Raw genomic sequence first — 57,671 nt, 5'->3', positions numbered from 1 at the left:
GGCGCAGGCATTAGCTGTCCGTGCTTTTGACTATTTTACGTTGATACAGTTGTATCAGTTCAATTACAAAGGACATGAGAGCGCTATGGGTATGCCTTTGATTACAGAGCAGAATGCAACAGAAGTTGCAGCCAATGGCTGCGCCCGTTCTACTGTGCAAGAAACTTATGATTTTATCTTGGCAGACCTGAATAAAGCTATTGAGCTGCTGACAGCCACTACAAAAGAACGTGATGACAAGCGCTATGTCAGCTTGGATGTCGCTTACGGTATCCGTGCCCGTGTCTATCTGGCAATGCACAACTATGCGGAAGCTTTAAAGGATGCGGAAGCTGCACTGGCCAAAACTACTGCCACTCCATACTCCCGTGCTGATGTAAGCAAGCCTTCATTCATTAATATCGAAGACAATTCATGGATGTGGGGTATCTTGATTACAGAACAGGACCGTGTAAGTACAACCGGTATTTGTAATTTCCCTTCACATATGGGCTCTTTGAATTATGGTTATGCTTCTGTAGGTGGATGGCGTAGAATCAGTCCGAAACTCTATAGTGAGATTCCTGCCAGTGATGTCCGCAAGGGATGGTTCCTGAACGGTGAAGGTGTATCTGCCAATTTGCCTGCTGCGGCCCAAACATACATTACTGGGAAAAAGGCACCTGCCTATACACAAGTAAAGTATGGGGTGCTGAATGACCAATGGGGAACTGACAACAATGCTACGGATATAATATTGATGCGTGTTGAGGAAATGTATCTTATCAAGGCTGAGGCACAAGCTATGAGTGGTAATGTTAGTGGCGGTGTATCTACCCTTAACTCGTTTGTTACTGCATATCGTGACCCGTCTTATCAGTGTACAGCCACTACACCGGAAGCTGTGCAGGAAGCTGTTTGGCAACAACGTCGTCTTGAATTCTGGGGAGAAGGTATGGCATATTTTGATATTATGCGTCTGAACAAGGGAGTCAACCGTTTAGGCTGCGGCTTCCCGACTACTGCCGTATTTAATATTACAGCAGGTGATCCGGTTCAGATTTACAGTATTCCTAATAAGGAAGTACAATATAACCCATTATTGGAGAACAATCCGCTGGTTTCGGCACCTACACCAATACCTGATGTAGAATAATGTATATGTTAACTATTAAAAATATGGAATATGAAATATATAAATAAGATACTTAGTCTGTTTGTCATCGCACTGATAGCTACCTCTTGCGATCCTGATGCAGAAAGTTATACTCCGGGTGAACTGGAAGACGGTAATCAAGGCATCTGCTTTGTGGGCAATTACACCCAAACAGTGGAAGTTGAGCCGGGAATAACCTCTTTTGATTTAACTTTGACACGCTCCTTGACAGATGCTGCCGGTACGGTTGATGTTACTGTGATAAATAATGAAGAGAATATATTTGTATGCCCTTCCACTGTATCATTTGCTGCTGGAGAGAAAACAGCCAAGTTGACAGTTGAAACACCGTCAGCTGCCGAGGGTATCACTTATAATCTACAACTGGCTTTGAGTGGTAATGATGTCAGCAACTATTCTTCCGGATACCATGAAATATCAGTAAATTTTGCTATCTTGAAGTGGGAATCTATCGGTACCGGATACTATTTGGACGGTACAGTTGCTAATTTCTTTGGCGTAGATCCGTCTGTTCCGATGGCTGTGGAAATTGAAAAAACTACAACTGCTACCAGTACACGTTTCCGTTTTGACAGTCCGTTTGCCAAAGTTGCGACTGCACAAGATGAGGTTGGCGGTTTCAACGGTTATCCCTTTAATGAAGAGGCTGATGTAGTTCCAGGTGAATATACTTTCGTAATTGATGTGACTAAAGAAGGTGCTTCTTTGAAACCGGTTCAATATGGTATGGATTGGGGATATGGTATGTTCAGCGGTGGTTCTGTATATGGCAACCTATCTACTAATATAAATTCTTATCCTTTGGGAGTTTATAATGAAAAGGCCGGTAGTATTACCTTCCCAGCCAATTCGTTGTACGTAAGTATGGCTGACTATCAAGACGGTGGTGCATATCCTTGTACCAACCCGTCTTATCTCTACTTGAGTGCGGAAGCATACCTTAACTCTTTGGAGACAGAGTAATTTGAAAATTAAAAAAATTACATAAGAAAAGCCGGTTCACACAAAGGGCCGGCTTTTTACTTTAAATATTGATTCGTAGAGATTGAATCGTTAATTTACAGTTTTTCTTTATCCTCTGCCAACAAAAAGTTTCGCAGTGAAATCTGTTTAATTCCTTTGTAATTTCCCCCGCTTTGCATTTCATCCATTGTTACCACATATTTGGGGTAATTGTCTGCTATTTCCAAAAGATTGCCAAATTCTCGCCTAACAGTTGCATCATCGGGAAGCATATACGCTACTTGAATATAGATTTTATGGTCGTCTTTGGAAGCAATGAAATCAATTTCTTTATTACCACTCTTTCCGACATATACTTCATATCCATATCTTAACAAATCAATGCATACTACATTTTCCATTAACTTGTTGATGTCTTTTCGAAAATCGAAATGCTGTATGGAATTATGCAATCCTAAATCTTCAAAATAATATTTCTCACCAATCTCAAAGATTTTCATCCCTTGGATTTCAGCTCGTTGAATTTTGTAAATAAAGAAACTATTGCACAGTGCCTTTAGATAGTTCAGAATTGTCTGCGTAGGAATGTTGACGTGTTGCGACTTTAAATATTTACTAATATTCTGGGCAGAAAAAAGAGAACCGGTATTATCTATCAGATAAGCTACGAGATTTTCCAAAAAAGAGACATTCCGGATTGATTCACGTGCAACCACATCTTTTAGTAGGATAGTAGAATAAACGTTTCTCAAATACTCGAATATGACATTCTTGTCCATTGTTAGATTATGAATGTAGGGCATACCTCCGAATGTAAGATAGAGTTTTAGACTTTCGGTGGAGTCTTGGCATTGATTGAAAGTTAAGAATTCCCCATAGCTAAGTGAATGAATGGGAAATTCTATATATCTTCCTGCCAATTGAGTAGCAAGTTCACTGGACAGCATTTTAGCATTACTTCCGGTGCAATAGATATCGCATTTATTTTCATTCAATAAACTCCGCAGACACAATTGGAATTCTTCAATCTCTTGGATTTCATCTACAAAGAGATAGTTATGATTATGCCCAGTAACCTTCCTTAAAACATATTGATAAAGATCCATGTAGTTCCTAATTTCCGTGAAGGAAAGTTGCTCTTTATCTACAAAAATAATATTGGCTTCCGGTATGTTTTTCTTTATGATATCTGATATCTGTAAAAGAATGTAGCTTTTACCTATCCTACGTTGGCCGGTTATTACTTTTATTATACTTTTATCAATAAACGGTTCAATTCTCTTTATGTATAAAGGACGGGAGATATAATTTTTCATATTCAAACATGATTTAGTTTATATACAAAGATATAAAATATTTCAATTATAATTGAATCTTGCCGTATATATTATATATTCATCAATTATAAATAGCATATGTAAAGCAAATATTTCTCAACAAAAAAATATTTTGGAACTTTCATGGATAAAATTTATCTTTCAAGATAAATTCCTCTATATAATCTATCGTTATTCTTGAATAAAAAACATTTATTGGGTTAATTAGTACATCACCAATTAAAAGAGTAGAATGAAATGTTACAATAACGCGCTCATTATCAGCTTTTAATTATTCAAAACGGTATGAAATGGGTACTTCGAGCCACTTACCTCCCTTTGCCATATACCTTTATAGATAATATACAATAGAATAAACTCTGTTCTATAGCAAACGTAAACAATTGTTTTTTAGCAATATACACTTATTGTAGTTCCGCGAAAACTCTGGTAATTTCGTACATTGGTATGAAGACTCAAGAAGTGGTAATCAGACCGAGCGTAAAAGTGGTAATGAAGCCTGATACAGAGATACTTGATGAAGTAACAGTAGTGGCTTATGGCACTAAACGCAAACAAGATTTAGTGGGTTCTATCAGTAGTGTAAAGAATGAGATTATCAGTAATTCACAAGCTACATCAGTGTCAAATGCACTCGAAGGAGCTGTGGCTGGTTTGCAGGTTGTAAGTTCTTCTGGTCAGCCGGGAAAGGATGCCAACATCGTATTGCGCGGTATCGGTTCTATTTCGGCCAGCAACAATGCGCTAATTGTAGTAGATGGTGTACCCTTCAATGGTAAGTTGTCGGACATCAACCCTACGGATATTGCTTCGGTAAACGTGTCGAAGGACGCCGTTTCCAACTCTTTGTATGGTTCCCGTGCAGCTGGTGGTGTGGTTATGATTACTACCAAGACCGGACGCAAAGACAAGGTGGCCATCAACTTTAACGGTACCTGGGGTGTGACACAGCGTGCATACAAGGACTATGACATGGCTACCGATCCGGGAGAGTTCTACCGTTTATCTTGGTATGGCCTTCGTAATACCTATTGGGCAGCCGGAAACTCCATTGAAGACTCTAATTTAGCAGCCAGTCAGGATTTGCTGGGCGAACTGGGTAATTACAATGCTTACATCATCCCGCAAGGAGAGTATCTGGTAACACCCGATGGGAAACTTAACCCCAATGCACGTCTGCGTTATAATGATTCGTTTGCCGATGCCTTGTTTGACAACGCTTTCCGTCAAGAGTACAATGTATCTGCATCAGGTGGTAACGACCGCACAGATTACTATGTATCTATGGGCTTTCTGGACAATGACTCTTACGTGTTAGGCTCTTCCTATGAGCGTTTTACGGCTCGCGCTAACGTAAACTCCCAGCTGAAATCTTGGCTGAAAGTAGGAACCAATGTAGGATATTCCAAAGCTACCCAGAACGGTGTGCAAGAGAATGCCGGAGCAGCCTCCAATCCTTTTGACGTGGCACGCTCTTGGGCTCCTATCTTCCCGGTTCATGCCTATGATGCAGAAGGTAACATGAAATATTATGAAGACGGAAGTCCTATGTATGATGCCGGAAACGGTGAAACAGACGGCACATCTAAACGTCCTACGGCTACTAACCAGAATGTGATAGCCAATATGAAAGAGGATATTCGTGAAACTGTATACAATAACCTGACCTCACGCTCATATCTGGAAATTTCATTCTTGAAGAATTTCAAGTTTACAGCAAACTACAGTTATGATTTCACGAACAGCAGCCAGACAGTATTCTACACTCCGCTCATCGGTGACGGACAGTCTTTCGGTGGTCGTGGTACAAAAGGGAGCTACAACACTACAACTACCAACTTCAACCAGATTCTGGCTTACAGCAATGTATTTGGCGATAACCACCACTTGTCGGCCAAGATAGGTCACGAGTACTATAAGTATGAATATCAGTATTTGGCAGGACAGAAAACCAACTTCTTTAATCCGAACAATCCGGAATTGGACAACGGTGGACAAATGCAATACATCAACAGCTACACGGCAAACCATAACATCGAGGGATATTTCGGTATGGCAGACTACGACTATAGCAACAAATATTATCTTTCTGCAGCCTTCCGTCGCGACGGTACTTCCCGTTTCTTAGACCGCTGGGGTAATTTCTGGTCGGTAGGTGCCGCTTGGCGTATTTCCAACGAAGCATTCATGGAGGGAACGGGGTCTTGGTTAAACGATTTGAAATTGCGTGCATCTTATGGTACTCAGGGTAATGAAAGTATTCTTTCAGATTATAACTATGCCTATGTGTACACACCTTACCAAGACCAGTACACTGTTACTTGGAATGGTTCAGAGTTGGGCTATTCACCGGAATTCTACGGTAATCCGGACTTGACTTGGGAAAAGCAGAAGACTTTTGACGTGGGTGTAGATTTCCGTCTGTTCGACAGAGTATACGGTTCATTCGAATATTTCTATCGTCGTACGGACGATATGCTCTTCAAGCGTCCTGTGGCTTACTCTACAGCCGGACGTCCGTATAACTGGGAAAACCTGGGTGCGATGAAAAACACCGGTATAGAGTTTGAAGTGAATGTGGATATCTTCAATCAGCCCGACCTGAAGTGGACGGTATCGCTCGTGGGTTCTCATTACAAGAACCGCATTGTGACGCTGCCCGAAGAAAACCGTGAAAATGGTATCACTTCCGGTCCGTTCAACCTGCGCGAAGGCAAGAGCCGCTTTGAATATTATACTTATATGTATGCCGGCATGGACGAAAAAGGAAATGCCATGTGGTACATGGACGAGACAAATGAACAAGGGGAAGTGATAGGCCGTACCACGACCACTACTTATGCAGATGCAACCCGTTGCTTCATCGGCAAATCTGCATTGCCCGATTTCAACGGTGGTTTGAGCACTACTTTCTCTTACAAGGGCATTGACCTTTCTATAGCAACGGCTTTCCAGATTGGTGGCTATGCTTATGACTACTCTTATCTGTCTGGTATGAGTTCTTCATTCTACGTAGGTCATAACAAGGATATGTGGAAGACGTTTAACCCGGAGACAGGCACAGGTTCACTTCCTATTTGGAATGCTAACAATGCTTCCAATTCTTTCACCCAACAGTCAGACCTCAACCTGATAAAGGCCAGCTACTTCAGCATCCGTAACATCACTTTGGGTTACACATTGCCAAAAAATCTGATGCAGAAATTCGGTGTCGAGAAACTGCGTATTTATGCTACGGCAGATAATCTTGCCTTGTGGTCCAAGCGTCAGGGATTCGACCCTCGCGTAGCAATGTCTGGTTCTGATAAAGAATATGGAGGCTATTCTCCGATGCGTGTGATTTCCGGAGGTATCAACCTTACATTCTAAACTAAAAAATAAAATTGTATATGAAAATTATGAAATATATGATGCAGGCACTCCTTGTCGGAGGTCTGCTTACATCCTGCGTTGAAGACGCTGATGTTACCGCTTATTTGACTGAAGACCAACTGGGTAATGTGGCTCAGGAAGATCCTGACAAGGCTTTTTCTGCTGCTGTAGCAGGCATGTATTCTGATATGCAGCAGTTTGTTGACACCGATATGAGTCACAACTATTTCGGTCAGAAGAGCTTTGATTACTTGACATCACTGATGGGCAACGACATGATTATGACCGGACGTTTTGCCATGAGTCTGTATCATTATTTGCTGGATTACTGGCAACAGAACTATACTCCGACCAACAACCGGTGGAAAGAATACTATCGTGTCATAGCCAATGCCAATAACATTCTTAAGCTGATTGACCCCAGCAGTGAAGATCCTGCCAATTTAAAATATCGTGCCATCGCCCTTGGTTTCCGGGGCTATGCCTACTTGCAGTTGAGTTATCTATATCAGCATTCCTACTATACCGGTGCAGATGGAACAAAATGGGGGCGTGGAGAAAAATATGATTTCTCGCAATCCCCGTGTGTACCGCTTATTACAGAGGATACAGAAGGCGACCAACCGCGTGCTACTGTAGCTCAAATTTATGAACAAATCAAGAGCGACCTTACTACTGCTTTCGACTTGTTCAAGGGTTTGAATATGACGCGCACTTCCTCACCCACTGATATGGATGGCTGCGTAGTAGCCATGCATTTGGCTCGCGCAAACATGGTTATCCATGAATGGGATGAAGCGATAAAGTATGCGCAAGTGGTGATTGATAATTTCCCTATATTGCAAAGTGAAGACCAGATACTGCAAGGATTCAGCAACATCAGTTTGCCGGATGTAGTATTCGGCAGCGATATTACAGCAGATAATAGTACGACTTATATGTCTTTCTTCTCGCAGATGGATACTTATGGCGATGGATATGCCGGCATCGGCGTATGGCGTGCTGCCTTTAAGCCGTTAGTAGATCGTATCGCGGATACTGATATTCGTCTGCAATGGTTCTGCTGCGACCGTTCTACAGGTGTAACAGATGCATCTGGTAAGCGTGTGACATTGATCCGTGATACTAAGTATCCGGTTTCTGTGGAATATCAGACTGTGAAATTTATCGGTACGGGCCGTGATAACATTAAGGCCGGTGTGTTCAGCGGATGGGAATTGGGAGATTATATTTACCTGCGTTCGGAAGAGGCTTACATGATAAAGATGGAAGCCTTGGCTCACAAGGGCTCTGCTGATGCGATAACTGAACTGAATAGCTTCATGAAGACCCGTCAGCCTGACTATAATTACACCTTTACAAACAAGGCCGACTTGATAGAGGAAATCATTTATCAGAAACGTGTAGAATTCTGGGGCGAAGGCTTGGAATACATCGATAATCGTCGTTTGAACATTCCTGTAGACCGTACGGACGAAACTTGGGGTGCAGAAAACAATAATCATTTCTCTGCCGGTAAGTTCCGTTATAATCAGGAAGAACGCCCGTTCCTTTATCAATTACCTCTCTCGGAAATAGAGAACAATTCTCAGCTTTCTCCGACCGATCAGAATTAACACCTCAAAGGACATGTCATAAAAAATCGGTAAAAGTAGTTTGCCTTTACCGATTTTTCTATATGAATCAACAAAAGAATGATACGGAAGTACTCTCTCTTTCATTTAAGTGCTCCTTCATTTTTCTGTCAAAAGAATTATCTGCGCAGACTAACTAGTTGCATTACCCAAACAATAATAATGTGACAACTATGATGATGATTCATCCGGTTGAATAGACCGGAATTTCATAATAAAGTGTTTTTAAGAAGCCACTCATTGTGAAATGAGCGGCTTCTCTTTCTTTAATCCTGCAAAAGACTTTAAGGGAAGTATTATTTAAGGTTACATATCTTCCAAAGAAAGTCCTTTATAGGAAACAGAGCAGTTTTTCCATTCTTTATTGATAGTGAGAAAATATTCTCCTTTCTTCTTCAACATCCCCCAATCTATCCGTTCCGGATTACGTTTAATCTCTACGAATTCTATGGTTCGCTCAAATTCATTAACAGCAATTAAATCTATCTCATTCTCTCCCTTTCTATCCCAAAATCCTCCGATGTCTGTATATCTTCCGGCCTCTATGTACATCTCTTTGAAATAACGCTCCAACATCAATCCTGAAAATGTAGGGAAATCCCGTTCTATAATATTACGCAGATAGGCTAAGTTTCCGGCCTCTATCAAATTCTGATACTTGTAAATAAATCGAAACCAAAAAGATAGAAAATTGTCTTCAATAATGTATCTGACTTGTTTGGAGGATGGACGAGCAAAAATAGGTTTACGCTGACTGATTACAGAGAAATCTTTCTCCATACGTGAGAGATAACCGCCTATTTCTACTCCGTTCAATGCTGTTTCTATATCTCCACGAGATGTCAGTCCGCGAGAAATACATTCTAATATAGAAAAATAAACGGTATATTCTTTACCAAACTCTTCTATCAAAAGATTCTTTCCTTCAGTCAAAAACAAAGAGTTCTCTTCCGTCATGAAATGAATCATTTTTGTACGGGTAAAAGCCTTATTTTTCATGAACAAATCAATATACCAAGCTACCCCCCCTGTAAAGGTATATAGCGCCAAAAGGTCATCGGGAGTGTAACCTGGGTGAAAATCTGCCAATATTTGCTTTATGACAGAGACCCTGAATGGTTGTAAACGTATAATTTTTCCCGCACGGCTGAAAAGTGGCTCTTTATTATTCTCAAAAATTTTATGCATCAATGAGTAAATAGAGCCGCTTATAAGTAAATTCATTCGGCTACTGTCTTTATGCAAATCCCATACTTTCTGAATCTCTCCAAACACAGAAGGATTTATTCTATCCAATTCTTGAAATTCATCAATAATAAGATTGAAGGGCCGTTCTTTTGAAAGTAACATTAAATGTTGGAATAGCTTTCCTATGGAAGAATATTCTCCTATAGGAAAATTCAACTTCATTTCTGCCTCTTCTATAAAGTCACGGCATAGAAGATTCTCTGCCTTGCGTAAGATGAAAAAATACAATGTCGGCTTTCCATCCGTTGACTTCAATAAGAGTGAGGTCTTACCGATACGCCTTCTTCCTACCAAAACCGTCATTTGCGATTCTTCTTGAGACTGTTCTGCTATATTCTTTAAAATAGCCAATTCTTTTTCTCTATTATAGAATTTCATAATACACCTTTTATTTTATATCAACTCTTTCGTTATCGTAATGTACATTACCGTAATGCACATTACGATAACGCAAATATAATGATAATGGTATTATAATACAAATAAGAGACAATATTTGTATAGCATGAATTTCCCTTTGAACTTTTACACAAGAAACTATGGTTCCTTTAGAAACGATCTCATAAGTTCATTAGTTTTATACAAGGAATACAGAATATTTCTATGTGAAATAGGAATAAACTAATGTTTATCTCTATTCGAAATGAGAATGGTATTTTATAATTTTAAATAGTATTTACATGAAATACAACATTCTTATGGATGTGATAGACAATATAAGTAAATATTCAACGAAAAATGTTCAAATGATAGATATTGACATAATCATTCATTCTTTTAAAAAAAAGAAATCCTAATTTTATAGCCACAATATATTAATGCAGGGACAAACAGCTATTAATCAAAACATTACAGCTATTAATGGTATCACATAAGTAGAGCATTATTTATTGTGGACGTATATAGAATAACTGTGGAAAGAGTATTCCCTGTTTTAGCGTTTTGGAGCTTATTATATATTACTTATTATCAACAAAATACAGTTATTGTAGTTCCGCGAAAACTTTGGTGATTTCGTATATTGGTATGCAGACGCAGGAAGTGGCGATTAAGCCGAGTGTAAAGGTGACAATGAGAAGCAATGCAGAAGCTTTGGATGAGGTTGTGGTAGTGGCATACGGTACTGCTAAAAAAGAATCGTTGACCGGTTCTATCTCGGTGGTTGACAATAAGAAAATAGAGAAGCGCATCACAACCAGCGTAACCGGTGCACTTGAAGGTGCCGCACCGGGTGTACAAGTGAACAATACATATGGTGAACCCGGTTCTGCCCCCAGCATCCGTATCCGTGGTTTTGGTACATTGGTTTCAGGTGCTTCAGATCCTCTGTATGTAGTGGACGGAGTCCCTTTCGATGGAAACATGGCCGAACTAAACTCTAATGATATTGAAAGCATGTCCATCTTGAAAGATGCTGCTTCGGCTGCATTATACGGTAACCGTGCTGCCAACGGTGTTGTCATCATTACAACCAAGAGCGGACGAAACACTCATAAACCGAGTATTACGCTGCAAATGAATCAAGGTATGTATAACAGAGGTATTCCCGAGTACGACCGTCTGGATGCAGACCGCTGGATGGAAGCTACCTGGATGGCCAAGAAGAATGCCATGATGAGCAATGCCGGCATGTCGGCAAGCGATGCTGCCGCATATGCCACGGGACACGTGGTTAGTGAATCTATCGGTCGTAATATCTACAATGCCGCTGGTGATAAGTTGTTTGACAATAACGGAAAACTGATTGCCACTCGCCTGGCTGGCTATGACGACTTGGACTGGCAGAATGCCATCGAACGCACGGGACACCGTCAGGAATACAATCTTTCCGCCGCCACTTCGGGAGAGAAATACAACGTGTATTCTTCCATAGGCTACTTGAATGAGAAAGGATATGTAAAAGCCACAGGTTACGAACGTTTCTCCGGGCGTATCAACACTACTTATACACCTAACAAGTGGTTCAAGGGTGGCGTGAACTTGACTGGCTCGTGGACCAAGCGTGACTATAACAGTAATGCCAGTGGCAACTATTACGCCAATCCGTTCTACATTACTCGTTATATGGCTCCGGTCTATCCGTTGTTTATGCACAATGCCGACGGTACATACCAACTGGATGCCGATGGTAACAAAATTTATGACACCACTTCATCTTATCTGAGTAACCGCAACATCGCTTACGAAATGTTGTATAATAAGCAGGAAAGTGTGCGCAACGTATTGGGCGGACAAGCTTTTGCCACCATCTCGTTGCCGTATGGACTTTCATTAACTGTAAAAGGTGACCTGAACAACAGCACTTCGAACAATAAGAAATATGACAATCCCGAAATTGGAGACGGTGCTACGAATGGCGGTCGTTTGACAAGTTATGCCTACCAATACAAGACTGTAACCTTGCAGGAAATTCTGAGCTGGAACTATCAATTTAATCAGGTACACAACGTGGAAACTATGGTGGCTCACGAGAACTATAGTTGGGAGCGCAAGTACACTTCCGGAATGAACACCGGTATGGCTGTAGACGGAAACCTTACTATGGGTAATTTCCTTAACAACTCTTATTTTTCCGGAAGTGATGATGAGGACAAGACGGAGTCTTATCTGGCACGCGTAAAGTATAATTATGACAACCGTTATTTCGTAGAAGGTTCGTTCCGTCGTGATGGTTCCTCACGCTTCCACAAGGACAATCGCTGGGGTAACTTCTATTCTGTTGGTGCCAGCTGGAACATGAAACAAGAAGCTTTCTTGCAAGATGTAGATTGGGTGGATGCCTTGAAGTTGCGCGCGTCCTATGGTGAAGTCGGTAACAATATGGGCGTAAGCCTTTATGGTCACATGGCTCTTTATACCATTGACAAGAACGGTGGTGAAGCCGCTTTGGTAAAACAATCACTTTCAGCACCGGACATCAAGTGGGAAACTACACAGACGGTGGATGTTGCCGTAGAGGGGCGTCTGTTCAACCGTCTGAACTTCCAAATAGGCTATTTCGACAAACGTTCCAAAGACCTGCTGTTTGAGGTACGCCTACCGCTTTCTGCCGGTTCTTATCCTTGGGTCGATGATACTGCCCCGATGAACCTGACGCAATACAAGAATATCGGTACCGTGTCCAACCGTGGCTGGGAAATCTCTTTGAATGCCGATGTCATCAACAACAATGACTGGAAATGGAACATCGGCGCAGACGCTACTTTCCTGAAGAATAAAATCGTGAAACTGCCCGATGGAAAGGACATCTTGCATGGTATGCAAAACTACTCCGAAGGACACTCCATCTACGAATGGTACACTTACCACTTCGAAGGTGTGGACCAGATGACCGGTACTTCTCTCTATACACTGGATCCGGACAAGAAAGCCGCCGCCCAAGAAGCCGGTGCATTGACTACCATCAACGGTACGGACTATGCTACCGCGACTTCATACGCCAAACGTGACTGGGCCGGCAGCGCACTTCCTACGGTTTACGGTTCTATCAGCTCAGCTCTTTCTTGGAAAAACTGGGATTTGAACATGCTGTTTACTTATTCTTTAGGCGGTAAAACATACGATGGTAGCTATGCCAGCTTGATGGGTGTGTCTGAATCCGGTGCTGCCGGCAGCGCTTACCACAAGGACATCCTGAATTCTTGGAAAGAAGTTCCTGCGGGAATGACAGAAACTTCTGCCAATCGCATTGATCCGAATGGAACTCCGCGCACCGACTTTTACAAATCGTCCGACCTGAATGCCACCAGTGACCGTTGGCTGACAAGCTCTTCTTACTTCGTATTCAAGAACCTGAATCTCTCCTACAGCTTGCCCAAGCGTTGGCTAAAAAGTGTAGGTATAGAAGGCCTTTCGCTGACTGCCGGTGTAGAGAACCTTTTTACATTGACTTCACGCAAAGGATTGAATCCGCAGTATTCCTTCAACGGAGGTTCGGACGATACGTATGTGACAGCCCGTGTTTATAACTTCGGACTGACTGTGAAATTCTAAAGGTATAACCATATAATTTGTATTAGAAATGAAAAAGATTATCAATAAATTGTTCGCAGGAAGCCTATTGGCAGGTATGATGCTGGTGTCTTCTTGCGCCGGTGACTATCTGGATACAGCACCTACTGACTCAACCGGAGCAACCGATGCCGTAGGTACCACGGCCAATGCCATGAAGGCATTGAACGGTATCGCCAAAATCATGACAACACAACACTCCTATTTTGGAGGTGGATTTGCTGGTGAGAACAACATAATGATTCAGTACGAAAGCTACCCGAGTGAAAATTACAATTACAATTATTACGCATCCGGATGGTCTCCTATCTTCAATCAAGAGTTCCACACACGTACTAACTCCATTTACGATGCTTACGCATGGTATTACTATTATACCATAGCAGGTAATGCCAACACCATTCTTGCCAATATAGACAATGCCGAAGGTACGGAAGCGGAAAGGAATTTTGTCAAGGCATCTGCACTGACTTTTCGTGCATACGCTTTCGAAAAACTGGTACACTATTATTGCTGGCGCTGGCAAGATTCCAACAATGGCGCTTCGCAGGGGATAGTACTTCGTTTGGACGAATCTACCGGTGGACAAGGTTATGCCACATTAGCTGAAACGTATGCACAGATTTATAAAGATTTGGACGAAGCCATCATGCTGTTTGAGCAAAGCGGTATGGACCGTAATGCCTCACAAGTATGGATGCCGAACATCAATGTGGCACATGCCATCTACGCCCGTGCCGCTCTTACCAAGCAAGATTATACCAAAGCATTGACTGAAGCTAAGCTGGCTCGCCAGAACTACCCACTCATGAGCAATGCAGAATATCATGCAGGGTTCTGTAATCCAACCAGTGAATGGATTTTCGGAAGCTTTGGTAGTGCACAAGAGAATAACTGGTATTGGAGTTATGGTACTCAGTATGCATGCAACGGATATTATGCCAATGCGGCAGGGGCGGCAAACGGTGCAGGCTCTATCGGTCGTGAACTGATTAATCGCATTCCCAACGACGATGCTCGTAAGGCACTGTTCCTAACCGAAGACAAATTCCCCGGCTATAACTTCAATGACGGTTCAGCCATGGATTTAGGCTACGGCATTCTTGGAATGGGAGATGATGAGAAAAAAGCAGATGCTCTTTGGGAAGAAGCAGCTGCCTATTGCCAGAAAATGGCGGTCAGTGGCCTGGAAGCTCCTTATCAGGCTGGTTATATGTATCTGGGGGGACAACTGAAGTTTTATGTATTCGACACTCCGGGCGTCAGCTACCTGCCTTTCATCCGTTCATCGGAAATGGTATTGGTAGAGGCAGAGGCTAATTATTTCTTGAATGACGAGACTGCTGCTCGTGCCGCACTGGTAGAACTGAATGCCACTTCCGGACGTAATCCTGAATACACTTGCGACAAGAGTGGCGAAGCTCTTTGGAATGAAATTATGGACTATCGCGAATTGGAACTCTGGGGTGAAGGTTTTGCATGGAGCGACTACAAGAGATGGAACCGCGACATAGTCCGTCACAGTTTTGCCGAAGGTGGTAATGCTCACATTTCCGTTGCAAAAACCATTCCTGCCTCCGGTGTCAACAAATGGACATGGGATGTACCTTTGAATGAAACTGATTACAACGATGAGTTGAATCTTGGAGGAAAATAATTCTACCGGAATTATTCTATAAATAAAGTGTTTTTTGAGAGAGGGGATGCTATAAAGCATTCCCTCTGTTATTAGAGGAGAACAATAAAAGCGTTTCCACACTATTCTCAGGATATTTGCCTGCCATTTGGTATTCATCAATGATCACTAGAGGGGAGGGCTATCTATATAGCGCAAGTGGGAAAGGCAAGTACTTTGCTCCACCTCAATTCGTAAAACGTACTTTGGTAAACAGATATTTCATCAAGAAGAAAATAAGGATAGATGATATGTGAGAAATGTGGAGTTCTCAAAAGAGTCCTGTACTTCTCATACCTGCGGAACAATCAACTTTTAAAAAACAATAACTATCAATTATCCATAATCTTATAAAAATGTCGTATGTTTGCAATTAGATAAATGCATGAATATGGATTCTAAAAAACAGCTCTACATCATTAGTGGTTGTAATGGTGCTGGTAAGACTACGGCATCTTACACTGTGCTACCGGATGTTCTGGAATGCAAGGAGTTTGTTAATGCAGATGAAATAGCTCGTGGATTATCTCCTTTCAATCCCGAAAGTATGGCTATTGAAGCCGGACGGTTGATGTTACAAAGGATTAATGAATTGCTGAGAAATCAACAAAACTTTTCTATAGAAACCACACTTGCCACAAGAACTTACACCCGCCTTGTCCATCGTGCGCAAGAGCAAGGATATAAAGTCAATTTAATATATTTCTGGTTGAGTTCGCCCGACTTGGCTATTCAGCGTGTAGCCCAACGTGTACGTAATGGTGGGCACGACATTCCCAAAGAGGTTGTGATTCGGCGTTATCAAGCAGGTATCAATAACTTTTTCAATATTTATATGCCCTGTGTGGACTATTGGCTATTGGCAGATAATAGCGAGACACCCCGTATTATTGTTGCTGAAGGCGGACGGGGGATGGAGATGCATATACATCATATTGAACGATTTAATAAAATACAAAGTTATGTCAGAGAATGAAAGAAAAGAACTGAGCGAAAAGTTACATTTCGGTTTGGCATTAGCCGAACGCCGTATGCTTGAAGAAAAAGCATTGCGCAATGAATGCATTATACAAGGCTTGCCCAATGGAGAAATTAAAAGTGTACCTGCACGTATCATGCTGCGTAAACTTTATGGAGAAGAACTGAAACAATAGGAGTATCCTTTCTTCAATAAGCAGCAAACCTGGATTGCCCGCACGATATGAGAGCTAGAGTGGGTCACAAAAGCATATTCTGCATTTCCTGATTATGATAAAAATATCTCCACCCAAGCGACGTAATTTCATGTAGACTATATTTTCTCATAATAGGTATTCCTCATCAGAAAAATATAATCCCAAACAAGAAACCAAAAACATTGTTTACTACATAAATCTTTGGGGAATTAAAGAACTAAACCTTGACTGAACAATCGTTTTTCCATCCGAAAAGGGCAGGTTTACATTTTTGACATACTTCCAATAGTAGTTTTTCGCAGTTACAGAGTTCTTTACTTCAATTACTTTTGTATTTGGAATAAACAAACGGATATCTCCATTTAAAATAAGGACAATTGCATAGTGTTCTATGCATAAAATGGATAAATGGGTAAGATGGTATCTATGTAACCTTTATAATTTCAATAATATTTTATATAATGCTTTACGTTTTCATGGATGTAACAAACAATACAAGTAAATAATTGACAAAAAACAACTAAACGATAGATGTTGACATAAGCATTCATTCTTAAAAAAAAAGAAATCCTAACGTTATGATTATAACATATTAGTACAGAATCAGACTATTATAAATCAGCACATTACTATTACAAATAGTATCATATAAGTAGATTGTCATGTATAGTGAACATGTATAGAGTATCTCCCAAAGGGGAACACTTCCTTTTGAAACTTTCTTGAATTATTGTACCTCCTTTATTACCAACAAGATACACATATTGTAGTTCCGCGAAAACTCTGGTGATTTCGTTTGTTGGTATGCAAACCCAAGAAGTAACGATTAAACCTCATGTAAAGGTAATTTTGAAATCCGATTCTGAGCTGCTTGAAGAGGTTGTGGTTACCGGTTACGGTACATTTAAAAAAGCATCATTTACTGGAGCTGCTTCTACTGTAAACACTTCCACCTTGGAAGATGTACCTGTTCTTTCTGTTGCCGACAAACTTTCTGGTAATGTCGCTGGTGTTACTTTTGGCTCAAGTTCAAGTAATCCGGGTTCTGTAAGCAGTATCCGTGTACGTGGTATGGGTTCCATCAATGCCGGAAACAATCCGCTTTATGTTATTGACGGAACACCGGTCACAAGTGGAGACTTATCCGAGTTCACTTATAGTGATGCAGGAACTGATATTTTGTCTTCACTCAATACCAATGACATCGAGTCTATCACAGTTATCAAAGATGCGGCGGCTGCCTCTCTTTACGGCTCGCGTGCTGCTAACGGTGTTGTGGTCATTACGACGAAAAGCGGAAAACAAGGCAAAACAAATGTAAGTTTCCGTTCCGACTGGGGTTTCTCAAACATGGCAATAGATTATCGTCCTATGCTCGACGGTGACTCGCGCCGCGAACTCTTATGGACCGGTCTCAAGAATTACGGGTTATACACCGGAAACATGTCCGATGCAGATGCCGCAACTTTTGCAGACCAGAACATCGAGGACTTTGCTTCAAAACCCTCGACCGGATGGACGGATTGGAAAGACCTGCTTTTCCGTAACGGTTCTCATCAGAACTACCAGCTGAGCGTATCTGGTGGCAATGACCGTACCAAGTTCTACACCTCAGTAGCTTATACCAATCAGGAAGGTATCATTTACAAACAAGGTCTGGAACGTTTCACTGGTAATGCAAACCTCACTCATAAGTTTGGAGACTTTGAGGTTCAAGTTACAAGCCAATTCTCAAAAGTAAGACAAAACAAAACCAATGAAGCGACCTCCTATGATGGGCCTGTGGCCAATTACGCATTCTTCCAGAGCCCCTCATCAACCCCTTATAATGAAGACGGCACATTAAACAATGGTTGCGGCGTATTTGGAGTCAATCCTTTGTATGAAAGAGAACACAGCTCCGACGTTTATACCCTGATGAAGGCATTCAATACAATCAAGTTGACCTATAATATTTGGGACAAGTTGAATTTAAGTGAAAAGATTGCTTATGATTACGCACAAGGAACCAATGACGTTCTTTGGGACAGACACTCAAACAATGGTGCCCCCGGTGGTGTCATGCAGCGTATCGTCAATCGTAATGACCAGCTGAATACACAAACCCAGCTCTCTTACATCAACTCTTTCGGTCTGCACAATATTGACGCCCTGCTTGGTTTTGAAACACAAGATACGGAATATGCTTTCAACTACATGGCAGGCCAAGACTATCCGGGTGATTTGTACGAATTGACAAATGCCGGTTCAACAAGTGCCGAAACCAACAGACAGAGCTATCGCATGACTTCGTTCCTCGGACGTGCCAATTATAACTACGCAGACAGATATTATCTCGGTCTCAGCTATCGTACCGACGGAAGTTCACGTCTGGCAAGAGAAAACCGTTGGGGAAGTTTCTGGTCGGTTTCCGGAGCATGGAGATTCATAGACGAAAGTTTCCTGAATCCTGTCAAGAGTGTATTGACAGATGGAAAGCTCCGTGTGTCATACGGTGTAAACGGAACGCAACCATCAGACTATTACGCTTATATGAATCTTTATAAATACGGAATCATATACAATGGACAGTCAGGAATGTCAATCGTCGGAATTGCAAACCCGGACCTGAAATGGGAAAAGAACAAAACATGGAATATCGGTCTCGACCTTTCATTCATCGACCGTATCTCTGTAACATTCGACTACTATCAGCGTAAAACCAGCGACCTTATATATGACCTCCCCGTATCACAAGTCGGCGGATATTATGATGGCAATTATGGGTATACCACCCCGCAAAACATCGGTTCACTGAAGAACTCCGGTTTTGAGTTGACCATTACATCAACCAATTTCAGAAACAAGGATTTCACGTGGACCACTTCTCTGAACATGGCACACAACAGCAACAAACTGACTAAATTGGATGGCCAGCAGAATGAAATCGTATCAGGACCGCTGATTCACCGTGTAGGCGAACCTTACTATTCATACTATGTTTATGAATACGCCGGAGTCGACGCTGAGACCGGTAAAGAAATGTTCTATCTGAATGACGGAACAGAGAACGCCCGCAAGACTACTACAAATATCTCTGAAGCCAACAAAACTATTGTAGGCAAGCATCAGGCTAGTATAGAAGGCGGTCTTACCAACAACCTCAAATGGAAGTTTATCGACTTGGGCTTCACTTTCACTTATTCATTGGGTGGTGATGCTTTTGACTACTCCACTTGGCAGCACTCCAATGGCGGTTCATATCTATACGGTGGTGCCGTACCGACATACTATGACATCTCAAAGATGTGGACGGGCCCGGGCGACACGAATGCCACATTGCCTAAATTTGAATATGGAAGCGCAGCTTCACTGTCTTCACGCTGGCTGATGCCTACTGATTATCTACGTCTGAAGAACCTCACATTAGGTGTAAGCATTCCGCAAAACTATATCAGCAAGCTTGGGCTCAGCAAAGCCAGAATCTACTTCTCTGGTTCCAACCTGCTTACATGGAAGTCTAAAGACTTATTTGTAGATCCGGAAATGCGTGTAGACGGACTATGCACATTTGAGACTCCGGCATTGAGAACATATACATTCGGAATAGAATTGAATTTCTAACTAATAAAGATACGAAAATGAAAATATTAAAGACATTATACACAGCAACGCTTTGCGCAGCTATGGCAGTCAGCACTTCATCATGCCTCAACAGTTGGCTGGATCAGTCACCCGCAGACGGAATAGATGCTGAAACCGCAATCAAGAACAGCGATGATTTGGCCAATGTGCGGACGGGACTTTATGCTGCCGTTAAAGGTAACAGTAGCCTGATTAATTATTATGGACGCCTCATGTTCGTATACGGTGACATGAGAGGGGAAGATATCCAATATGAATATAACGGTGGAAGTGGAAGAGCAAACTTCTACTATTATATGGAATATACAACTGCCGACAATTTCACCACCTCAACAGCCGTATGGCAGATGCCTTATGTAGTCATAGCACGCGCCAACCGTCTGATTCAGGCAGCAGAAAGTGGCAACCTGACCGACGCGGCAGAGGCAAAAGCCACTATTGACCAATATGATGCAGAAGCAAAAGTTCTGCGCGCCATGGCACTGTTTGACCTTACACGTATCTACGGTAAACCTTATACGGTAGATCAAGGCAGCTCACTCGGTGTGCCCATCGCTACCTCCCCGCTGGAATCGACAGAAAAGCCAAGCCGCAGCACGGTAGCCCAATGTTATGAGGCTATTGAAAAGGATTTGACAGATGCAATCAACTCAAATGCACTGCCCAAAACTAATGAAGTGGGTTATGTCAACCTTTGGGCTGCCAAAGCCTTGCAGGTACGTGTATATATGACAAAAGGCGAATGGAGCAAGGCTTTATCCGTAGCTGAAGACATCATATCAAACTCGTCTTACAAACTTTGGGAACCGTCAGAATATGTTGCTGCATGGAGCAAAAGTGATGCCAATCATTCAAAAGAAATCATGTTCGAGATTTCCATCAACAACAATACTGACTGGACAGACCGTGAAGGTATTGCCTACTTATATGCAGACAAGGCTGGCGCTTCTCCCGGATATGGAGATGTAATTGTCACAAAAGACTTCTCTGACATGCTTACATCCGACCCGGCAGACATCCGTAACGACATATTATTGGCAGCGGCAGCAGGAGGATTTGACAAACGTAAAGTTTACATCAACAAAATGCCTGCTGTAAACGGAGATGTACGTTACTCCAATGTCCCATTGCTGCGTTTGTCAGAGGTTTACTTGTCAGCAGCAGAAGCAGCTTTCCAAGCCGGAGACAAGAACAAGGCTGCCAACTTGCTGAACGATATCATCTCCAACCGCACAACGGATGAAAGCAAACAAGTAACCAGCGGAAACATCACATTAGACCGCATATACATCGAACGCCGCAAGGAACTTGTAGGTGAAGGACAGCGCTACTTCGATGTTATGCGCCGAGGTGAAACCGTTACACGCTACACGGACGTTAATGACAGAGGATGGCACGACGTACTGAGCGAAGAAGCGCGTACATTCAACCGCGACTCCAAGAAAGCGCTCCCGTTGATTCCCGTCGGTGAAATCAATGCCAATCCGAACATAGAACAAAATCCAGGCTATTAATCAATAGTAGCCTAAAGAAACTTGGGAATTCTCCCAATGTGTTTTTATAAATAAAGTGTTTAGAGGAGGTGTGCCAGTGATGGTATGCCTCCTTCTTTCAATATATCCACCAATATCGGTTTCACTCCGCTGACAAAACACTCAACGGCAATAACCATCAGGATAAGTCCCATCAGGCGCATCATCACATTGTTTCCCGTCTCACCCAAGATTTTGACCAACCGCGTGGAAGCACGCAATATGAAAAAGGTAATCAGATAAATAAAGGCAATCATTCCTATAAGAACTCCTTTCATCTGAATGGTATGGGCATCCTGCATCAGCACAATGGCATTGGCTATGGCACCAGGACCACAAAGCATCGGAATTCCAAGAGGAGTAATGGAAATATCATCGGCATAAGTCTTGATTTCCTCGTCTTTCAGCTTCATTGGGGTATAACGGGCTTGCAGCATATCGAAGCCAATCTTAAAGATAATAACTCCACCGGCAATACGGAAACCATTGGTAGAGATACCGAAGAACTTAAAGAGGAACTGTCCCGCAAACGTAAAAACCATAATCGTAATAAAGGCAACCAAAGTGGCGCGCGATACTACCGACTGCCGTTCACGGTCTGTCATTCCATGCGTCATGGTCAAAAACACCGGCATGGTGCCGAGAGGGTTTGTCAACGTAAAGAAGGAGGTAAAACAAAGTAAAGCGAAAGGTAAGATTGTGTCCATAGCTGTATAATATACGTTTCTGCAGACAAAAGTACAACTAAAAATTTCAATGTCACAAAATCTGCATCAATTCTTTCAGATTACTGATATGATAAGTCGGTTGGAAAGGCAGTTCTTCCTTCCCTGTTACATTATAAAACACTTGGTGCATGCCCACTCCTTTGGCTCCTGCCACATCATTCTCCCAACTATCGCCTATCATCAAAGAATCACGCACTTCGGATTGTGTGGCAGAAAGTGCAAAATGAAAGATTTCGGGCCAGGGCTTCAAGATACCGATGTCATCAGAGAGAACAATCTTCTTAAAAAAGTGGTCAATGCCTGCCGAACGTATCTTATGACATTGCAGCTCCTGGAAGCCGTTGGAAAGGATATAGAGGTTATATTTCCCCGCCAAATATTCCAGTACCTCATACGCATGCGGCATCAGCCGACTTTTTGTGGGAATGACCGAAAAGAAATCATCAGAAAAAGCCTCGGCCAAAGCAGCATCCCCCGCCCCTACTGCCTCCAAAGGATATAGAAAACGCTGGCGGTTCAACTCTTCCTTACTGACCTGCCCTCTGCCGTATTCTTCCCACAGCTCTACATTACGATGCTGATAAAGCGTATAGAAATGCTGGAAAGAACGAAAGAAACGGCCATAATCATACTTGTGATACATCTCTTCGAATGTATCGCGTGCATTAAGGGAAAATGCCCAAAGCGTATCGTCCAGGTCAAAAAACAGGTTCTTATATTGGGATGCCATAATTTAAAGGAAAGGGATATATAAAAATAGACGCAGATTATCAATTCCAATAACCTGCGTCCGTTCTGTATCAGTCTATAACAGTATTATTTTACCTGGATTACCAAATACTTGGACACACTCCAGAAGTCTTTCGGATTTGTAATCTTCAAAGTCAACTGTCCTTTATCATCCTTCTCCAACGCATAAGAGCCCGCGGGATGAGTAGTCAAGATATCAGCATCTTTAGAGTATAGTTTAATCTCTTTTGTCGTACGGATATCCACTTGTGTAAAGTAGTCCTTGTTGATATCAGAATCTTTCAGCACCTGGCCTTTTTTGAAAAGTCCGGTATTTGTCAATATCTTCTGGTCCTTCAACTCTTTCTTCGTACCAAATACAAACCAAGCCGTATTGAGTGCCTTATCTTGTTCGGCAACGGTTTGAGCCTTCGCCTCATTTTCGGCAGTCAATTCTTCTTTCTCAGTAGACAAACCGGTTACGGCAGCATCCAGTTCCTGGATACGGATATTCTTGGAAGCCAGCTCAGCCTGCAATTCCTCAATACGCTGGGTCTTTGCCACCAACTCCTGAGTCAGGGACTCCACAGCCCTCTTCAACTGGGCAGAGTTATTCTTACTGTTCTTCAGCATGGACTGTAATTTGGCAATCTGTTCCTTGTTCTCTTCCATCTGCTTACGGATAAACTCAATATCCGACGCAATCTGCTGCTTGGCATTCAAAGAGCCTTCTGCCACAGCACCACGCTGCAAATCCACACGGCTCTCTGCTGCATTAATCTGGCGGAATCCCTCTGAAATATCATTGAAAGTGCCCATCATCTCGTCCAATTCAGCATTACGCTGAGTCAGTTCCATCAATAAAGAATCATTTTCAGCTTTCAGCTGGTTCTTACTGCCACCAGAGAAGCTGTCACACGAAGCCATTACAGCCGCGCATACAATTAAAACTGCTAACTTTTTCATACGCTTTCGTTTTACGTTTGGTTAATGAAGTTATTTAATCGTCTATTCCTGCTACTACAATCACAATTTCACCGCGCGGTTCGTTCGCCGTGAAATGTTCAATCAATTCTGTAAGCGTTCCACGCACCGTTTCTTCGTGCATCTTTGAGATTTCCCGCGAAACAGAAGCCTGACGTTCGGCACCGAAATGTTCGGTAAACTGCGTCAAAGCTTTTACCAATCTGTGGGGAGACTCATAGAACACCATGGTACGACGCTCCTCGGCCAATGCCTTCAGGCGGCTCATCCTTCCTTTCTTCTGTGGAAGGAAACCTTCAAAACAGAACTTCTCATTCGGCAGTCCGGAAGCCACCAATGCCGGTACAAAAGCTGTCGCTCCCGGCAGGCATTGCACTTCGATGCCGTTACGCACACACTCTCTGACTACCAGAAAGCCCGGGTCGGATATACCTGGCGTACCTGCATCCGAAATCAAAGCTACAGTTTCTCCCCCCTTTATTCTATTAACAACACTTTCAACCGTTTTATGTTCATTAAATTTATGGTGAGATTGCATCGCATTCTTTATTTCGAAGTGTTTCAGCAATATGCCGGAGGTACGTGTATCCTCAGCAAGTATCAAATCCACTTCTTTCAGAATCCGGATAGCACGGAATGTCATATCTTCCAAATTTCCTACCGGGGTAGGCACTACATAAAGTTTTCCCATACTTATCGGTCATTTAGCTGAAATATTTTTTGAGGAGTTCCATAAAATCGACGGCGGCTTCATTTTCTTCATCCGGGTGCACTTCCGAAGCAAAAATATCCATAGCCTTGTCCAAAGAAGGAGCCTCACCCAAACGTCGTACCACTTCATTCATCCGTGCAGCATCGCCTGCGAACAGTTCGCGGACAAAACGGAATGAATCGTTCAGACTGATGGCATGTTTCAAATCCTTGGCAGGCTTGATGCGTTCTGCCAAAATAGGAGATGCCGAAGCTACAACAGTCTGGAGCGCTTCAGCCGTATGAACAGTTTCCGGTTCTTCACAATCCAGCTTCATTGTATCAGGGACGACCGGTTCAACCGGAAAAGCCGGTCCGGTCAAAGGAGTAGTAACAGCAGGGAGTTCCTCCAGGGGCGGCACAACAGCCGTTGGCGCCTCCTCAAGCAGTTCTTGCAACGCCTCCAAGCGTGCCTTCATCTGCTGGATATTCCGTTTTGCCACAATCTTCAATGTCGGATTGGCATCACTTGAAATGGCCTGCATCAAACATTTCAATTCCTGAATATCTAATTCTATGTCGTTTAATAGGGTTTGCATATCCTTTACACAGTCCGTGTTAACGCTACAAATGTAGAAATAAATAATGAAAAAATATCGGAAAGCAAACAAAAGTGTTACTTTTGCGCTTAAATATAACACTTGAAAGCATGGTATTATTTTCAGAAGATCATATACAGGAAACCAAACGCAGGGGAAGAATTGAGGTCATTTGCGGTTCCATGTTCTCCGGCAAAACCGAAGAGCTGATAAGGAGACTGAAACGGGCAAAATTTGCCAAACAACGCGTAGAGATATTCAAGCCTGCCATAGACACCCGTTATTCCGAAGCCGATGTCGTATCACATGACAGTCATTCCATAGCCTCCACTCCCATCGACTCGTCTGCCAGCATTCTGCTCTTCACTTCAGAGATAGATGTAGTGGGCATTGACGAAGCCCAGTTCTTTGACAGCGGCCTGATTGATGTATGCAACCAGCTTGCCAACAATGGTATACGCGTCATTGTAGCCGGACTGGATATGGACTTCCGCGGTATTCCATTCGGCCCTATGCCGGGACTGTGTGCCATTGCAGACGAAGTTTCCAAAGTACATGCCATCTGTGTGAAATGTGGTCAACTTGCCTCGTTCTCCCACCGTACCGTCAAGAACGACAAACAAGTACTGCTGGGGGAAACCGAAGAATATGAACCGCTATGCCGAGAGTGCTATCAGCAAGCCATCCAAGCCGACCAAAAGGAAATCGGTCATTAACAAATACAAAAAACAGAGCATTATGGAACGCAAAAAGATTACATTCGACAGTTTTATCCGCGGTGTCATACTCGGTGTCATCATTATCGGCATCCTTATGCTCTTCAAGCGTCTAAGCGGCGTATTGCTGCCATTCTTCATCGCATGGCTCATTGCCTATCTGATATACCCCCTGGTCACCTTCTTCCAGTACAGATTAAGGCTCAAGAACCGGGTCATATCCATCTTCTGCGCCTTATTCAGTATTCTGATTGTAGGAGGAACCGCCTTCTATCTGCTTGTGCCTCCCATGATGGACGAATTCGTCAGGGTAAAAGATTTGGTAATAGACTACTTTTCCAACGGAACCCACGACGGCAATGTGCCCAAAACACTCTCTGAATTCCTTCGTGAGAACATAGACACCCAGTTTGTCACCCAATTGTTCAAGGAAGAGAATATGCTGAACGCCATCAAGGAAACCGTTCCCCGGCTCTGGTCCTTGTTGTCAGAATCCGTCAATCTGCTGTTCAGTTTCTTCACTTTCTTCCTCATTCTTCTCTATATAGTTTTCATATTGCTGGATTACGAAAGCATTTCCGAAGGGTGGACCCACCTGGTACCACAGAAATACCGGCCCTTCGTAATCAATGTAATGAACGATGTGAAAGACGGCATGAACAGATACTTCCGCGGACAAGCATTCGTGGCATTGTGTGTCGGTATTCTGTTCAGTATAGGCTTTCTGATTATTGATTTCCCACTGGCCATTGGACTCGGCTTATTCATCGGCGCTTTAAACCTAGTACCTTATTTGCAGATTATCGGCTTTATACCTACCATCGTGCTGGCCATACTGAAAGCAGCGGATACGGGAGGAAACTTCTGGATTATCATTGCATCGGCCCTTGCGGTATTCATCATAGTACAAGCCATTCAAGACGGATTCATCGTACCGCGTGTCATGGGGAAGATTACGGGCCTGAATCCTGCCATCATCTTACTGTCTTTATCGATTTGGGGGTCATTGATGGGGATGCTGGGTATGATTATAGCACTTCCGCTTACCACCCTTATGCTCTCCTACTATCAACGTTTCATCATAAACAGAGAAAAAATTCATAAGTTTGAACAGACTGATAATCAACAAGAAGAGTAAAAGCAGAAGTCGTTCTCAAAACTTTTTCCCTTAATCCATTTGTTTTTTAAACAAAAGTGCCTATCTTTGCACCCGCTTAACAGCAATAAGGTCTGATTCGCTAGCTCAGCAGGTAGAGCACAACACTTTTAATGTTGGGGTCCTGGGTTCGAGCCCCAGGCGGATCACCAAGAAGCTGGAAAAAACCAGACAAAGAAAAGACAACTCCTACAATATCAAGGTATTGCAGGAGTTTTTTCTTTGTATAAAGTCCGTGACCTAAGACACGAAATGGTCACAAAAAGACATACTTTCGTGACCAATTCGTGACCTGTCCGACCTTTCGGATTTTAGGTCACGGAATGTCTGAAATTGTCGGTTTGTTGTCTTGATTTGTCCGTACTGCAAATATCTCATTTTCAGTTCATCAATTTAATTTTGTAACTAAAAAAGAGATTATGAGAAGTACTTTCAAGCTACTCTATTTCGTCAAACGAAATGCAGTAAAGAAGAACGGCAACGCACCGATTATCGCACGTATCACTATCGACCAAGTTGTAGCCCAGTTCAACACCAAACTGGAAATAAATCCGGCTCACTGGAGCGTGAAGTTAGGCAAGGCTTCCGGCAGAACCGCAGAAGCCGTACATATCAATTCTATGCTGGAAAGCATCCACAGCACGGTACCCCAACAAGACTAAATGGTTGATTTATAATATTGAAGCAATATAATACTGGCGAAAAGAAAAACAGAAGTTTGTCATTTACTATCCTTCGTCCATTCGTTTGACTAAGCTGTCTTGCAAACGGCTAAGATATGCCGTCCAATCCTTCTTCCGTTCTTTCATGGCAATATAAGCGGCATAATAATCGCCTAACTCCATTTAGAGCACCGTACTGAGAAAATTCATCATTTCTTTTATTCCCACGTTGCCATTGTTAATGCCACCCGAAGAAACAAGGTTGAGAAATTCAGGTCTTTATCGAATTGTGCGCTATCGGTACATAGGCGTAAATCAAACTTTCCACGAACAACATAATATTCATCATACAAGGTCGAATGAAAACGATAATATTGGTAAAAGTCCAGATTACGGTTAAAGAAGCAGGTCAGGTTATCCAGTTCTTTACTTAATATAGTTTCTGATTACATCATTACTACCATCGGGGCATTGTGTTTCTATCCGATAAATCTTATAGAAGGAATGAATTTGCAGTTTTGTTTTTAAATCATTGAGAACCGCTTGCAAACGACGCACTATTGAAAGAAAAGTTTCAACAATATCATAACCGTAGAGGTCGATTTCAGATATATTGACCTCTATTTCAGCTAACATGTTATTAACCAGTTCTTTCATTTTACTACTTTAATAGTTTTGTAAATTTAGACTCAGTACAAATACTTAAATCCGTAGTTACAAACTTCCCATTGTAAAAAAGAGAAAATATAGTAGCTGGTGTAGGAGAGTTTTGTGCTTGCTCTCTCGTTTCCAATTTAATTACTTTCAAAGGAATATTTATTTCTTGCGCAAGAACACGCAACACTCCATTTACATAATAATCCGTATATGGGCAACGATTAGAATAATAAGCCACTATTCCCAGTTTGTCGGGGCATTCTCCACTTTTGACGCAATCATTAAAATATGGAACTGCACTATTCTCATGAAAACTCATTACCAACAATGAAAATCCATTTGGAAGTTTTTCTATTTCCTTAAAGCCATGTTGCAGCAACCATTTCGTATCACTCATAAAATGGTTCTTTTTTGTACCTACAACAGTAACCAATCCATTTTTTTGTTGCTTTTTTGCATCTTCAATCACAAATTGGAGCAAATTATATCCATGCCCTTGACCTTTATACTGCCCTGAAACCCAAAAACAATTAATCATTAAATAATTAGGGGCAGTAACCGGAAGCCACGCATATTCAGCAGGAACATATTCTATAAAAACTTTGGCTCGTGCATCAAGCCGCCTAAAAACATAGCCATTAGCAAATTCCTTTTTTAGCCATTCCTTTTTGGACTCATATCCTTCCAAGCATTTTTTGTCAGAGAATGCGCAGCAGATATGTTCTTTATCTATATTATCCTCTGTTAGAGTTATATATTTAGGTAAACTATTTTCCATGCTTTTATTTATTTTATCGGTATGTAGATTTTTGTGATACTCTCTTTTTTATTTTCTTTTGAATAATTGATATACTCCTCAAAAGACATCCCATGACGAAGTGAATATTCTTGGCTTACGTTAATGATGTTATACCAGTCCTGCAAATCTGTATAATACCCCTGCAACGTATAGACCGCATATTTACCTTGTGGTAGCCGGATTGTACCAAATTCACAAGTAGGCATAATTTCCTTTTGTACCGATGCACAAGCATAGAAACGACATTGATTAGGGTTTGTCACATTAGGGTCGTCAAAACTTAACCCAATAAAACGTGTATCGGGCAGAAGTAAGTCATTGCTCTTTAAGAAATGTATCAATTTACTCCATACTGTTTCATAAGGTTCTTCCTCTCCGTACTTACCCCATATACGGATATATACTAAATTTAATCCCTCGAAATTGTAGACTTCAGAATGCAATTCGCACTCCTTTCCATCATGTTCGCACTCTTTTAATCGCATCCTTAATCTGCTGATATATGTTTTGGGAGAGATACCAAATTGTTTCTTAAATGCTTTGGAGAACGATTGCGGATTATCGTAGCCGACTAACCCAGCCAAATTCTGTAAACTCATGTCTTCAGTTTGCATATATAGTACAGCTCGTTCTACTCGTTGCCTCGCCACATAAGAGTATAATGGTTCATCCAAAGCAGAACTCATCATACGGAGCAATTGCCGTTGAGACATATTTACTATGTCGGCTATTACATTCAATTGCAATGGCTGATGCAGATTAAAATTTATGTAATCAATTACTTGATTGACTTTCTGTTTGTATATATTTTCAGTGCTACTTTTCATCTATAACGATATAATTTGCAAATATATAGAGTTCATACAAATGTATGATTGTCCAATCTCGCCAATTTTAGAAATCTTAGGTTACGGTTTTAGGAGGTTATGTCAAAACGTTGGCACAACCTCGTTTTTTTAAAGGCATCTACGACGTAATGAGTTGGCTGGAAACTTTATAAGCATACCGATGCTTCAGAACAAAAAGCAGAATCACAATGATTGTCAAAGCCTCCGAGAGTGGCATTGCCAACCAGATTCCCGACACACCCAAGAACTTCGGCAACAAAATAAAACTCGGAATAAGGAAAACAAAGCCACGCAACAAAGCAAAAATCGTAGCTGGCTTTATTCTTTCAACACTCTGAAAATAACCTACCACAGCAATATTCACAATGAAAAAGACAAAGCCGCTTGCAAAATAGGGGAAACCGTGTATCGCTATCTTCGCCGCTTCACTGTCAAGACTGATGAAAAGGCCAACCAGCAGATAAGGATAAACAGTGAATGCCACCGTTGCAACCACACCGCAGACCACAGCCGTCAGCAACGCAATACGTTCCGCCGTCATCACTCTTTCCTTGTAGCCCAGTCCGAAATTATAGCTGATAATAGGCTGGGCAGATTGTGCAATAGCATTACCTACCATGAAAACAAAAGGAATATAATAGCACGCTATACCGAATGCCCCTACGCCATCGTCCCCCAGATAGGACATAAATACCTGGTTCCCGACGAACATAAGAACAGCAAGCGTTGCCTCTCCCAATAAGGCAGAAGGACCGATACGGCACTGGTAACCAATATTCCGCACGGAAAGCCGCAGGCTCTTGACACTCCATTTGAGTGGTTGTAAACGCAAATGCCGAGCATAAAACAGTAGATAGACCATCGCCACCAGTCCGCCGGCCATGATGCTGATGGAAGTGGCAAATGCTGCTCCCATGACTCCCCAGCCAAAAGGAAAGATAAACAGCCAGTCGAGCACCACATTGATTACAGCCGTAATCAGGCTGCACAACATAGCCAGCTTTGGAGCACCGTCCAGACGAATGACGAACAGCGGCACCGTTATCCATATCTGAAAGACCCATGACGGAACAAACCACAGCAGATAATCCGTCACCATAGGCAACAGATGTTCGGAAGAGCCGAGCATCCGGGCTGTTTCTGCCGGAAAAGCCATCATCAAAGTAGAGGGTATCAAAGCAACAATCGTTACAAACAGTAATGCTTGTGTCACATTCAACCGAGCAGACTTGCTTTTGCCTCTCGACAATTGGATAGAAGCGACCACAGAACACCCGGCACCAACCATAAGCCCGATTCCCGTAAAAAGCATCAGTAAAGGGACACAGATATTTACGGCCGCAATCCCGTCGCTACCTACTCCATGCCCGACAAATATCCCGTCAATCGCTGTTACGGCCGACATACTGAGCATACCCAGCAACGTAGGAACAAAATATTTCCGAAACAATGTAAACACATTCAGTGTACTCAAATCAATTGCATCTCTTTTCATGTTCAACTATATTTATAGGTTATTGTCTTGCCCAAAAGCAAAAAAATGCCGGATAAAATGATTGGTTTTACCCAGTCATCTTATCCGGCATTTTTACAGCCCTCCGATGAGGATTACAAAACTCTTTTGGTTTTCTAATTCGCGTGCAAAGGTGGGACTTCTTTTTCAAGTATCCAAATATTCATGATTTCTTTCACTGAAAAAGCAGCAAAACATGAACATTATCCACTACCATATCACTCTTTTGAAGGTAGACACACAGCCAATGAAAGACAGTCTATCAGTCTTTCATTGCTCTAACATAGGCTGTCAATACACTGAATAAATGATAGTTAGGCATGCGCACTATTGTGGTACGACTTCTCCACAAGCATGAAGAAGCCGTACCACAATAGTGAAGAAACTGCATCACAACCGTGCACAATAGTCATTAATAAGCTTTTAGTAGGAGAAAGAGCTGTTCTTTGCGGAAAGAAGACCAGCCATTTGCACAAGAAAAAACAGCATGCAAGCAAAGTTTGCCTACATACTTGCATGGCATCTGCTTACATACTGTAAAATGCGGTATAACAAACAATTAGAAAGCACCATGCAAGCATGTAAGCAAAATGTGTGGTAAACCTATTGTATCTCTTTTCATTTTGCGATGACTCCATAGTAAACCATGTTATCAATACGCTTCTGATAAATCTGGTTATTCTGCAGCAGATACCCCAAGGCCAAACACAAATCCACATCCCTGAACTTCGTCAGTTTCTGCAATTCAAAGATTGTACACTTCTTAAGATTGCACAAAATGGAATATACCATTTTCATATTATTGGTCGCCTTCTCAATACTCTTCATATTATTATCTTATTATTAGTCTTAAAATGATATCCTATATTATCTACTCAAATATAAGATAAAGACAGAGCAATGACAAACATTGCCCATTCTTTTCATTTCAGATAACATTCTTTGAACTACATATACCTAAAATCTGCAAAAAATATAGAACTTTATAAATATCAACACTTTATAGAAAGGTATATTCACATTATACTATATCCGGAAACGATTATGTTGGTATAATCAAGGTACTATTATATGCTTGCCTTCGGGAGTGACTACTACCGAGCCCATTTTGATGTAATGTTTCCCTTCCGGCGAAACTATTACCTTTGTTTCGCTACTCTTGTCGGAAGATTCTTTTTTCTCATTCATGAAACTCTTGTCCCGCGAAGTGGTAACCGGATAAGTATCCTCCAGATAGCTCTTCATTTCGTCCACTTTTCCGTCTTTGAACCACACCTTGACAGCCGACCACCCCGCAGGAGTATAAGCGCGGAATGTCCAAGCCTCTCCCTCCTTATTCAAATCTCTAAATGCAGGCTCTCCTAAAATGGTACACACCTCTTTAAAGCTCATACCACGTTCAATGCTGCTCAACTGCTTATAATCAAACCCGTAGCTTTCATAAATGCCACAGCCCATCACCAAGACAGCGAGTAACAAGCCTAAAACAACTGACATCTTTTTCATAATAGAAAGTTTTAGTATTTATCCATACAGCAAATGTAGTATGATAAAAACCTCCTTTTCCGTGATTCTCTCTATTTATACATAGGGATTTCCCTATCTTCGAAGTTTATTCCTATCTTTACAACCTATGTACAAAGAATATCATCCCAGCCCCCTGCTCTCCCCCTATATTGACAAATATTGGGAGTTTAAAGGACAACCCGGATACGGCATGCATATCAACATCCTGCCGGACGGATGCACTGACTTTATATTCACGTTGGGTGAAGCCCCTAAGGCCGTACACGACAGCCTCGTTATGCAGCCCTACCATGCCTACTTCATTGGAAGCATGACTAAATATTCCGAATTGGTGACCCATACGGCAACAGTCCATATGCTGGGAATCCGTTTTCTGCCTTGCGGAATACTTCGCTTTATGGACCTCCCTTTGCAAGAGCTCACCAACTTGCGGTTAAACGCCGATGAGCTTACAAGCCTCTTTACCCACTCTTTTGCAGAGAGACTGGGCGAACTGGAAACCATTCAAGAGCACCTGGTCTTTATTGAAAACTTCCTGCTTCAAGCCTTATGCCGATACAGTCCAAAAGCAGAACGGAGCATGCTGTTCGCCATACAGCAAATCAATCGATGCAAGGGTGACTTGTCACTCCTCCGGTTAGCGGAGGAGACCTGCCTATGCCAACGCCATTTCGAACGGAAATTCAAGCAGCACACCGGACTTACACCCAAAGAGTACAGTCGGATTATGAAGTTCAAACATGCTGTAGACTTGTTGCGAAGTACCTCTTTCGACAATCTGCTGTCCGTTGCCATCAAAGCAGGATATTATGATGTTTCCCATCTCTCAAAAGAAATCAAAAAGATGTCCGGCAACGCGCCAAGCCAACTTCTCACCTCCGCTCCATTGGAAGAAGGGACTTTGAGTTATGTGAAAACATAAAAGTCGATTTTTTACAATAGCTCTTCCTATTACCATGCCTATATTTGCAGCAATCAAATCAATAAAAACATCCAATATGGCAACATTAATCGAGAAAGCAGCAGAAATCTTGGCAAGATGCGAAACCGTCGTCATCACTTCCATCAACCAAGAGGGATATCCCCGCCCCGTTCCAATGAGCAACATCAAGTCGGAAGGGGCCACAACCGTATGGTTGGCGACCGGCAAAGACAGTCTTAAAACAAAGGAGTTTGCAGCCAATCCGAAAGCAGGTTTGTGCTTTCAGGAAAAAGGAAACAGCGTAGTACTCACCGGTGAGGTGGAGATTATAGAAGACGAAGCCACCAAGCAGGAAATGTGGCAAGAGTGGTTCAGCGCACACTTCAGCAAAGGCCCGACAGATCCCAATTATGTATTACTGAAATTCAAAGGACACCATGCCACCATTTGGATTGACGGACATTTTGTACGCAGAAATCTTTAAGAAGAGCATTCAGTTCCTCATCTGATGTCTTGCATGGGGGGATGAAAACTATAGCCCCTTCGTTATCACCGGCAATCCGAAAGCTCCTTTCTGCAAAGTCAAGACTTTCGGTTTGCCTTTTCGTGCTTTGTTGTATGTGGCTGTGGAAACATGCAAGGTCTCTATCGCTCCATCCTCGAAAGCCACCTTTAAGTAATACTCCTTACGTACTCCGTCCGACACATAACGATGCTTGCCTACTTTACGTCTCTTTTCATGTTCTTTTATCAGCTTCTCAAGTACGGTGACCGTCACCTCCTTTGTCGAAGCAGGAGCCGCCATCCGATAATTCCCTACCAGAAAAAGCGAACAACTGATGACACCCACGCACACCACATGGCACAATATATTCACTGCCTTTTGCTCCATCGTTGTCAGCCATATCCATTTTTTATATAGAGGAAGTGTAACGACTGCCACCACAAGTCCTACCCCTACGGGTATCCACACAGCAGCCAACGTATCTTCATAGATGTTATATCCAATGCAGCCCAAAGCTACGACCAGTACAAACATCAGAAAACGGAGTATTTTTATAAACAGTTCTTTCATTGCCGCGTTTATATTTTTTGCAAATATAGGAAAAATATCATTCGACCGACTGTCAAATCTGTTCAATCTACATGAACTTACTTGCTTGATAGAATGTTATAACTACAATAACTAAAACAGAAAATATCATGGAAAAGAGCTTAATTCATAGTAATGAACTGCATTTTATCAGTAAGAAACGCATTCATCAAGCAGTAGAGAAAATGGTTGAGTCATTGGATTTGGCTGCGGGTTCCACAACCGGCTTCAACATCTATGCAGTAGTGGAGAGCTATTTCACGGATTTGGAAAAACGAAAAGAAATCAATCAGCTGCTCAACCTGGAACAAGATGTCTGCGAAGAAATAGAGGCAGAATTAAGTTATAAATAAACTACGGAGTTACCGACTACTATTAAGTTACGGGCTACAAGTTGTCCTGCAGTATGATAATGCAGGACACTTGTAGCCCGTAACTTATAGTAGCTGATAGCTAGTAAATTGAAACTTGTAGCCCACTCAGTCTTTCGCCTGATGCACCGTCAACTGCGGGAATGGGAAGTCGATACCTTCCTCGTTGAATACGGAGTAAATCTTCTTGTTCATATCAAAATAAACGCCCCAGTAGTCTCCGCTCTTCACCCAAACACGAATCACCACATTCACACTGCTGGCATCCAGGGCATGAAGAGCCACAAACGGCTCGGGAGTATTCAAGATACGGCTGTCTTCGGAGATGATACGACGCACGGTGTCTTCCACCTTATCATAATTTTCACCGTATTCCACACCGATTACCCAATCTACACGACGCGTATCCTCACGGCTGTAATTAGTTACTGTACCACTGCTCAACGCACCGTTAGGGATATAGATTACCTTATTGTCGGCTGTGGTCAGAATCGTATGGAAGATTTGAATTTCACGTACCGTTCCGGACACTCCCTGGCTTTCAATCCAGTCACCTACCTTGAAAGGACGGAACAGCAAGACAATCAGTCCACCCGCAAAGTTCTGCAAGTTTCCGGAAAGTGCCATACCGATAGCCACACCGGCAGATGCCAGCAGAGCGGCAAATGAAGTGGTTTCCACTCCCAGTTTGCCGATAACGGCAATGATTAACAGAATTGTCAGCAAGATATTGACCAAACTTTTCACAAAGCTCTGGATACTGGCATCCACATGTCTTTTTGCCAATAACCTCGCCAGCATTTTCCGAAGAAGGGATATTAAGAATCGCCCCACCACAAAGATTAGAACGGCTCCAATGATACGCCCACCGGCACTTACACTCCAATCTATCAATTGCTGAAGAAATATTTGTAGCTTGCTGAAACCATCGTCAGCAGTTTGGGCGGCAAAGGCTGCCATGAATAAGGATAATAACATAACTATATTTTTAAAATTAACGCTACAAAATTAACAAATAACTCTGATTTTCGTTCACTTAGCTTGTCTTTTTCAACGGAAACTCCTACTTTTGCTCCCGATTTCAACTAAGGGGTGCCCTAATACGACGGGCTGAGATCATACCCATTAACCTGATCCGGGTAATGCCGGCGGAGGGAAAAGAAGAAAAGTTCCCCTTTTCTGTATTCATCTAAACGAAACAATTGCAAATGAAGAGACATGCAATGGCGGCCTGCCTCCTGACGGCAGCACTGAGTGTCTGTGCGCAGACACAAGAGCAAGACAGTCTGCGGGTGATAAACCTGCAGGAAGTGGAAGTCATCTCCACACGTGCCACAAGCAGCACACCGGTGGCATTCACCAATATAGGCAAAGAACAACTGAAAAAACAGAATTTCGGACAAGACCTGCCATATCTGTTGAGTATGACACCCTCCGCCATTACTACCAGCGATGCCGGTGCCGGGGTGGGTTACACCACGCTGAGAGTCCGTGGAACAGACGGCACACGCATCAACGTCACCGCCAACGGTATTCCCATCAACGACGCGGAGAGTCACACGGTATTCTGGGTCAACCTGCCGGACTTCGCCTCCTCCGTCAAGGATATGCAGGTACAGCGCGGAGCAGGTACCTCAACGAACGGTGCAGGAGCTTTCGGTGCCAGCATCAACATGCAGACGGGTGATTTCTCCATGAAACCCTATGCAGAATTCAACGGTTCCTACGGCTCCTTCCATACGCACAAGGAGACGGTGAAAGTGGGAACGGGACTCATCAACAATCATTGGTCGTTCGATGCGCGGCTCTCCAACATCAGTACGGACGGGTATATAGACCGGGCGTCTGTGGGACTGAACTCCTATTATCTGCAAGGAGAATACTACAATGACAATACCTCCGTCAAACTGATAACCTTTGCCGGCAAAGAGCGCACTTACCACGCATGGAACTATGCCAGCAAGGAGGAGATGGAACGTTACGGACGGCGTTACAATTCCTGCGGATTCATGTACGCCACCGACCGGGACGGCCATGTATACAGCAAAGAATATTATAAAGACGACAACGGCGAGAAGCATTACCTCACGGACGAAGGAGGTGCACTGCATTTCTATGACGACCAGACCGACAACTATACGCAGAAGAATTACCAGTTGCTGTTCAACCACAATTTCACCTCGCAATGGAATCTGAATATCGGCCTGCACTACACCAAAGGCGACGGGTACTACCAGGAATATAAAGGCGAACGCTCGTTGGCAGAGTACGGCATGTCGCCTTTCGAATACAACGGCGGCAAGATAGAAGTAAGCGACCTTATCCGCAAGAAGGCAATGGACAACTGGTTTGGCGGCGGAATCTTCTCCGTAAGCTACAAAGCCGACCGTCTGCATGCCTCGCTAGGCGGTGCACTGAACCGCTATGACGGCGACCACTTCGGAAAAGTGCTTTGGGTAAAGAACTATATCGGCGAACTGAATCCCGACCACGACTACTACCGCAACAACGCCACAAAGAATGACGGAAATATTTATCTGAAAACCAATTATGAACTGGTAAGCGGCCTCAGCGCCTACCTCGACCTGCAATACCGCCACATCAACTACAAGATAAACGGACTGAACGACAAGTACAACTGGACTGCCACCACTCCGGGAATGCAAAAATTGGACATTGACGAAGACTTCGACTTCTTCAACCCGAAAGCCGGACTGTCCTGGCAAATCGACCGCAACCACCGCCTATACGGTTCGTTCAGCGTAGCCCATAAAGAGCCTACGCGCAACAACTACACCGACGGCTACTTCACCGAACATCCCAAGGCTGAGCGCTTGTTCGACTACGAACTGGGATATACCTTCGCCAACTCATGGCTCCATGCGGGTGCCAACTTCTACTATATGGACTATAAAGACCAGCTGGTACTGACGGGGGAGCTGAACGAGATAGGCGAAGCCATGGCCAGCAACGTGCCCGACAGCTACCGCATGGGTATCGAGCTGATGGCAGGCATCCGGCTGGACTGCGGTTTCCAATGGGACATCAATGCCACACTCAGCAAGAACCGTGTGCAGAACTTTACCGAAACTCTTTTTGAAAACGAGGAGGCCGGGTCGGAGGCATGGGTCATCAAACACGGGGATACCCCCATCGCATTCTCTCCCGACTTCATACTGAACAACCGCCTGGGCTATACGTTCAAGGGATTCGAGGCCTCGTTGCAGTCACAATATATCAGCAAGCAATACATGAGTAACGCCAAGCAAGAGGAGTGCACGCTGGATGCTTATTTCGTAAGCAACCTGAATCTGTCCTATACCTTCAAGTTGCCTAAAGTAAAGTCGGTAACCATAGGGTGCACCATCTATAATCTGTTCAATGAAGAATACGAAAACAACGGATACGCAGGCAGCGGATACTATCTCGACGATAACGGAGGAAAAGTCCGTTACAACTATGCCGGCTACGCTGCCCAAGCGGGAACGAATGTACTGGGACATATAGCTATTAATTTTTAAAACCCCTCGTTCCCTTGAAGGGGAGGGAGGATAGTCTTTCTGTTTTTATGGAACACGCTCTTGAAATTATCGGTACACTTGTCGGATTGCTCTACCTCTGGTTGGAGTACCGGGCAAGCATTTATCTTTGGATAGCGGGCATCATTATGCCTGCCGTTTACATCTTCGTCTACTACGATGCGGGGCTGTATGCCGACTTCGGGATAAATATCTACTATCTGGGGGCTGCTATCTACGGGTGGATGATGTGGAAATACGGTACGTTTCTGCGCCGGAAGATTCTACGGCAGAAAGCCCCGGTGCAGCAGGTGGAGGACAGAAGAACAGAAGGACAGAAGGAACTCCCCATTACGCGGATGCCGGTGCGCTATCTGCTGCCGCTGACTGTCATATTCGCTGCTGCCCTTTTGGGCATTGCGTGGATATTGGTGAACTTCACGGACAGCAATGTGCCCTGGCTGGACTCTTTCACCACTGCCATGAGCATCATCGGCATGTGGATGCTGGCACGGAAATATGTGGAACAATGGTGGGCATGGATTGCGGTGGATGTAGTGAGCACCGGGCTGTACATCTACAAAGGACTCGATTTTACGGCCGGACTATACGGCCTTTATACAATTATAGCTATCTTTGGCTACTTCAAATGGAGGAAAATGATGAACAAGGATGAAGGATTAGAGATTAGGGATTAAGAAAGATATGAAAAACGAACTATCAACGAGCAACGAGCAATTATTAACTATTGATGCCGTAGTTTTGGCGAATGGGGAATATCCTGCAAGTCCCCTACCTTTAAAGATATTGGCAGAAGCGCCTTACGTGGTCTGTTGCGACGGCGGAGCGGACGAATACATCCGCCGGGGCCATACTCCCGACGTAATCATCGGCGACGGTGACTCCCTCAGTGATGAAAACCGCCGGAAGTTCGGACATATCCTGCACCGCATCAGCGACCAGGAAACCAACGACCAGACCAAAGCCGTCAATTTCCTGCTGGCGCAAGGTAAACGCCGCATCGCCATCATCGGTGCCACGGGAAAGCGTGAAGACCATACCCTGGGAAATATCAGCCTGCTCATCGACTATCTCCGCGCCGGAGCCGATGTACGTACCTATACCGATTACGGCATCTTCATCCCCTGCCGGGGTACCCGCACCTTCCCAAGCCATCCCGGACAGCAAGTATCCATCATCAACTTCACTGCACACGGTCTGCATGACAAAGGACTGGTCTATCCCCTCAGCGACTTCACCAACTGGTGGCAAGGCACACTCAACGAATGCACCGGTACGGAATTCACCATCGAGGCGGAAGGGGAATACCTGGTATTCGTCACTACTTCTTCGCTTCCGCCACTTCAACAAAGTACACGCTGATACAAATCATGGCAATGGCAGCGGCTTGCGTCCAGCTGAAACGGTCTTGCCCCAAGGTGAGGGAAACAACGGTAGTCACCACCAATATCAGATAGCTGTACATGGCTACAACCGTCGTCTTGAGATACTTCAAGCCCACCGGAACCAGAAAGTAACTGAGGTAAGTAGGGAAAACCAGCACAAAAGCCAGCACCGCCCACGGCACCCAGTGCCACTCCCCATGCAAGGCATCCGTAAGCAAGGGTGCATCCCAGCCTATAATGGACGACACTATCAATCCCATTACTGCCGCACCGCCAAAGATGTACTTCATCATCGTCACTACCCCGACCTCTTCCAGCAATTTCTTGCTCACAATCAGGTAAACGGCAAAGACCAGCGAACTTACCATGCAGAACATGTTTCCCGTAAATGCATCGTGCGCCAAGTCGTCACTGCCTTGCGTAAGGATGCACAGCAACGCACCGCCAAAACCCAGCGCTATACCGATAATCTTCATCAGCGTAGCCTTTTCGTGCAGGAAAAAGACGGATATCAGAAAGACCCAAATGGGTTGCATAGAGTTGAAGATGGCACTGGAAACCGGAGTCGTCTTGCTGATGCCCAGCAGATAGCAGAACATGAATCCGTAGAGTCCGAAGGCTCCCAGACAGAACAGCCCTATCCGTTGCCGCTTTGTGGCCGGTGCCTCCTTTACAAACCAGCTTGTTATCCAAAATGCCACGGCAGCAAAGACACAACGCACCGTGACACCCGTCAATGCACCCAGCCACAAAGGGAGCAGAAATTTCAATCCATTCATATTCAACCCCGCCATGACGCGCGACGCAACCATACTGAGATTGGCTTCCAGTTTCTTATCTTTCATCAGCTTCGTATTTTTCCCCTCAAACAATTCATTACTTTGAAATGTTTTAAGGGAAAAGGAGATAACGTTATGGCAAAAGTTAAAGAAGAGCAATCGTCCCAGCAAACAAAGCAAGTCCTCGCATTCTCCACCCGGCTACGCCATGACCTTAAGAAAGCCTGCCGGCAACTGGATGAGGGAGAAGGACAAGAGGACGTCACAATCAGTAAGGAGGTGAAGGCATGGCTAAACAAATAATCTGGTCGCCCCTCGCCAAAGAAGCTCTGAAGGACCTGCTGATTTCCTCGCAAGAAAGAGATGGCAACAAACGGTGTGGCGGGACTCTGTACACCTTGTTCCAAAATGCATTGTACCGTGTCACGCTGAATCCGCTTATCGGACAGCCCACCGAAGCAGAGAACATACGGTACATCATTCCGCATCCCGACTATACGCTTCTTTACCGGCACAGTCTCCGGAAGATTGAAGTGCTTGTGCTATGGAACAACCATCATAAGTTGGGCAGCATGATAAACATCATCCGGGAAGAACCCGATACAGAATAAAGCAGCCAATCTTGTCAAGAGCAGATTTATGGAAGATTAACGGAACAGACGCATGATCGTCCGTTCATATAGCCGGAACAAACCATGTATCCGTCCCGAACATATCATCCGTTTATCCTCGACACACCATCTGTCAGCGCTGAACATATCATCCGAAAGCTCGGAGCTTTTCATCCGAAACATCCGGACTTTTCGTCAAAAACATCCGAGCTTTTCGTCAAAACCGCCGGGATTTTCCAAGCAAATGCCTGCCATTCCGCTTGCTGAAGTGGAGGATTAAATCTGTAAAGCACCGGTTTAGGAGAGTAAACCCTAAGCTTTGGCTAATGAAGTGACGGAAGAACACAACAAAAAAGGAGAAGCGACGCCTCTCCTTTTATGCTAATTTAAAATTGAATCTGAACTAAGATTGCAGTTACAAAGATACAACATCCGAAAGGCAATGTCAAGCAATCCGGTGTTTTTCTTTACGGACGTCCCATTCTTTATACATGCATCAGATATTGCTTGAAGTCTGCAAAATCCTTCGACATTGGCAGGCTCTTCTTCTCGCCGCGCATAAAGGCCTGAAGCTTGGCAGGTATTTCTACGGCTTCACCGATAATCTTCTCCACTGTATCCTTGAACTTCGCCGGATGGGCCGTTTCCAAGAATACGCCCGTTTCGCCGGGTTTCAGTCCTTCGGCCAGGGCCCGGAAGCCGCAGGCTCCGTGCGGGTCGAGCAGGTAATGGTCCTTCTTCCACACTTCCCGCATGGTTTCGGCAATCTGCTCGTCGGTATAAGTGGCACCGCTGATTTCGGCAGAGATGGCGGCATGGCTGCCTCCGTAAAGGTCGAGTACACGGGCAAAGTTGCTCGGGTCGCCCACATCCATCGCGTTGGCAATGGTGGCAATACTGGGACGCGGCGTATAAACACCCGTCTGCAAATATTGGAAGAAGATATCATTGCGGTTATTGGAAGCGATAAAGCGTTCCACGGGCAGTCCCATACGCTTGCCGAAGAGGCCGGCAGTGATATTGCCGAAGTTACCGCTGGGTACACACACGACGGCATTGCCTCCCTTGCCGGCACGTTTCAGTTGAGCATAGGCATAAAAGTAATAGAATGCCTGCGGCAAGAAACGCGCCACGTTGATGGAATTGGCACTGGTCAGTTGCAGATGTTCGTTGAGCTCGCGGTCCATAAAAGCGGATTTAACCAAAGCCTGGCAATCGTCGAACGTACCATCGACCTCAATAGCCGTGATATTCTGCCCTAAGGTAGTGAACTGTTTCTCCTGGATTTCACTGACTTTTCCCTTCGGGTAGAGCACATAGACGTGTATGCCTTCCACACCGAGGAAGCCATTGGCAACGGCACTGCCCGTATCACCGGAGGTAGCAACAAGCACATTGACTTGCTTCTTGCCCTCTTTCTTGATAAAGTATCCCAGCAAACGCGCCATGAAGCGACCGCCTACATCCTTAAAGGCAAGCGTCGGACCATGGAACAGCTCAAGCGAATAAATATTCTCCGTCACCCGGACCAGAGGGACATCGAAACTGAGTGTGTCATAAACAATCTGTTTCAGCGTATCGGCAGGAACATCCTCGCCAAAGAAAGCATCTGCCACGCGATAGGCTATCTCCTGAAAGCTGAGTGTATCGATGCTATCGTAAAACTCTTGTGGCAGAGTTTTGATTGTAAAGGGCATGAAAAGCCCCTTGTCTGCGGCAAGCCCCTTTACCACGGCCTCTTCAAGAGTGGCTTCGGGGGCTTGTTTGTTGGTGCTATAATATTTCATTGCGGTATTTTTTTATTCACCACAGAGTCTCACAGAATTCTCTATAAATAAAACCCCGTGAAACTCTGTGTTACTCTGTGGTGGAACTCATAAATTCATTAATAAACTCGTCTTCTTTCATCAGTCCGTAACTGCCTTCGCAGGCTGCCACTTCATCAAATGTCCGTACTTCGTCAGCCTCGATACCCGGATGCCAAATGAGGAACGGGATAGGTTCGGCCGTATGCGTACGGAGTTCGCAGGGAGTGGGATGGTCGGGCAATACGGAGATAGCAACGGGTTCCTCCCAATCCTTCACAGCCTCGTAGATAGGACCTACGGCACGGCTGTCCAGATTCTCAATCGTCATAATCTTCAAGGGGACATTTCCTTCGTGACCGGCCTCATCACTGGCCTCGATATGCAGGTAGACAAAATCATCCGTCCGCAATGCATCAAGGGCGGCAGCCACCTTATTCTCATAGTTGGTATCATAAAGCCCCGTCGCACCTTCTACGGTGATGCGCCGCAATCCGGCATAGTAGCCGATGCCGTTAATCAAATCCACGGCAGAAATCACAGCACCACGCTTCACCTGCGGGAACTTGTCTGAAAGGCGCTCCATCTGCGGACGATAACCGGGACTCCACGGCCAGATGCTATTGGCAGGGTCCTTACCCTCGGCCTTCCGCTTCATGTTGACCGGATGGTTTTCCAGCAACACTTGCGAACGGAAAATCAAATCATTAATCAAATCGGCAGTCTGCTTCGGAGTAAGCTCTGCACCGCCTTCGGGGACCGAAATATTCTCCGTACCCTCCATCGGCTTCACCATCAACGGACGGAAAGGCCTCAAAGGGACATCGTGGGGCGGCGTACAGTCAATGCGCTTGTCCCCTCCTTTTATTACCAGCAGATGGCGGTATTGCACGCCCGTATGGAAATGCACGCGGTCATCACCCAAATGCTCCTGAAGGTATTTTACCAACACATCCGCTTCCTCTGTAGTAATGTGCCCGGCAGAATGATTCTTGATATTGTCTCCCTCGATGCAGATAATGTTGCAGCGCATCGCCATCTCACCCGGCTGCAAGTCCACACCGATACTCGCCGCCTCCAATGGACCGCGGCCTTCGTACACCTTCGGCAGGTTATAGCCCAGAACGGACATATTCGCCACCTCACTGCCGGGATGAAATCCCTCGGCCACCGTCACCAGCCTTCCCACACGTCCCATGCGTGCCAGCTTGTCCATATAGGGAGTTGCAGCCGCCTGCAGCAAGGTTTTACCTCCCAGAGCCTTCACGGGCCAGTCGGCCATACCATCACCCAATATAATGATGTGTTTCATCTTTCTATATTACGATTTGGATTAAACGTTTGCAATGCTCATAATATCCGCAAATACCCCCGCAGCCGTTACACCCGCACCGGCTCCGTAGCCTTGTATCATCATCGGATATTCCTTATAGCGTGCCGTGGTCAGCAGGATGATGTTATTGCTGCCTTCCAGCCCGTAGAACGGATGGTTGGCGCCGACTTCCTGCAAACCGACAGATGCTTTGCCATTTTCCAGTTTGGCTACGAAACGCCAATGCTTGTTCTCGGCTTCCAACACCTTGCGGCGGGCTTCGAAATCGGCATCGAGGCTCGGCACTTTCTTCCAGAAGTCATCCAGGGAGCCTTCAAAGAAGTCATCGGGCACAAAGAGGTTCTTCTCAACATCGCTCTGTTCCAAACAGTAACCGGCCTCGCGTGCCAGAATCACCAGTTTGCGGATAACATCCTTTCCGCTGAGGTCGATACGCGGATCGGGCTCGGAGTAACGTTCCTCCTGCGCCATCTTAATGGTCTTGCTGAAAGGAATGTCGGCACTGATTTTATTGAAGATATAGTTCAACGTACCGCTCAGCACGGCTTCAATCTTCAATATCTTATCACCGCTATGGATAAGGTCGTTAATGGTATTGATGATGGGGAGTCCGGCGCCTACATTGGTTTCAAACAAGTACTTCACACCGCGTTGGCGGGCAATCTGTTTCAGTTCACGGTAGTTCTCGTATTCGGAAGAAGCAGCAATCTTGTTAGCAGCCACTACCGAAACATTGTGCAGCAGCAAGTCCTTGTAAAGGGAAGCCACGCCTGCACTTGCCGTACAGTCCACAAAGACAGAGTTAAAGATGTTCATACCGATAATCTCATTACGCAGCGTTTCCAGAGAGCTGTCCTTTCCCTTCTCCTGCAGTTCTTCACGAAAACGTCCCAAATCGAAACCTTCGCGGCTGAACATGGCTTTGTTTGCATCGGCAATGCCCACTACATTCAGCTGCAGGCCGTTCTCCTGCATCAGCTTCTGGCGCTGGCTGTGAATTTGCTCTATCAAGCTGCCGCCTACGGTTCCTATGCCGCAGATAAAAAGATTCAGTACCTGATATTCCGACAAGAAGAAAGAATCATGGATGACATTCAGCGATTTGCGCAATGATTTGCTGTCCACTACAAACGAGATGTTGGTTTCCGAAGCACCCTGCGCACAAGCAATCACATTGATACCGTTACGCCCCAACGTACCGAACAGCTTTCCGGCAATACCCGGCGTATGCTTCATGTTCTCGCCTACGATGGCCACGGTAGCCAGGTTCTTTTCTGCCTGAATAGGAGAAATTTCTCCCATCTCTATTTCTTTGGCAAACTCCTCGTTCAGCACCTCGCAAGCCAGATCAGCATCCGCATTGCGCACACCGATAGACGTTGAATTCTCCGAAGAAGCCTGGGACACAAGGAACACACTGATGCCATTCTTTGCCAGCGCCTTGAAGATACGGTAGTTCACACCGATGACACCTACCATACCAAGGCCTTGCACTGTAATTAGGCTCGTATCATTGATGGATGAAATACCCTTGATGGCCTTGCTTTGCGGGTCGGAAACCTCTCGCTTGATGACAGTTCCCACACCCTCCGGATTGAAGGTATTCTTCACCAGAATGGGGATATTCTTGTGGCAAACCGGATAGATTGTAGGCGGATAGACCACTTTCGCACCGAAGTTACAAAGCTCCGTAGCTTCCACATAGCTCAATTCATTGATAGTGTATGCCCTGGAAATCACACGCGGGTCAGCTGTCATGAATCCGTCTACATCCGTCCAGATTTCCAGACTGTCGGCATCCAGTGCAGCAGCAATGATTGCCGCCGTATAGTCAGAGCCACCTCTACCCAGGTTCGTTACCTCTCCCGTCATTTTGTCTGTGGAGATAAAACCCGGAACCAATACGCGTTTGGGCAGGCTACTGAATGTCTCGCGCACCAACGAATTTGTCAGCTCCGTATCCAGCACATGCTTGGAATGCTTCTTTTCCGTCTTGATAAACTTGCGTGAGTCAAACCACTCCGCTCCCGTCAACTGGGCAACGATGATAGATGAAAGACGTTCGCCATAGCTCACAATCGTATCGGACGTCTTCTGCGAAAGGTCCTTTATCAGATAAATGCCCTGAAAGATGTCCTTCAGCTCGTTGAGCAACTCACCAATCTGGCGTTGCAAGGCAACCTGCGCCTCGCCTGCCGGAATCACTTCCTTAATCATTTCCACATGACGGTAGACAATCTCCCGGAACTCATTCTCGTAAGAAGCATCACCGGCTGCCGCCATTCTAGAGGTGTTTATCAACTTGTCCGTGATGCCACCCAATGCGGACACCACCACGATAACCGGTTCATCGACTGCTTCTACAATTCTCTTGACGCTCAAAATACTGTTCACGGAACCTACGGACGTTCCGCCGAATTTCATTACTTTCATTTCTCTTTATATTGTTGAGATGGTTGATACAATGTGTCGGAAACAAGCTGCTACGGCTTGCATTGACTTTAATTAAATGGAAAAACTGCTTGAAAATGGTGTAACACGTAGAAACACAAAATACTATCCCTAACCCCTAAGGGTCATGGTCCACATGGATGTGACTGTATGTTGATAGTACTTGTTCATAGTCTCTTGTTTCTATCATTTATGATAAGTGTTGCAAAAGTAACAATAAAAACATTCAATCTATCACTTTTTGCGACTTTTTTGCGATAAAAATACAGAAAGCCTCTAAAAAGGCAAGAAATATGCACAACTTACGGCTTACACTTTCACACTTTCCATACCTTTTTTCTGTATATCCGTTTATTCTTTTCTAACATTTTGCTATCATTCTCAATATATATCATTATATTTGCATGGAAAACATGAAAGAAAAGTGCACATGAGCCCAGAAAACACTTCCGTTTTGCTAATATACACCGGTGGAACTATCGGAATGATAGAGAATGCAGAAACCGGCGCCCTGGAAAGCTTCAACTTCGAGCAGTTGCAGAAACATGTTCCCGAACTTCAGAGATTTGCGTTCCGTATCGACACTTATCAATTCGACCCACCCATGGATTCCTCGGACATGGACCCCGATGCCTGGCGCAAACTGGTACGCATCATCAGCAACAACTACAACCAATATACAGGCTTCGTCATCCTGCATGGCACAGACACCATGGCCTACACAGCTTCTGCACTCAGCTTCATGCTTGAAGGGCTGAACAAGCCCGTCATCCTAACCGGCTCGCAACTGCCCATTGGCGTGCTCCGCACAGACGGCAAGGAAAACCTGCTGACCAGCATCGAAATAGCCACCGACCGCCACTCCAACGGACAGCCCATCGTACCCGAAGTCTGCATCTTCTTCGAAAACCACCTGATGCGCGGCAACCGTACCACCAAAATGAACGCGGAGAACTTCAATGCTTTCCGTTCCTTCAATTATCCGGTACTCGCTTCCGCCGGTATACATATTAAATATAATAATGTGCAAATTCATACGCACGGCACTCCCCACGAACTGGAGCCTCATTATCTGCTTGATACCAACATCGCCATACTGAAGCTTTTTCCAGGTATTCAAGAAAATGTCGTGGCAGCCATACTTGCCACTAAAGGACTGAAGGCCGTAGTCCTCGAAACCTACGGTTCCGGCAACGCTCCCCGAAAGGAATGGTTTCTACGCCGCCTGCATGATGCCTGCGAACAAGGCATCATCATTGTCAACGTCACCCAATGCAGTGCCGGCACTGTTGAAATGGAGCGCTATGAAACCGGTTACCAACTGATGCAGGCAGGAGTTGTCTGCGGATATGACAGCACAACGGAATCTGCCGTAACCAAGCTGATGTTCCTTCTGGGGCACGATTATCCACCTGCCGAAATACGCGAACTGATGGGACGACCGCTGGCAGGGGAAATTACCGTGTGAAGCACAACTATCACTGCACCGGGGTCAATTCTCCCGTCACAGAATCTATTATGAAACCGCTGACATTGATATCATTCGGTATCAGCGGATGATTGATAATAGCTTCCACCGTACCTTTTACCGATTTCTCCGTATCTTCGAATCCATACAGCCAAGACTCGAAATCCACTCCGCAGAAACGAATCATATCAATCGTCTCCTGCTTGATGCCCCGGGCCTTCATATGCTCTATCATCTGGGCGCTGCTCATGTGGCACGCACCGCAATCGGAGTGGGCAATAACCATCACTTCCGTCACGCCCAACTCGTAAATGGCCACCATCAGGCTACGAATGACACTACCGAACGGATGTGAAATGATTCCACCCGCATTCTTTATCATCTTCACATCGCCGTTCTTGATGCCCAAGGCTGCCGGCAGTAAAGCGGTCAAACGGGTATCCATACAAGAGAGGATGGCAATCTTCTTATCCGGGTATTTATTCGTGATGTATTTCTCATACCCCTTCTCGGCTACAAAACGCTTGTTGTATGCAAGAATATCTTCTATCATGGCTTTTATAACATGTTATTGTTTTCTACTCACAAAAATAAAAAAACTCTATGGGAGTCTGCAAGCCCTGCATCGAAAAATTGTACCTTTGGGCAATCATTTTAGAAGAGAATGCACAACTATGGCTAAAGAGAAGACGGTTTATGTATGCAGCAACTGCGGACAAGACTCTCCCAAATGGGTAGGCAAGTGTCCGTCGTGCGGAATGTGGAACACGTATGTGGAAGAGGTGGTACGGAAAGAAGTGGTGAACAAGCGTCCCGTATCGGGCATAGAGACCGCCAAAGCCAAACCCATAACCCTCCATGAAATTGTAGCCGATGACGAACCGCGCATCGACCTCCATGATGCCGAACTGAACCGGGTACTAGGTGGTGGTCTTGTACAAGGATCTCTTGTTTTGATTGGCGGCGAACCGGGCATCGGGAAATCCACCCTGGTGCTACAAACCGTACTCCGCATACCGGAAAAACGCATCCTCTACGTCTCCGGCGAAGAAAGTACCCGCCAATTGAAACTGCGTGCCGACCGCTTGACAAGTGCTTCCAGTGATTGCCTCATCGTATGCGAAACTTCCCTGGAACAGATTTACGTCCATATCAAGAACATCCGCCCGGACATCGTCATCATCGACTCCATACAGACGATTTCTACCGAAACCCTTGAATCGTCGCCGGGAAGCATCGCCCAGGTACGGGAATGTTCCGCCTCCATCCTGCGCTTTGCCAAGGAAACGCATACGGCGGTTATCCTCATCGGGCATATTAATAAGGAAGGAAGCATAGCCGGCCCCAAGGTACTGGAACATATCGTGGATACCGTACTCCAGTTTGAGGGCGACCAGCACTATATGTACCGCATCCTGCGTAGCATCAAGAACCGCTTCGGAAGCACTGCCGAACTGGGTATTTACGAAATGCGGCAAGATGGATTACGGCAGGTGAGCAACCCATCCGAACTGCTGCTGAGCCAAGACCATGAAGGTATGAGCGGCATAGCCATCGCCTCCGCGATAGAAGGTATCAGACCGTTCCTCATCGAGACGCAGGCATTGGTCAGCAGTGCCGTATATGGTAACCCACAACGCTCTGCCACAGGGTTCGACATCCGCCGCATGAATATGCTGCTGGCCGTATTGGAAAAACGTGTAGGCTTCAAGCTGGCACAGAAAGACGTCTTTCTCAACATTGCCGGCGGATTGAAAGTGAACGACCCGGCAATAGACCTTGCCGTCATCAGCTCTATCCTCTCCAGCAACATGGACACGGCCATAGAGCCGGAGGTGTGCATGGCGGGAGAAATAGGTCTGTCAGGTGAAATCCGCCCAGTGAACCGCATAGAGCAGCGCATCGGAGAAGCAGAGAAACTTGGATTCAAGCGATTCATACTTCCCAAGTATAATATGCAAGGACTGAACACGAAGAAGATTAAAATGGAATTGATACCGGTACGGAAGGTGGAAGAAGCATTCCGTGCCCTATTCGGATAATCATTATGATACAAGAATACCAACTGCGCGTATTGCCCGAAGTAGCGGCAAACGAGCAACGCCTGAAAGAGTACTTAGTACATGAGAAAGGACTGAATGCACGGGAGATAACAGCAACGCGCATCTTGAAGCGCAGTATCGATGCCCGCCAACGGACAATCTATATCAACCTCAACGTACGGGCATATCTGAACGAAATGCCGAAAGAGGACGAATATCAACATACCTTATATAATAATGTAGAAGGAAAGCCCCAAGTAGTAGTGGTAGGCGCCGGTCCCGGAGGACTCTTCGCCGCCCTGCGACTGATAGAGCTCGGTCTGCGCCCCGTCATTGTGGAGCGTGGAAAGGACGTACGGGAACGCAAGAAAGACTTGGCGCAAATCAGCCGCCAGCAACTCGTCAACCCGGAGTCCAATTACAGCTTCGGAGAGGGAGGTGCCGGAGCTTACTCGGATGGCAAGCTGTACACACGCAGTAAGAAGCGTGGCAATGTAGACAAGATTCTGAACGTCTTCTGCCAACATGGAGCCTCCACTTCCATTCTGGTAGATGCACATCCGCACATAGGTACGGACAAACTGCCGCGTGTCATCGAAAACATGCGGAACACTATCATCCAGTGTGGTGGCGAAGTCCACTTCGAAACACGCATGGACGCCCTGCTCATAGAGAAGGATGAAGTCAAAGGCATTGAAACAAATACCGGCAAGACTTTCCTCGGCCCGGTGATACTTGCCACCGGTCACTCCGCCCGGGACGTATACCGCTGGCTTGCCGCCAACAATGTAGAGATTGAAGCTAAAGGCATTGCCGTAGGCGTACGACTAGAACACCCTGCCACCTTGATAGACCAAATACAATATCACAACCGGAACGGACGGGGAAAATATCTGCCTGCCGCCGAATATAGCTTTGTAAACCAGGTAGACGGACGAGGAGTATATAGCTTCTGCATGTGTCCCGGCGGCTTCGTTGTGCCCGCCGCCAGCGGTCCCGAGCAGATTGTAGTCAACGGGATGAGTCCCAGCAACCGCGGTTCCCGTTGGAGCAATTCGGGAATGGTGGTAGAGCTACGCCCGGAAGACATAGAGCAATTTACTATTGACAATCTACAATTTACAATTTCTATGCAGCACGACAGCGCGGCTAATTGTCAATTGCCAACCGTCAATTCCCAATTAAGCATGATGTATTTTCAAGAGTATCTGGAGCGCCTCTGCTGGCAACAAGGCAATATGAAGCAGACAGCACCGGCACAGAGAATGGCAGACTTCACTAAGAAAAAACTGAGTTACGACCTGCCGGAAACTTCGTATGCACCGGGACTGGTTTCCTCACCTCTCCACTTCTGGATGCCCTCTTTCATTGCAGAACGCCTGAGCAAAGGTTTCCAGCTATTCGGGAAATACAGCCGTGGTTTCTTGACGAACGAGGCGACAATGATTGGAGTGGAAACCCGTACTTCGGCGCCGGTACGCATAACAAGAGACAAGGAGACACTGCAACATGTACGCGTAAAAGGATTGTTCCCTTGCGGAGAAGGCGCCGGATATGCCGGAGGCATTGTTTCTGCCGGAATTGACGGCGAACGATGTGCGGAAGCGGCAAAGGCATTCTTTGATTAAGCTATAATATTTACATCCAAATTTTGATTTTTCACTTTTTCTCGTTTAATTTGTAAACTATTATCACATATATGTTGTTATATTGTATTTATTATGAGGTTCATCATAAACATTGTATGCTTTCTATTCCTTTTGCCTCTCATAGCTACGGCGCAAACATATAAATACATAGGGGTGGAAAACGGATTGAGCAACCGCAGAATCTTCGACATTCAAAAGGATTCGGTAGGTTACATGTGGTTCCTCACCAACGAAGGCATAGACCGGTACAATGGAAAAGACATCAAGCATTATAAATTAATAGAAGAAAACAAAGAATCAAGTTTCCCCATCCATCTCGGTTGGCTGTATTTTGAAGAGAAAGGGAAATTATGGGTCATAGGTAAAGCCGGTCGTATTTTTCAATACAACCAAGAACACGATGTGTTCAACAGAGTATATAAACTGCCCAAGACACCGGTCAATATCAGCTACGGCTATATGGACTGCAATCACAGGATTTGGCTGTGCAGCAGATACAGCATCGCTCTCTACGACACACAAACCGGAGAGGTCCATCAAATGTCCAATGAACTGAAAAGCAGCATTACAAGTATCGAACAAGTGGACAATAACCACTTCTTCATGGGTACCGACAAGGGATTGCGATATGTCAAACTCGAAAATGAGACATTGCAGATTGTCCCTCTTGAACCTCTTGACAAAATCCAGGCCCAAATCAGTTCACTCTATTTCCACCAAGAATCACAAAGACTTTTCATCGGTACTTTTGAAAAAGGCGTCTTTGCCTACGACATACGGCAACAACGGATTATACACTCCAATACGGATTTGAGCGATGTAAACATTGCCCGAATCAAGCCTCTGAACCAGACAGAGCTATTGATAGCGACAGAAGGTATGGGTATACACAAAATCAACATGAACTCGTGTATCTCGGAACCGTACATCGTCTCCAGCTACAAAAGCCACAATGAGATGAACAGCAATAACATCAATGACATTTATATTGATGAAGAAAAGCGGATATGGATAGCCAACTACCCGGAAGGAATTACCATTATAGACAACCGGTACAAAAGCTACAACTGGATAAAGCATTCTATCGGAAACAGACAATCGCTGGTCAACGACCAGGTACACTCTGTCATTGAAGACAGTGACGGAGACCTATGGTTCGGAACAAGTAACGGAATCAGCCTTTATCAATCGAAAACCGGGCAGTGGCATTCATTCCTAAGCTCCTTCGACCATCAACTGAAAAACAAGAATCACATCTTCATTACGCTATGCGAGGTATCACCCGGCATTATTTGGGCAGGAGGATATACTTCGGGAGTATACAAAATAAATAAAAGGACACTCTCGGTAGAATATTTCTCCCCTTACCTGCTCAATCCGGACAACATTCGTCCTGACAAGTATATCCGCGACATCGTAAAAGACTCCAAAGGATATATCTGGTCCGGAGGGTTCTATAATCTGAAGTGCTTCGATTTGTCCCTGAATTCCGTCCGTCTGTATCCCGGAATAAATTCCGTCACCGCCATTACAGAAAAGGACGACGGACACATGTGGATTGGAACAAGTGCCGGACTGTATCTGCTGGACAAAGAGTCGGGTAGATTCCAATATGTCGCCTTGCAGGAAGAGACGACCTACATCAACACACTTTACCAAGCGGAAGACCTCTCTCTATATATAGGAACAAACGGCTCCGGAGTGGTTGTCTACAACGCAAAGGACAATACGTTCAAGCATTATCACAAGGACAATTGTGCCTTGATTTCAAACAACATCTACACCATACTCCCCGAGTCGGACGGGCATATCCTGATGAGTACCGAAAACGGAATCAGCTGTTTCCACCCTACGGAGAAGACATTCCACAACTGGACCAAAGAGCAAGGGCTGATGTCCTCCTGCTTCAGTGCCTCTTCCGGAACGCTACGCAAGAACAAGGGTTTTGTCTTTGGCAGCACAGACGGAGCCATCGAGTTCCCCGAAGGAACCCGTTTGCCCAAGTACATCTACTCTCCTATGATACTCAGCGATTTTCAGATACTCTATCAGACTGTCTTTCCCGGCAGTCCGAATTCCCCCTTGAAGGAAAACATCAACCAGACAGACCGGTTAAAGCTGAAATATAACCAGAACACTTTTTCCCTCAGCATTTCATCCATCAATTATGACGCGCCGGACAATGTCGCTTTCTACTGGAAGCTGGAAGGCTTTTACGATGACTGGAACCGCCTGGGTGAAGAAGGGCATCTCCGCTTCACCAACCTTGCCTCGGGCGATTACAAACTTTACATACGGGCGGTATCCAAGGAAGAGCCTTATCTTTATTTTGAAGAGCGAAGCATCGACATCAGCATTGCGCGCCCCGTCTGGTTCAGTTTTTGGGCCATAGCCTGCTATGTCCTGCTGACAGTACTGATGTCCGTTGTCGGTTTCCGTGTCATGGCACTGAGAAAACAGAAAAAGATATCCGATGAGAAAACCCGTTTCTTTGTCAATACCGCGCATGATATCCGCACGCCATTGACACTGATAAAGGCACCTCTGGAAGAAATGCTTGAAAACAAGACACTGAACGAAGCCGAGACCAACAATATGCACATGGCACTGAGAAATGTCAACTCCCTCCTGCGCATGACTACCAATCTGATAAACTTTGAACGGGCAGAAGTATATTCCCCTCATCTGTACATAGCAGAATATGAACTGAATACTTACATCAAGGAGATATACAACAATTTCCAGACCTATGCCACCATAAAACATATCACTTTCAGATACGAAAGCAATTTCAGCTACATGAATGTATGGTTCGACAAAGAGAAGATGGACTCTATCCTGGAAAATGTCATATCCAATGCTCTGAAGTATACTCCCAAAAATGGCGATATACTCATTTCTGTTTATGACATGAAAAGTTCCTGGAGACTGGAAGTCAAAGATAATGGAATAGGAATTCCCGCCAAAGAACAAAGAAAACTGTTCAAGATGCACTTCCGTGGAACAAATGCCATCAACTCCAAAATAACGGGAAGCGGTATCGGTCTGATGCTGGTGCGGAAGCTGGTAAGCCTGCACAATGGAAAAATATACATTGAGAGCACCGAATGCCAAGGCAGTACTGTCAGAATCATCCTTCCCAAAGAGAAAGAACAGTTCAAGAACTTCACTCTGTCCGTTAAGGATAAGAAGACCTTCTATGAACCGGATGTCCCCACCGTTCCTTTGAAACTTGCCGGAGAACTCCGGACTGAAGACAATGACAAACTGCATCGCATCTTGATTGTAGAAGACAATGACGAGCTGCGCAACTACCTCTTTCAGTCCTTCTCCAAGATTTACAATGTACAAGTATGCAACAACGGCAAGGAAGCGCTGACCATTGTAAAACAATTCTGGCCGGAACTGATTCTTTCCGACATCATGATGCCGGAAATGCGAGGCGACGAATTATGCATCGCCATCAAGAACGATATTGAAACATCCCACATCCCGGTAGTACTGCTGACGGCACTGGGAGATGAAAAGAACATTCTCGAAGGACTCCATATCGGTGCGGACGAATATATTGTAAAACCTTTCAGCATAAACATACTGAAAGCCAGCATTGCCAATCTGCTTGCCAACCGCGCATTGCTGCGCAAGAGATATGCGAATTTGGAAATCAATACAGAAGAAGAGCCCTCCACAACTACCACTTGCTCCAACAGTCTCGACTGGAAATTCATGTCGAATGTAAAGAGACATATCGAGGAGAACATGGATAATCCCGATTTCACAGTGGACGTATTGTGCTCGCTCCTGAATATGAGCCGTACCAGTTTCTACAGTAAACTGAAAGCGCTGACCGGCCAGGCACCGGCAGATTTCGTACGGAATATCCGTTTGAAACATGCTGCCGAGCTGTTGAAAGAAGGGAAATATTCCGTGACTGAAGTAGCAGAAAGAACCGGTTTCTGCGATGGGAAATACTTCCGGGAAGTCTTTAAGAAATATTTCAATGTCAGCCCCAGCCAATATGCGAAAGGAGACACTCCCCGTTCCCCAAAAGGAGAGGGAGAATAGTTCTGCATAGGAGAATTTTTCATTTTGCAGCCCCGCACAGACAAACCCTAAAAAATAATCCGTATTTTTGCAGAAACAAAAAAACGAGAATGACTCCTGAAATAGCAATCGTCGACTCCAACACCCTCTCCTGTCTGGGACTGCAGAACTTGCTGGAGGAAATCATCCCGACAGCCATCATCCGCTCTTTCCGTTCCTTTGGCGAACTGATGGATGATACGCCTGACATGTATGTGCATTATTTCATCTCTTCACAGATTTACTTCGAGCATACCGCTTTCTTTCTGGAGCGCAAGCCCAAAACCATTGTGCTGGTCAATGGTGAAACCGTCCCCCAACTGTCGGGCATGCCGACGCTAAACATCTATCAGGACGAACAAAATCTGGCAAAAAACATTCTGCAGCTGCGCCAATACGGAAACCAATACAGACAAAACCACGGAAAGCCGGCACCCGCCAGACACTCGGATATGGCAATAAATACAGCCGCCGGGCACGACCTTTCCGCCCGCGAAATAGAAGTGCTGGTGCTGATTACCAAAGGTCTCATCAACAAGGAGATTGCCGACAAACTGAACATCAGCCTGACCACCGTCATCTCACACCGCAAGAATATCACCGAGAAGCTGGGTATCAAGTCCGTGTCCGGGCTGACTATCTATGCCGTGATGCACGGATATGTGGAAGCGGACAGAATATAATCCTACAACCGGATACATCAGAAGCGAAGTCTTTTCAGAAAAACTTCGCCCCAATTAGTGTGCTAATGTGCTAACATCTAATCGTTCCTCCGTGGGGTAAAAATCGTTCCACCATGGTGGAA

General features: G+C 44.6%; 44 protein-coding genes, 1 tRNA gene, 2 pseudogenes and 1 riboswitch (1 of these 48 running past the window's edge). Of the genes and pseudogenes, 27 read left to right on the top strand and 20 right to left on the bottom strand.

Annotation, left to right across the window (positions count from 1 at the left end; translation table 11 throughout):
* Both DW039_RS12170 and DW039_RS12165 read left to right on the top strand, forming a co-directional pair.
* Positions 1 to 1,135, top strand: the 3' portion of a protein-coding gene (locus DW039_RS12170; RefSeq protein ID WP_117713634.1) for a RagB/SusD family nutrient uptake outer membrane protein. 455 nt of this gene lie to the left of the window's left edge; only the last 1,135 of its 1,590 coding nucleotides appear in the window; its start codon lies beyond the left edge, outside the window; the stop codon is at positions 1,133 to 1,135.
* A gap of 30 nt (positions 1,136 to 1,165) precedes the next feature.
* Positions 1,166 to 2,119 (top strand): hypothetical protein, encoded by a 954-nt coding sequence (locus DW039_RS12165; protein ID WP_005824271.1) that lies wholly within the window; start codon positions 1,166 to 1,168, stop codon positions 2,117 to 2,119.
* 95 nt (positions 2,120 to 2,214) lie between these two features.
* On the opposite strand, the gene DW039_RS12160 is transcribed toward DW039_RS12165, so the two are convergent.
* Positions 2,215 to 3,435 carry an ATP-binding protein gene (locus DW039_RS12160; RefSeq protein WP_117681231.1) on the bottom strand — a complete coding sequence of 407 codons (1,221 nt, stop codon included), beginning with the start codon at positions 3,433 to 3,435 and terminating at the stop codon, positions 2,215 to 2,217.
* Between the two features lie 447 nt (positions 3,436 to 3,882).
* On the opposite strand from DW039_RS12160, the gene DW039_RS12155 reads away from it, so the two are divergent.
* Positions 3,883 to 6,825 carry a SusC/RagA family TonB-linked outer membrane protein gene (locus DW039_RS12155; protein ID WP_080782336.1) on the top strand — a complete coding sequence of 981 codons (2,943 nt, stop codon included), beginning with the start codon at positions 3,883 to 3,885 and terminating at the stop codon, positions 6,823 to 6,825.
* Between the two features lie 20 nt (positions 6,826 to 6,845).
* A complete protein-coding gene (locus DW039_RS12150; RefSeq protein WP_057282126.1) occupies positions 6,846 to 8,444 on the top strand; it encodes a RagB/SusD family nutrient uptake outer membrane protein in 1,599 nt (532 codons plus the stop codon).
* Positions 8,445 to 8,768: 324 nt separating this feature from the next.
* Here the strand turns inward: DW039_RS12150 and DW039_RS12145 are convergent, their stop codons facing one another.
* Positions 8,769 to 10,088, bottom strand: coding sequence for an ATP-binding protein (locus DW039_RS12145; protein WP_005835055.1), 1,320 nt, complete (start codon positions 10,086 to 10,088; stop codon positions 8,769 to 8,771).
* Between the two features lie 627 nt (positions 10,089 to 10,715).
* On the opposite strand from DW039_RS12145, the gene DW039_RS12140 reads away from it, so the two are divergent.
* From DW039_RS12140 to DW039_RS12115, 6 genes are all read left to right on the top strand, one after another.
* A complete protein-coding gene (locus tag DW039_RS12140; protein ID WP_256373165.1) occupies positions 10,716 to 13,703 on the top strand; it encodes a SusC/RagA family TonB-linked outer membrane protein in 2,988 nt (995 codons plus the stop codon).
* A 28-nt stretch (positions 13,704 to 13,731) separates the two neighbouring features.
* Complete coding sequence (locus DW039_RS12135) at positions 13,732 to 15,378, top strand: RagB/SusD family nutrient uptake outer membrane protein (RefSeq protein ID WP_120381984.1); 1,647 nt, start codon at positions 13,732 to 13,734, stop codon at positions 15,376 to 15,378.
* Positions 15,379 to 15,787: 409 nt separating this feature from the next.
* On the top strand, positions 15,788 to 16,372 hold the full coding sequence (locus DW039_RS12130) for a zeta toxin family protein (RefSeq protein WP_034523328.1): 585 nt from the start codon (positions 15,788 to 15,790) through the stop codon (positions 16,370 to 16,372).
* Positions 16,359 to 16,550 carry a hypothetical protein gene (locus DW039_RS12125; RefSeq protein WP_005835040.1) on the top strand — a complete coding sequence of 64 codons (192 nt, stop codon included), beginning with the start codon at positions 16,359 to 16,361 and terminating at the stop codon, positions 16,548 to 16,550. Before DW039_RS12130 ends, DW039_RS12125 begins: the two co-directional genes overlap by 14 nt.
* An 804-nt stretch (positions 16,551 to 17,354) precedes the next feature.
* A complete protein-coding gene (locus tag DW039_RS12120) occupies positions 17,355 to 20,174 on the top strand; it encodes a SusC/RagA family TonB-linked outer membrane protein (protein ID WP_254882603.1) in 2,820 nt (939 codons plus the stop codon).
* 17 nt (positions 20,175 to 20,191) lie between these two features.
* The gene (locus DW039_RS12115; RefSeq protein WP_005828430.1) at positions 20,192 to 21,709 is read left to right on the top strand and encodes a RagB/SusD family nutrient uptake outer membrane protein; all 1,518 of its coding nucleotides are present in this window, start codon (positions 20,192 to 20,194) and stop codon (positions 21,707 to 21,709) included.
* A gap of 59 nt (positions 21,710 to 21,768) precedes the next feature.
* Here the strand turns inward: DW039_RS12115 and DW039_RS12110 are convergent, their stop codons facing one another.
* The 5 genes from DW039_RS12110 to DW039_RS12090 form a co-directional block, all read right to left on the bottom strand.
* On the bottom strand, positions 21,769 to 22,434 hold the full coding sequence (locus DW039_RS12110) for a MarC family protein (RefSeq protein ID WP_008665785.1): 666 nt from the start codon (positions 22,432 to 22,434) through the stop codon (positions 21,769 to 21,771).
* 52 nt (positions 22,435 to 22,486) lie between these two features.
* Entirely contained in the window at positions 22,487 to 23,185 is a 699-nt protein-coding gene (locus DW039_RS12105) for a YjjG family noncanonical pyrimidine nucleotidase (protein ID WP_057282123.1), read from the bottom strand.
* An 86-nt stretch (positions 23,186 to 23,271) separates the two neighbouring features.
* The gene (locus DW039_RS12100) at positions 23,272 to 24,150 is read right to left on the bottom strand and encodes a hypothetical protein (protein ID WP_005835026.1); all 879 of its coding nucleotides are present in this window, start codon (positions 24,148 to 24,150) and stop codon (positions 23,272 to 23,274) included.
* 34 nt (positions 24,151 to 24,184) lie between these two features.
* Positions 24,185 to 24,859, bottom strand: coding sequence for a 16S rRNA (cytidine(1402)-2'-O)-methyltransferase (gene rsmI / locus DW039_RS12095; protein ID WP_044467257.1), 675 nt, complete (start codon positions 24,857 to 24,859; stop codon positions 24,185 to 24,187).
* Between the two features lie 13 nt (positions 24,860 to 24,872).
* Positions 24,873 to 25,457 carry a hypothetical protein gene (locus DW039_RS12090; RefSeq protein ID WP_120381983.1) on the bottom strand — a complete coding sequence of 195 codons (585 nt, stop codon included), beginning with the start codon at positions 25,455 to 25,457 and terminating at the stop codon, positions 24,873 to 24,875.
* A gap of 110 nt (positions 25,458 to 25,567) precedes the next feature.
* On the opposite strand from DW039_RS12090, the gene DW039_RS12085 reads away from it, so the two are divergent.
* The 4 genes and pseudogenes from DW039_RS12085 to DW039_RS12070 form a co-directional block, all read left to right on the top strand.
* Positions 25,568 to 26,173, top strand: coding sequence for a thymidine kinase (locus tag DW039_RS12085; protein WP_005835020.1), 606 nt, complete (start codon positions 25,568 to 25,570; stop codon positions 26,171 to 26,173).
* A 22-nt stretch (positions 26,174 to 26,195) separates the two neighbouring features.
* On the top strand, positions 26,196 to 27,311 hold the full coding sequence (locus DW039_RS12080; RefSeq protein ID WP_005828446.1) for an AI-2E family transporter: 1,116 nt from the start codon (positions 26,196 to 26,198) through the stop codon (positions 27,309 to 27,311).
* A 94-nt stretch (positions 27,312 to 27,405) separates the two neighbouring features.
* Positions 27,406 to 27,481 (top strand) — tRNA-Lys (locus tag DW039_RS12075).
* A 267-nt stretch (positions 27,482 to 27,748) separates the two neighbouring features.
* A pseudogene (locus DW039_RS12070) lies at positions 27,749 to 27,982 on the top strand (Arm DNA-binding domain-containing protein); the annotation flags it as partial.
* A 75-nt stretch (positions 27,983 to 28,057) separates the two neighbouring features.
* On the opposite strand, the pseudogene DW039_RS12065 reads toward DW039_RS12070, so the two are convergent.
* The 6 genes and pseudogenes from DW039_RS12065 to DW039_RS12035 all read right to left on the bottom strand — a co-directional run bounded on the left by DW039_RS12065 (position 28,058) and on the right by DW039_RS12035 (position 33,314).
* Positions 28,058 to 28,648: pseudogene (locus tag DW039_RS12065) on the bottom strand (RteC domain-containing protein).
* Positions 28,649 to 28,652: 4 nt separating this feature from the next.
* Positions 28,653 to 29,426 (bottom strand): N-acetyltransferase, encoded by a 774-nt coding sequence (locus DW039_RS12060; RefSeq protein ID WP_005828455.1) that lies wholly within the window; start codon positions 29,424 to 29,426, stop codon positions 28,653 to 28,655.
* An 8-nt stretch (positions 29,427 to 29,434) separates the two neighbouring features.
* Positions 29,435 to 30,274 (bottom strand): GyrI-like domain-containing protein, encoded by an 840-nt coding sequence (locus DW039_RS12055; protein WP_005828457.1) that lies wholly within the window; start codon positions 30,272 to 30,274, stop codon positions 29,435 to 29,437.
* A 139-nt stretch (positions 30,275 to 30,413) separates the two neighbouring features.
* On the bottom strand, positions 30,414 to 31,790 hold the full coding sequence (locus tag DW039_RS12050) for an MATE family efflux transporter (protein ID WP_119979553.1): 1,377 nt from the start codon (positions 31,788 to 31,790) through the stop codon (positions 30,414 to 30,416).
* A 636-nt stretch (positions 31,791 to 32,426) separates the two neighbouring features.
* Entirely contained in the window at positions 32,427 to 32,636 is a 210-nt protein-coding gene (locus tag DW039_RS12040; RefSeq protein WP_005828467.1) for a winged helix-turn-helix domain-containing protein, read from the bottom strand.
* A gap of 228 nt (positions 32,637 to 32,864) precedes the next feature.
* Entirely contained in the window at positions 32,865 to 33,314 is a 450-nt protein-coding gene (locus DW039_RS12035) for a hypothetical protein (RefSeq protein ID WP_005828472.1), read from the bottom strand.
* Positions 33,315 to 33,441: 127 nt separating this feature from the next.
* Here DW039_RS12035 and DW039_RS12030 point away from each other — a divergent pair, with 127 nt between their 5' ends.
* Both DW039_RS12030 and DW039_RS12025 read left to right on the top strand, forming a co-directional pair.
* A complete protein-coding gene (locus tag DW039_RS12030) occupies positions 33,442 to 34,257 on the top strand; it encodes a helix-turn-helix transcriptional regulator (protein ID WP_120137861.1) in 816 nt (271 codons plus the stop codon).
* Positions 34,258 to 34,333: 76 nt separating this feature from the next.
* The gene (locus tag DW039_RS12025) at positions 34,334 to 34,741 is read left to right on the top strand and encodes a pyridoxamine 5'-phosphate oxidase family protein (RefSeq protein WP_005835009.1); all 408 of its coding nucleotides are present in this window, start codon (positions 34,334 to 34,336) and stop codon (positions 34,739 to 34,741) included.
* 48 nt (positions 34,742 to 34,789) lie between these two features.
* On the opposite strand, the gene DW039_RS12020 is transcribed toward DW039_RS12025, so the two are convergent.
* On the bottom strand, positions 34,790 to 35,332 hold the full coding sequence (locus tag DW039_RS12020; RefSeq protein WP_120137860.1) for a DUF2500 family protein: 543 nt from the start codon (positions 35,330 to 35,332) through the stop codon (positions 34,790 to 34,792).
* A gap of 128 nt (positions 35,333 to 35,460) precedes the next feature.
* Here DW039_RS12020 and DW039_RS12015 point away from each other — a divergent pair, with 128 nt between their 5' ends.
* On the top strand, positions 35,461 to 35,703 hold the full coding sequence (locus DW039_RS12015; protein ID WP_005828479.1) for a hypothetical protein: 243 nt from the start codon (positions 35,461 to 35,463) through the stop codon (positions 35,701 to 35,703).
* Positions 35,704 to 35,829: 126 nt separating this feature from the next.
* Here DW039_RS12015 and DW039_RS12010 read toward each other — a convergent pair whose 3' ends face one another.
* Positions 35,830 to 36,699: a mechanosensitive ion channel family protein gene (locus DW039_RS12010; RefSeq protein ID WP_016274197.1), complete on the bottom strand. Its 870-nt coding sequence runs from the start codon at positions 36,697 to 36,699 to the stop codon at positions 35,830 to 35,832.
* 100 nt (positions 36,700 to 36,799) lie between these two features.
* Positions 36,800 to 36,896: riboswitch (TPP riboswitch) on the top strand.
* A 33-nt stretch (positions 36,897 to 36,929) separates the two neighbouring features.
* Here DW039_RS12010 and DW039_RS12005 point away from each other — a divergent pair.
* The 3 genes from DW039_RS12005 to DW039_RS11995 are packed head-to-tail and all read left to right on the top strand — an operon-like array spanning position 36,930 to position 40,622.
* Entirely contained in the window at positions 36,930 to 39,242 is a 2,313-nt protein-coding gene (locus DW039_RS12005; protein ID WP_117749368.1) for a TonB-dependent receptor, read from the top strand.
* Between the two features lie 47 nt (positions 39,243 to 39,289).
* Positions 39,290 to 39,937, top strand: a complete 648-nt coding sequence (pnuC, locus tag DW039_RS12000; protein WP_035458096.1) for a nicotinamide riboside transporter PnuC — start codon at positions 39,290 to 39,292, stop codon at positions 39,935 to 39,937.
* 7 nt (positions 39,938 to 39,944) lie between these two features.
* The gene (locus DW039_RS11995) at positions 39,945 to 40,622 is read left to right on the top strand and encodes a thiamine diphosphokinase (RefSeq protein WP_044468549.1); all 678 of its coding nucleotides are present in this window, start codon (positions 39,945 to 39,947) and stop codon (positions 40,620 to 40,622) included.
* Here the strand turns inward: DW039_RS11995 and DW039_RS11990 are convergent.
* Positions 40,582 to 41,490, bottom strand: coding sequence for a DMT family transporter (locus tag DW039_RS11990; RefSeq protein WP_117703582.1), 909 nt, complete (start codon positions 41,488 to 41,490; stop codon positions 40,582 to 40,584). The genes DW039_RS11995 and DW039_RS11990 overlap by 41 nt on opposite strands.
* 69 nt (positions 41,491 to 41,559) lie before the next feature.
* Here DW039_RS11990 and DW039_RS11985 point away from each other — a divergent pair, with 69 nt between their 5' ends.
* Entirely contained in the window at positions 41,560 to 41,727 is a 168-nt protein-coding gene (locus tag DW039_RS11985) for a hypothetical protein (RefSeq protein ID WP_016274202.1), read from the top strand.
* A complete protein-coding gene (locus DW039_RS11980; protein ID WP_120381982.1) occupies positions 41,712 to 42,035 on the top strand; it encodes a type II toxin-antitoxin system RelE/ParE family toxin in 324 nt (107 codons plus the stop codon). Before DW039_RS11985 ends, DW039_RS11980 begins: the two co-directional genes overlap by 16 nt.
* Positions 42,036 to 42,520: 485 nt before the next feature.
* Here the strand turns inward: DW039_RS11980 and thrC are convergent, their stop codons facing one another.
* The 3 genes from thrC to thrA form a co-directional block, all read right to left on the bottom strand.
* Positions 42,521 to 43,822 (bottom strand): threonine synthase, encoded by a 1,302-nt coding sequence (gene thrC, locus DW039_RS11975; protein WP_016274204.1) that lies wholly within the window; start codon positions 43,820 to 43,822, stop codon positions 42,521 to 42,523.
* A 70-nt stretch (positions 43,823 to 43,892) separates the two neighbouring features.
* Positions 43,893 to 45,152: a cofactor-independent phosphoglycerate mutase gene (locus tag DW039_RS11970; protein WP_057282180.1), complete on the bottom strand. Its 1,260-nt coding sequence runs from the start codon at positions 45,150 to 45,152 to the stop codon at positions 43,893 to 43,895.
* Positions 45,153 to 45,173: 21 nt separating this feature from the next.
* Positions 45,174 to 47,606: a bifunctional aspartate kinase/homoserine dehydrogenase I gene (gene thrA, locus DW039_RS11965; protein WP_005828504.1), complete on the bottom strand. Its 2,433-nt coding sequence runs from the start codon at positions 47,604 to 47,606 to the stop codon at positions 45,174 to 45,176.
* 448 nt (positions 47,607 to 48,054) lie between these two features.
* Here thrA and DW039_RS11955 point away from each other — a divergent pair, with 448 nt between their 5' ends.
* Entirely contained in the window at positions 48,055 to 49,092 is a 1,038-nt protein-coding gene (locus tag DW039_RS11955; protein WP_120381981.1) for an asparaginase, read from the top strand.
* Between the two features lie 10 nt (positions 49,093 to 49,102).
* Here DW039_RS11955 and DW039_RS11950 read toward each other — a convergent pair whose 3' ends face one another.
* Positions 49,103 to 49,645 (bottom strand): carbonic anhydrase, encoded by a 543-nt coding sequence (locus DW039_RS11950; RefSeq protein WP_005834976.1) that lies wholly within the window; start codon positions 49,643 to 49,645, stop codon positions 49,103 to 49,105.
* 121 nt (positions 49,646 to 49,766) lie between these two features.
* Between DW039_RS11950 and radA the strand changes: the two genes are divergently transcribed.
* From radA to DW039_RS11930, 4 genes are all read left to right on the top strand, one after another.
* Complete coding sequence (gene radA, locus DW039_RS11945; RefSeq protein ID WP_005834974.1) at positions 49,767 to 51,134, top strand: DNA repair protein RadA; 1,368 nt, start codon at positions 49,767 to 49,769, stop codon at positions 51,132 to 51,134.
* 5 nt (positions 51,135 to 51,139) lie between these two features.
* On the top strand, positions 51,140 to 52,762 hold the full coding sequence (locus DW039_RS11940) for an NAD(P)/FAD-dependent oxidoreductase (RefSeq protein WP_005834972.1): 1,623 nt from the start codon (positions 51,140 to 51,142) through the stop codon (positions 52,760 to 52,762).
* Positions 52,763 to 52,855: 93 nt separating this feature from the next.
* Positions 52,856 to 56,848 (top strand): two-component regulator propeller domain-containing protein, encoded by a 3,993-nt coding sequence (locus DW039_RS11935; protein WP_120381980.1) that lies wholly within the window; start codon positions 52,856 to 52,858, stop codon positions 56,846 to 56,848.
* A gap of 89 nt (positions 56,849 to 56,937) precedes the next feature.
* Complete coding sequence (locus tag DW039_RS11930) at positions 56,938 to 57,549, top strand: LuxR C-terminal-related transcriptional regulator (protein WP_005828517.1); 612 nt, start codon at positions 56,938 to 56,940, stop codon at positions 57,547 to 57,549.
* The last annotated feature ends 122 nt before the right edge of the window (positions 57,550 to 57,671 follow it).

Origin of the sequence: Bacteroides sp. AF39-16AC (genome assembly GCF_003602735.1) — a bacterium.
In the GTDB taxonomy this organism is placed as follows: Bacteria; Bacteroidota; Bacteroidia; order Bacteroidales; family Bacteroidaceae; genus Bacteroides; species Bacteroides uniformis.
The sequence above is the reverse complement of the archived record's forward strand: the minus strand, read 5'-3'. Positions and strand labels throughout refer to the sequence as shown.

Coding starts and splice junctions, on each gene's coding strand:
- DW039_RS12115 (WP_005828430.1), top strand. CDS start 20,192: ATGAAAATATTAAAGACATTATACACAGCAACGCTTTGCGCAGCTATG.
- DW039_RS12080 (WP_005828446.1), top strand. CDS start 26,196: ATGGAACGCAAAAAGATTACATTCGACAGTTTTATCCGCGGTGTCATA.
- DW039_RS12135 (WP_120381984.1), top strand. CDS start 13,732: ATGAAAAAGATTATCAATAAATTGTTCGCAGGAAGCCTATTGGCAGGT.
- DW039_RS11995 (WP_044468549.1), top strand. CDS start 39,945: ATGAAAAACGAACTATCAACGAGCAACGAGCAATTATTAACTATTGAT.
- DW039_RS11985 (WP_016274202.1), top strand. CDS start 41,560: ATGGCAAAAGTTAAAGAAGAGCAATCGTCCCAGCAAACAAAGCAAGTC.
- DW039_RS12030 (WP_120137861.1), top strand. CDS start 33,442: ATGTACAAAGAATATCATCCCAGCCCCCTGCTCTCCCCCTATATTGAC.
- thrA (WP_005828504.1), bottom strand. CDS start 47,606: ATGAAAGTAATGAAATTCGGCGGAACGTCCGTAGGTTCCGTGAACAGT.
- DW039_RS12105 (WP_057282123.1), bottom strand. CDS start 23,185: ATGGCATCCCAATATAAGAACCTGTTTTTTGACCTGGACGATACGCTT.
- DW039_RS12165 (WP_005824271.1), top strand. CDS start 1,166: ATGAAATATATAAATAAGATACTTAGTCTGTTTGTCATCGCACTGATA.
- DW039_RS12050 (WP_119979553.1), bottom strand. CDS start 31,790: ATGAAAAGAGATGCAATTGATTTGAGTACACTGAATGTGTTTACATTG.
- DW039_RS12150 (WP_057282126.1), top strand. CDS start 6,846: ATGAAAATTATGAAATATATGATGCAGGCACTCCTTGTCGGAGGTCTG.
- DW039_RS11970 (WP_057282180.1), bottom strand. CDS start 45,152: ATGAAACACATCATTATATTGGGTGATGGTATGGCCGACTGGCCCGTG.
- DW039_RS11950 (WP_005834976.1), bottom strand. CDS start 49,645: ATGATAGAAGATATTCTTGCATACAACAAGCGTTTTGTAGCCGAGAAG.
- DW039_RS12005 (WP_117749368.1), top strand. CDS start 36,930: ATGAAGAGACATGCAATGGCGGCCTGCCTCCTGACGGCAGCACTGAGT.
- DW039_RS12145 (WP_005835055.1), bottom strand. CDS start 10,088: ATGAAATTCTATAATAGAGAAAAAGAATTGGCTATTTTAAAGAATATA.
- DW039_RS11935 (WP_120381980.1), top strand. CDS start 52,856: ATGAGGTTCATCATAAACATTGTATGCTTTCTATTCCTTTTGCCTCTC.
- DW039_RS12040 (WP_005828467.1), bottom strand. CDS start 32,636: ATGAAGAGTATTGAGAAGGCGACCAATAATATGAAAATGGTATATTCC.
- DW039_RS11940 (WP_005834972.1), top strand. CDS start 51,140: ATGATACAAGAATACCAACTGCGCGTATTGCCCGAAGTAGCGGCAAAC.
- DW039_RS12100 (WP_005835026.1), bottom strand. CDS start 24,150: ATGAAAAAGTTAGCAGTTTTAATTGTATGCGCGGCTGTAATGGCTTCG.
- DW039_RS11990 (WP_117703582.1), bottom strand. CDS start 41,490: ATGAAAGATAAGAAACTGGAAGCCAATCTCAGTATGGTTGCGTCGCGC.
- DW039_RS12015 (WP_005828479.1), top strand. CDS start 35,461: ATGGAAAAGAGCTTAATTCATAGTAATGAACTGCATTTTATCAGTAAG.
- pnuC (WP_035458096.1), top strand. CDS start 39,290: ATGGAACACGCTCTTGAAATTATCGGTACACTTGTCGGATTGCTCTAC.
- DW039_RS12110 (WP_008665785.1), bottom strand. CDS start 22,434: ATGGACACAATCTTACCTTTCGCTTTACTTTGTTTTACCTCCTTCTTT.
- DW039_RS12160 (WP_117681231.1), bottom strand. CDS start 3,435: ATGAAAAATTATATCTCCCGTCCTTTATACATAAAGAGAATTGAACCG.
- radA (WP_005834974.1), top strand. CDS start 49,767: ATGGCTAAAGAGAAGACGGTTTATGTATGCAGCAACTGCGGACAAGAC.
- DW039_RS12125 (WP_005835040.1), top strand. CDS start 16,359: ATGTCAGAGAATGAAAGAAAAGAACTGAGCGAAAAGTTACATTTCGGT.
- DW039_RS12055 (WP_005828457.1), bottom strand. CDS start 30,274: ATGAAAAGTAGCACTGAAAATATATACAAACAGAAAGTCAATCAAGTA.
- DW039_RS12085 (WP_005835020.1), top strand. CDS start 25,568: ATGGTATTATTTTCAGAAGATCATATACAGGAAACCAAACGCAGGGGA.
- DW039_RS12025 (WP_005835009.1), top strand. CDS start 34,334: ATGGCAACATTAATCGAGAAAGCAGCAGAAATCTTGGCAAGATGCGAA.
- rsmI (WP_044467257.1), bottom strand. CDS start 24,859: ATGGGAAAACTTTATGTAGTGCCTACCCCGGTAGGAAATTTGGAAGAT.
- DW039_RS12130 (WP_034523328.1), top strand. CDS start 15,788: ATGGATTCTAAAAAACAGCTCTACATCATTAGTGGTTGTAATGGTGCT.
- DW039_RS11980 (WP_120381982.1), top strand. CDS start 41,712: ATGGCTAAACAAATAATCTGGTCGCCCCTCGCCAAAGAAGCTCTGAAG.
- DW039_RS12010 (WP_016274197.1), bottom strand. CDS start 36,699: ATGTTATTATCCTTATTCATGGCAGCCTTTGCCGCCCAAACTGCTGAC.
- DW039_RS11930 (WP_005828517.1), top strand. CDS start 56,938: ATGACTCCTGAAATAGCAATCGTCGACTCCAACACCCTCTCCTGTCTG.
- DW039_RS11955 (WP_120381981.1), top strand. CDS start 48,055: ATGAGCCCAGAAAACACTTCCGTTTTGCTAATATACACCGGTGGAACT.
- thrC (WP_016274204.1), bottom strand. CDS start 43,822: ATGAAATATTATAGCACCAACAAACAAGCCCCCGAAGCCACTCTTGAA.
- DW039_RS12020 (WP_120137860.1), bottom strand. CDS start 35,332: ATGAAAGAACTGTTTATAAAAATACTCCGTTTTCTGATGTTTGTACTG.
- DW039_RS12060 (WP_005828455.1), bottom strand. CDS start 29,426: ATGGAAAATAGTTTACCTAAATATATAACTCTAACAGAGGATAATATA.
- DW039_RS12035 (WP_005828472.1), bottom strand. CDS start 33,314: ATGAAAAAGATGTCAGTTGTTTTAGGCTTGTTACTCGCTGTCTTGGTG.
- DW039_RS12090 (WP_120381983.1), bottom strand. CDS start 25,457: ATGCAAACCCTATTAAACGACATAGAATTAGATATTCAGGAATTGAAA.